A 56,783-nucleotide genomic window follows, 5' to 3' on the forward strand; every position below is an offset into this window, starting at 1 on the left:
GTCTGGGTGCTGGTGGCCTGCAGCTGCTGAGTGATCTCCGGCAGCGCCGGCAGATAAAAATCCGTGCACAGCGGGCCGATACCCGACAGCAGGCCGAGGATCAGCGCCCAGGAGAGGGAAACACGTGGCATAACGATTCCTTACAGAAGCCGGGCGCGGCCGCCCGGCGGGTGAAATTAACTGGCGCCGCCGCCCAGCGACTGCCAGAGGGTGATCCGGTTATTGAGGTCGGTCTGCTGCAGGGACAGCAGCGTCGTCTTCGCCGACCACAGCGTGCGCTGGGCCGTAAGCACCGACAGATAATCGCCGACTCCGGCCTGATAGCTCTTCATGGCGATATCCAGCGATGTCTGCTCGGCGGCGACGTACTGCCGCTGGGCATCGAGCTCTTCGCTCAGCGTTTCCCGGCGCGCCAGCGCATCGGCAACGTCCTTAAAGGCGCTCTGAATCGATTTCTCGTAGGTGGCGATCAGCCCCTTTTTCTCCGCTTCCGCATAGCGCAGCTGCGCCAGGTTGCTGCCGCCGGTGAACAGCGGCAGGCTGATGGAGGGGGCGAACGACCACACCTGCATCCCGTGGCTGAACAGCGACGACAGCGAGTCGCTGCCGACCCCGGCGCTGGCGGTCAGGGAAATCGACGGGAAGAAGTTCGCCCGCGCCGCGCCGATATCGGCATTGGCGCTCTTCAGATTGTGCTCCGCTTCCTGAATGTCCGGCCGGCGCAGCAGCACCGACGACGACACGCCCGCCGGCACCAGCGCGATGCTGTTATCCCCGAGACTCTCGAGGGTGCCGGGCAACAGGCTCTCCGGCACGGTTTCCCCCGCCAGCAGGTTAATGGCGTTTTTATCCTGCGCCACCAGCGTGCGATAGCTGGCGACGCTGGCGCGGGCCTGCTGATAGACGCTTTCCGCCGAGCTTACATCGCCGGCGGAAGCGGTACCCACCGCCATCTGGCGGGCGACGATGTTGCGCGAGTTTGCTGCGCTGTCCATGGTCTGCTGCGCCAGCGCCAGATTGCTGTTATCCGTCGCCAGCGTTACCCAGGCGGTGGTCAAATCGGCAATCATCGTCAGCCGGGTATTCTGCGCGGTGAATTCGCTGGCAAGCCAGGTTTCGCGCGCCGCGCGCGACAGGCTCTGGTTCTTGCCGAACAAGTCCAGTTCGAAGCTGGAGACCGCGCCGTCGGCCTGCGAAGCGGAGCTCAGGCCGCTGGCTACCGTTTTGCTGCGGGTATGGCTCAGCTCGGCATCGACAGTGGGAAACAGCGACGCCCGCGTCTCGCCGTACTGGGCGCGCGCGGCCTCGATATCGGCCAGCGCTTTTTGCACATCGCGGTTGCTGTTTAGCGCGATGCTGACCACTTTTTTCAGCCGCGCGTCATTGACCACTTTCTGCCAGTCGCCGACCACCGCCGTCGATTCGCCGTGCGCCCCGGGCAGGGTGGCCAGCACCGGCGCGGCCGGGCGATCATAATGCGGGTCAAGCGAGACGCAGCCCGCGGTCAGGAGCGCGATAAACATAAAACTCAAACGAAACATACCTTACTCCTGAGAAGGACGTTGGCGGGTGAAGAGACGTTTCACCAGCACGAAGAACAGCGGTACGAAGAACACCGCCAGCAGGGTGGCTGTCAGGGTGCCGCCGATGATGCCGGTGCCGATCGCCACGCGGCTGTTGGCTCCGGCGCCGGTGGCGATGGCCAGCGGCAGTACCCCGGCGATAAACGCCAGCGAGGTCATGACAATCGGGCGCAGACGGGTCTGCGCGGCACGGATCGCCGCCCGGGAGAGCGAATACCCCTCATCCACGGCGGATTCAGCGAACTCCACGATCAGGATGGCGTTTTTCGACGACAGGCCGATGGTGGTCAGCAGCGCCACCTGGAAGTAGACGTCGTTGCTTAAACCGCGCAGCGTCGCCGCCAGCGCCGCGCCGAGCAGGCCGAGCGGGATAACCATGATCACCGAGAACGGCACCGACCAGCTCTCATACAGCGCCGCCAGGCACAGGAACACCACCAGAATCGAGATGGCGTAGAGGCTCATCGCCTGGCCGCTGGCGAGCTTTTCCTGCAGCGAAATGCCGCTCCACGCCCAGGTGGAGCCCGCCGGCAGGCTGTCGGCCAGCTTTTCCATCTTGTCCATCGCCGCGCCGGAGCTGAAGCCGGCGGCGTTTTCGCCCTGGATCTCAAAGGCGGCGGAGCCGTTGTAGCGCACCAGGCTTTCCGGGCCGTATTGCCAGTGGGTGGTGGCGAAGGCGGAGAACGGCGTCATGCTGTTATCGCTGCCGCGAACGAACCATTTGCCGAGGTCCGACGGCACCGCGCGCGCGTCGCTTTCGCCCTGGATATAGACCTTTTTCACCCGGCCGCGATCGATAAAGTCATTCACGTAGGTACCGCCCCAGGCGCTGGAGAGCGTATCGGTCACATCGCTCAGCGACAGCCCCAGCGAGACGGCTTTGTTGTTATCGATATCCACCTGCAGCTGCGGCATCTGCGGCAGATCGTTAGCGCGCACCGACTGCAGCTCGCTGCTCTGGTTGGCCGCCGCCAGCAGCTGGCTGCGCAGCTTCATCAGACTGTCGCGGTCAGTACCGCCGCTGGCCATCAGCTCGAAGGTGAAGCCGTTGCTCTGCCCGAGACCGTCTACTGACGGCGGGGTCATGGCGAACAGGGTGGCGTCGCGGATCGTCCCCAGCTCTTTGGTGGCGCGCAGGGCAATGGCCTGGGCGGTATTGTCGTCCCCTTTGCGCTGCGACCAGTTTTTCAGCGATACGAAGGCCATCCCGGCGTTCTGGCCGCTGCCGCTAAAGCTGAAGCCGTCGACGGTGAAAATGACGTCGGTATTGGCTTTCTCTTTGGTGAGGAACCAGTCGGTCACCTGGCGACGCACCTCGGCGGTACGCACCGCGGTGGCCCCGGCGGGCAGGGTGTACTGGACCATGATCTCCCCCTGGTCCTCCACCGGCAGGAAGCTGCCCGGCAGCTTCCACATCGCCAGCGCCATCGCCCCGCAAATCAACGCGTAAGCGCCCATCATCACTGCGCCCCGGCGCAGGCCGCCGAGCACCCGGCGCTGGTAGCCTGCTTCCGTGCGCCCCCACAGGCGGTTAAAGGCGCCAAAGAACCCTTTGGTGTGCGGTTTGGAGTGGCTGAGCAGCGCGCCGCACAGCGCCGGGGTGAGGGTTAGTGCCACCACCACCGACAGCATCATTGCCGAAATAATGGTTACCGAGAATTGGCGATAGATGACCCCGGTCGATCCGCCGAAGAAGGCCATCGGCAGGAACACCGCTGACAGCACCAGGGCGATCGCCACCAGCGCGCCGGAGATTTCGCCCATCGATTTTTCGGTGGCTTCGCGGGCGGGCAGCCCTTCGTCGCGCATAATGCGCTCGACGTTTTCCACCACCACGATGGCGTCATCCACCAGCAGGCCGATCGCCAGCACCATGGCGAACAGCGTCAGGGTGTTAATCGAGTAGCCGAACAGCGCCAGCACCCCAAAGGTGCCAAGCAGCACCACCGGCACCGCCACCGCCGGAATGAGCGTCGCGCGGAAGTTCTGCAGGAACAGATACATCACGCAGACCACGAGAATGATCGCTTCGAACAGGGTCTGAATCACATCCTCGACCGAGATTTTGATGAACTCGGTGCTGTCCTTCGGATAGGCGATATCGTAGCCCTGCGGCATCTGACGCTGGAATTCGGCGATCTTGCTTTTCACCAGGGTCGCGGTGTCCAGCGCGTTGGCGCCGGGGGCCATCATCACCGCGATCCCGGCGGCCGGATGGCCGTTCAGATTAGCGGTAGCGGTGTAATCCTCGCTGCCCATCTCCACCCGCGCGACATCGCTCAGGCGCACCACCGAGCCGTCGGCCTGGCTTTTCACGATGATCGCTTTAAACTGGTCAGGGGTTTGCAGCCGGGATTGCGCCCGCACGGTGGCGGTCAATTGCTGGGCATTGGACGACGGTAGCGCGCCGATTTTACCGGCGGAAACCTGCACGTTCTGCGCCTCAATCGCCGACTGAACGTCGGAAGGCATCAGCGAGTAGGAGGCGAGTTTGGTCGGGTCCATCCAGACGCGCATCGCGTATTCGGCGCCGAATACCTGCAGGCTGCCGACACCCTCCACGCGCGCCAGCGGGTCCTGCATATTGCTGACCAGCCAGTCGGAGATATCGGAGCTGGTGGCGCGATTGGTTTTGTCATACACCGCGAGGATCAGCAGGAAGCTGCTCTGCGATTTTTCCACCGTTACGCCGGACTGCTGGACTTCGCTCGGCAGCCGCGATTCCGCCTGCTGGACTTTGTTTTGCACCTGCACCTGGGCGGTGTCCGGGTCGGTCCCTTGCTCAAAGGTGACGGTGATGCTGACCGAGCCGTCGGAGCTGCTGGTGGAGCTGAAGTAGAGCAGATGGTCGAGGCCGGTAAGCTGCTGCTCGATCACTTGGGTGACGCTGTTCTCCAGGGTTTCGGCGGACGCCCCGGTATAGGTGGCGGAGATTTTCACCGCCGGCGGGGCGACGTCCGGATACTGGCCTACCGGCAGGGTGCGGATCGCCAGCACCCCGGCGAGCATAATCAGAATGGCGATCACCCAGGCAAAGACCGGGCGACGCACGAAGAAACGGGAGAACATCAGGCATTGCCTCCGTTATTGTTGACGGCAACGGCCTTCACTGTCTGTCCGGGGGCCACTTTACTGGTGCCTTCGACAATCAGCTTATCGCCTGCTTTCAGGCCGCTCAGCACCAGCCATTTATCGCCATAGGTGTCGCCGGTTTCCACGGTACGCTGCTCAACTTTGTTGGCGGCATCGACCACCAGCGCCGTGGCGTCGCCTTTGGCATCGCGGGTGATCCCCTGTTGTGGGGCGAGGATCGCGTCGTTCATGATGCCTTCATCGATGCGCGCGCGGACGAACATCCCCGGTAGCAGGACGTGCTGCGGGTTGGGGAAGATAGCGCGCAGGGTCACCGAGCCGGTGGATTCATCGACGGCGACTTCGGTGAGCGCCAGACGCCCTTTTTCCTGGTAGGTACTGCCATCTTCCAGGGTTAACGTCACGCTGAGGGTGTCGCTGTTGCTGGCCAGGCTTTGTTTGCGTAAACGCAGGAGATCGACGCTGGATCGCGTCAGATCGACATACATGGTGTCGAGCCCGCGGATCGTCGCCAGCGCGGTATCCTGATCGGCGGAGACCAGCGCCCCCGGCGTAACCGACGAGATGCCGATGCGCCCGGCTATCGGTGCGGTGACGGTGGTCCAGTTCAGGTTGATGCGCGCGCTCTCCAGCGCCGCTTTCTTCGATTCCACGCTGGCCTTGTCCTGGGCACAGGTGGAGGCGGCGTCGTCGGCATCCTGGCGGGAAACGCCGTTATCCCTGACCAGCGACGCGTAGCGCTGGGCCTTCTGGCAATCGGAGACCACCAGCGCCTGGGCCTGTTTCAGCGCGGCCGCCGCTTCGTTCCAGGTCGCGCGATAGCTGGAGGGATCGATCTGGTAAAGGGCCTGCCCGGCCTTCACCATATCGCCTTCGGTAAACAGGCGCTTCTGGATGATGCCACCCACCTGGGGGCGTACTTCGGCGCTGAGCGAGGCGGTGGTGCGGCCGGTGAGCTGGCTGACTACCGGCACCGGCTGGCTTTGCAGGGTGACCACGCCCACTTCCGGCGTGGGTTGCTGCGGGGCAGATGTCTGCGCATTATCGCATCCGCTAAGGAGAAATAATGCTGTCGCGATGGGAGCTATGATGTATTTCATTATATTTTCTCAAGATATAAGACGTCCGCCCCGTTTATTTAAAAACGAGGGAATAGGTTGGGCGCTGAGGCATTTTCGGGTGAGCGAAAATGACAAAAAAGGAACACAGATGTTCCTGAACGTGATTGTTATTGTGTCTCCGTTGAAGCCAACCTCTTCGGTCTTCAGGAGGTGAAAAGCGCATCTCCTCTGGTCTTTTGGTGAGAATGATCATTCTCATTTTTATCCATTATACGATCCGTCGCGATAATGGAAAGGTTTTTTTGCTTACTTTTAGAACGCAAAAAATTAAGGCAAATAATCATGGAGAAAATAAGAATATTTTGTGAAAGTGGAGTGGGAAAATAACCATTCGGCATCGCGATACTGGAGATAGTTAATGACACTAATCATTACAAAAAGCATTAATCCCGACGATCAACAAGAATTGTTTGCCGGTCTGCGGCAGTATAATCAGCAGTATCTCGATGCGGCGCAGTTTGGCGATCTGGGGGTTTACTCCCGCGATGCGCAAGGGGTGATGCAGGGCGGGCTGATTGCCAAACGCAAGGGCAACTGGCTGTGCATTGAGTATCTGTGGGTTAGCGAGGCGACGCGCGGGCGCGGGTTGGGGAGCGAGCTGATGCAGGAGGCGGAACAGCAGGCGCGGGCGCTAGGCTGCAGCCATCTGCTGGTGGATACCTTTAGCTTCCAGGCGCTGCCGTTTTATCAGAAATTAGGCTATCAGCTGCAGATGTCGCTGCCCGACTTCCCCCACGCAGGCATGCAGCGCCACTATTTGTCGAAGGCGCTGTAACGATCCTGGTATCCCCGGGCGGTCAGGTACCCTACCTGTGGTTGTGCCGGATGGCGGCATAAATGCCTTATCCGGCCTACGCAGTCCTCCCGTCGTTTCGCCCCACCCAGGACCGGCAAGCGCAGCGCCGCCGGGCAGGATATCAGGCACGGCACCAGTATTCTTGCCGGGTGGCGGCTGTCGCCTTACCCGTCCTGGGGTTCGTGCGACCTGTTGTTAATTTAACCACATGCGCGACTGAAACTGCCGGTGCTGGCGGCCTCAAAATCGCTGAGACGTTCCCGGAAGGCCGGGGCAGCCCGCATGGATGCGGGCTGAGGGCCGTGTTTTGCACGGACGCTGCCTCGGCCCGACCCGAAGCCTGCAGGGATAAGTCGAAGGGACCGCGTAGCGGCGATTTTGCTGGCCGGAGCCCGGGGGTACAGGGGGCGGCGGCGACTGGCCGCCCCCTGTGCGCTCCCTGCGGCATAAGAGACATAACGCAGAAGATCAACCGGGAGCGCAATCTGCCGGGAATTAACATAGAAGTTGTAGCCCTGCTAAGCGTAGCGCGAGCAGGGAAACTCCCGGATGGCGGCGCGTGGCGCCTTATCCGGGCTACAAAAGCGTCAAAACCACGCCTTAACCTCCGACGCCGTGGCCCATTAACGCCAGCGCGTGGCTGATGATGGTCTGGCGGTTGACCGCCTGTAAACGCGGATCGCTGTGAATGCGTGAAAATGGCACCAGCACCAGGCTAATCACCGTGGTAAACAGCAGCTCCGGCGACAGCGCCGGATTGATCTTGCCCTCCAGCTGCCAGCGACGCACCGTCTCCAGCATCACCTGAAAACGCTCCTCGCCGAAGCGGGCATCCATATGCTGACGCAGGATCGGCATCTCGCCGATGATCTCCTGCATCCACAGCGGCGCAAACCAGGCGTTTTTCTCCGCCATATGCGCCAGCGTCTCGACCATCATCGTCAGCGCCAGCACCGGATCCTGCGGATGATCGACAAAAATGCGGCTGATGTGATTGCGCAGCGGCATAAAGCGCTCCTCAATCAGCTGGGTCACCAGCGCATCCCGGGAACTGAAGTAGTAATGCAGCATCGCCGGCGTCACCCCGGCCTCTTTGGCGATGGCGTTCAACGATACGCGGCCCGCCCCGTCGCGGGCAAACAGCATCAGGGCAATGTCCATCAGCTGTTCGCGATTGGCAGTATCCGGTTTTTTACCGCGCGGCCGACCCGGGCGGCGGGGGGCATCCTGATCCTTTTGTGCTGTCATGGTATGGCGATCTCTTGACCCGACTCATTCTTTCACTAAATATTAATTATGCATTTAATTAATTTCAAGCGAGCGTTGTAATGACTTCTGAAGTCGCTAACCCACCGGTGCAGTCGATACGCCTGCTGTTCAGCGCATTGCTGTTGGTGATGTTGCTCTCGGCGTTGGATCAGACCATTGTCTCCACCGCGCTGCCGACGATTGTCGGCGAACTGGGCGGGCTGGACAAGCTTTCCTGGGTGGTCACGGCCTATATTCTCAGCTCCACCATCGCGGTGCCGCTGTACGGGAAATTCGGCGATCTGTTCGGTCGCAAAATCGTGCTGCAGGTGGCGATTGGGCTGTTTCTCGTCGGCTCCGTGCTCTGCGGGCTGGCGCAGAACATGACCCAGCTGGTGCTGATGCGCGGCCTGCAGGGGCTCGGCGGCGGCGGCCTGATGGTGATCAGCATGGCGGCGGTCGCCGACGTCATCCCACCCGCCAACCGCGGCCGCTATCAGGGGCTGTTCGGCGGTGTTTTTGGCCTGGCGACGGTGATCGGCCCGCTGATCGGCGGTTTTCTGGTGCAGCACGCCTCCTGGCGCTGGATCTTCTATATCAACCTGCCGCTCGGCCTGTTCGCGCTGCTGGTGATCGGCGCAGTATTCCACAGCAGCAATAAACGCAGCCAGCATCAGATTGACTGGCTGGGGGCGATTTACCTCAGCATGGCGCTGTTGTGCATCATTCTGTTTACCTCGGAAGGGGGCAGCGTCCACGCGTGGAATGACCCGCAGCTGTGGTGCATTCTGGCCTTCGGCATCGTGGGGATCATCGGCTTTATGTACGAAGAGCGGATCGCCATCGAACCGATTATTCCGCTGGCGCTGTTCCGCAACCGCAGCTTCCTGCTGTGCAGCCTGATTGGCTTCGTCATCGGCATGTCGCTGTTCGGGTCAGTCACTTTCCTGCCGCTCTATCTGCAGGTGGTGAAGGAGGCGACGCCCACCGAGGCCGGGCTGCAGCTGATCCCCCTGATGGGCGGCCTGCTGCTGACCTCGATTATCAGCGGGCGGATTATCAGCCGTACCGGTAAATATCGCCTGTTTCCGATCCTCGGCACCCTGCTCGGCGTGACCGGCATGGTACTGCTGACCCGCATCACCATTCACTCGCCGCTATGGCAGCTGTACCTGTTTACCGGTGTGCTGGGAGCGGGTCTGGGGCTGGTGATGCAGGTGCTGGTGCTGGCGGTGCAGAACGCGATGCCAGCGCAGATGTACGGCGTCGCCACCTCCGGCGTGACCCTGTTCCGCTCGATTGGTGGCTCGATCGGCGTGGCGCTGTTTGGCGCGGTGTTCACGCACGTGCTGCAGAGCAACCTGCAACAACTGCTGCCGGAAGGCGCGGTGCTGCCGCCGGGAATGAATCCGGTGGCGGTCCAGCACCTGCCCGCGGATATCCGCCTCGACTACCTCGACGCCTTCGGCGCGGCGATCCACGCGGCGTTTCTGATGGCGGCCGGCATTATGGCGGTGGCGTTTGTCCTCTCCTGGCTGTTAAAGGAGGCACCGCTGAAGACCGCGACGCATTAAGCGGCCCCGGCGATGCGCAGCAGTGCCTGACGCAGCGCCGGCGCGGCAAAATCGATAAATTTCCGCAGCTTAAGCGGCGCCAGATCCCGCGCGGTATACAGCAAATGGACCGGCGCCGGATCCGGCTCGACGTTTTCCAGCAGCAGACGGAGCTCCCCGTGGCGCAGGCCATCCAGCGCCTGATAGTGCAGTAAGCGGGCCACCCCCACCCCCAGCCGCGCGGCATCGGCGGCGCTCTCTGGCGTGGTGACGGATAGCACCGGCGGCAGGTTAATCAGCTGGTCCTCGCGCTCAGCGGCGCGAAAGCGCCAGCCGCGATAGGGCATCGGCGATTCAATGCGGATGATCGGCAACGCCGCCAGATCGCGCGGCCGCTGCGGCTCGCCGTATTTCGCCAGCAGCGCCGGATGGGCGCAGGCCACAATCCGCATGGTGCCGAGGCGGGTGGCCACCATGCTGCTGTCCGCCAGGTCGCCAATCCGCACCGCCAGATCGACATGGTCGCTCACCAGGTCGGCATTGCGATCGCTGAGCAGCAAACGGACGCGAATTTGCGGGTAGCGGGCGATAAATTCACTGATTACCGGAAGAACGTGCTGGCGTCCAAACATCGTTGGCGCGGAGATCACCAGCTCGCCTTTTGGCTCCTGATATTCGCCCGTCGCCTGGCGTTCGGCGTTTTCCACCTCCTCAAGGATCCGCCGGGCGGCAGCGACATAATCGACCCCGGCGTCGGTGAGCGTCAGTTTGCGGGTGGTTCGCGCCAGCAGGCGCACGCCCAGCGCGCTCTCCAGTTCACCAATATGGCGGCTGACGGTGGTCAACGGCATATTCAGCGCCCGCGCCGCCGCCGACATGCTCCCCAGCTCGGTCACTTTCACCAGCAGCGCCATCGCGCTTAATCGATCCATTATTCTCCCGTTTTTCGGAAAGATGATTGCCACTTTACCCGTATTATCATTCTTCACAGTACAGTCCATGATGGCGCCAGACAACAGGAGGCGCTATGGCAGCAACCTTTCTCGATATCGCCATCACCCCGGACGTGATGGATGTGCAGCATGAAATGGGCAGCGACTCGCTGTGGCAAACGCCGCACAGTCGCCGCCAGGCCGACCGCTTCGGCGACAGCGAAGCGGGGATGATCGCCACCCGCGACAGCTTTTATCTGGCGACGGTGTCGCAGAGCGGCTGGCCCTACATTCAGCATCGCGGCGGCCCGCCGGGGTTTCTGCATCTGCTGGATGACACTACCCTGGCGATGGCCGATTTCGGCGGTAACCGCCAGTACATCACTACCGGCAATCTGCGCGGCAGCGACCGGGCCTGCCTGTTTTTGATGGATTATCCGCGCCGTGCCAGGCTGAAAATCTACGCCACCGTCGAGGTCCTGGCGGCAGAGGACCATCCGCAGCTGCTGGCGCAGGTGGCGCCGGCCAACTATCGCGCCCGCATTGAACGTCTGTTTCTTTTTCATTTGCAGGCGTTTGACTGGAACTGCCCGCAGCACATTACGCCGCGCTACAGCGCGCAGCAGGTGGCGGAGTACAGCCAGAACCTGCAGCAACGTATTCATGACCTGGAGCAGGAGAATCAGCGCCTGCAGCAGCAATTAGCCTCAAAAGGAGACTCCTGATGAATGAGCAACGTCCCCCGTTACCGCCGTTTACCCGCGACAGCGCTATCCAGAAGGTCCGCGCCGCGGAAGATGGCTGGAACAGTCGCGATGCCGAAAAAGTCGCTCTGGCCTACACCGTGGACAGCGAATGGCGCAACCGCAGCGAATTTGTCCACGGCAGGGGGCAAATTGTGGAGTTCCTGCAGCGAAAATGGCGCAAGGAGCAGCAATACCGGCTGATTAAGGAGCTGTGGGCATGGCAGGAGAATCGCATTGCCGTGCGCTTCGCCTATGAGTGGTGCGACGACAGCGGCAACTGGTTTCGCTCGTATGGCAATGAGAACTGGGAGTTTGATAAGCACGGACTGATGCAGACGCGCTACGCCTGCATCAACGACCTGCCAATTAGCGAAAGCGAGCGCCTGTTCCACTGGCCCCAGGGGCGCCGCCCGGACGATCATCCGGGGCTCAGCGATCTGGGGCTGTAAAACCGGCGCGGCGCAACGGATTAATCGGCTTTCGGGAAGTCGACCACCGTGTCGTTAACCCGGTTCACCATGTTGGTGAACAGGATGGCGCTGATGGCGCTGATAATCTCAATCACCTGCTGGTCGCTAAAACCGGCGTTGCGCAGCGCGGCGACGTCGGCTTCCGGCAGCGTACCGGTGGTGGTCACCAGGGTCTGCGCGAATTTCACCAGCGCATCAAGCTGCGCCTCTTCCGCATACTCCCCGCGGCGCAGGGCGTGGATTTGTTCGCTGCTGAAGCCGGCTTTTTTCGCCATCAGGGTATGCGCGGCCAGACAGTAGTCACAGCCGGTGGCTTCGCTGACCGACAGGTTAATCGCTTCCAGCTGTTGGGCGCTGAGGCTGCCTTTATGGAGCATCGCATTGTGCGCCAGCGCCTGCTGCAGCGCCGCCGGCGAGTGGCCGCCGATGGTGAGATAGGCGTTCGGCACTTTGCCCATCGCTTTTTTGATCCCGGCGAAAATATCGGCGGCTTTGCCGGTGGCGTCTTGTTCACGGATATCTGCTAAACGGCTCATGGTTAACTCCTGTTGTTATCGAGGGTGTGTTGGCAATGGGGTCATCTTAGGCGCTTGCCGCATGCTAGACTGGCGGTCTTCGTCTCACCTTTTTGTCTTATCGTCTCAGGAGAAGCATGGACAGTCTCAGTCATCTGCTGGCGCTGCTGGCGCCGCGCTGCGAAGTGAACCTGCACTGTCGCTTCGGCGGCCGCTGGCAGGCCGGGCACCAGCAAATGCGCAGCGGCGTGGTGCCCTGGCACGTGGTGCTGCGCGGCGAGGGGCGGCTCAACGTCGGCGGCCAGACTCATCACCTGCGCGCGGGAGATGTGGTCCTCCTGCCGTACGGTTCGCCGCATCTGATGGAGAGCCTGGTGGAGTGGGGCCAGGTGCTGCCGGTAGCGCACCGGTTTAACGGCACGGTGACGGAAATGCGCGTCGGCCCGGCGGAGGGGGCGCTGGAGATGCTGTGCGGCGAATTCTATTTTGGTCCGCACGTCAGCTGGCTGTTCAGTGAAGCATCGACGCTGATCCATCTCCATACCGATGCGCGTGAAGACTGCCAGGAGCTGGACGCGCTGCTTAATATACTGGTGCGCGAGAGCCTGGCGCAGCGTCCCGGCGGCAGCGCTATCGTGCGCAGCCTCGGCGATACGCTGCTGGTGCTCCTGCTGCGCATGCTGCTTGGTGAGCAACAGCCGCCCGGTGGACTGCTGCGTCTGATGAGCGATGAACGCCTGATGCCGGCGGTGCTGGCGGTGATGGCGACCCCGGAGCAGCCGTGGACGCTGGAAACCATGGCCGCCCGTGCCTTTCTTTCGCGGGCCACCTTTGCCCGTCATTTTGCCCGCGTTTATCACCTGACGCCGCAGGCGTGGCTGTCGCAGCTGCGAATGGCGCTGGCCGCCCGGCTGCTGCGCCTGGAGCGTCAGACCAACCTCGAGGTCATTGCCGAACGCTGCGGCTTTCAGTCGCTGGCGTCCTTCTCGAAGCGCTTCAAAATGCGCTATGGCGTGACGCCGGGCGAGTGGCGACGGGGCTAGCGCCTCGCGTTTCGCGAAGATGATTTTATTTCCAGTTGCGTGGTTTGCTGTTTATTACCCGACCCGAAAGTCGCTATAGTTTTGCACGAAAAAAACAATGACAGTCAGGACAGACAGGGTGAAGAGGATGAGATTACGTTTACGGGCCGCCGCCGCAGTGATGCTGGCGGGTCTGGCGCTGGTCGGCTGCGACCAAAAGGGTAATGAAGCGAAGCACATTAAGGTCGGCGTGATTAACGGCGCCGAGCAGGATGTGGCGGAAGTGGCGAAGAAGGTGGCCAAAGAGAAGTACGGTCTGGACGTCGAACTGGTGGGATTCAGCGGCTCGCTGCTGCCTAACGAATCGACCAACGCCGGCGATCTGGACGCCAACGTCTTCCAGCATCGGCCTTTCCTTGAGCAGGACAATAAAGCGCATAACTATCATCTGGTGGCGATCGGCAATACCTTCGTCTTCCCGATGGCCGGCTATTCGCGCAAGATCAAGTCAGTCGCCGAACTGCAAGACGGCGCGACGATCGCCATCCCCAACGACCCGACCAATCTCGGGCGGGCGCTGCTGCTGCTGCAAAAAGAGAAGTTGATTACCCTCAAAGCCGGGACCGGCCTGCTGCCGACGGCGGTGGATATCACCGACAACCCGCGTAACCTGAAAATTATGGAGCTGGAAGGGGCGCAACTGCCGCGCGTACTCGACGATCCCAAAGTCGATGTGGCCATCATCAGCACCACCTACCTGCAGCAAACCGGGCTGTCGCCGGTTCGTGACGGCATCTTTATCGAAGATAAAAACTCGCCCTACGTGAACATCATCGTGACCCGGGAAGACAATAAAGACGCGGAAAACGTGAAGGAGTTTATGCAGTCGTACCAGTCGCCGGAGGTGGCGAAGGCGGCAGAGACTATCTTCAACGGCGGCGCGGTGCCGGGCTGGTAAGCCTACACACAGGGAGAGGCGCGTATGGTACGCCAACGGCAGGCTGACCTGCTGCTGATTGCCGCGACGGTGATTGCCGCCTGCGGCTGGATTTTTTCCCGCGAGGCGATCGCCGGCATGCCGGTATTCGCGTTCCTTGGGCTGCGCTTTTTCTTCGCCGCGCTGCTTCTGCTGCCGTTCTGCCGCGGTTTTCGCCCGCAAAAGCAGCACTGGCCCAAACTCATCATCAGCGGACTCTGGTTTGCGCTCAACCTCTGCCTGTGGATCTATTCGGTCTCCACGACGGCGTCGCTCGGCGAAGGGGCGTTTATCATGAGCCTGTCGATGATGTTCGTCCCGCTAACCGCGTGGGTGATGATGAAGGTGCGCCCGCCTCGCGCCTGGTGGGAGTGCCTGCCGATCGCGGTGGTAGGCCTGGGGCTGCTCAGTCTGCATATGCCGATAGCCTTCCACCCCAGCCAGGGCTGGTTTTTGCTGACGGCGCTGGTGCAGTCGATCTGGTTCTGTTACACCAGCCGCTGCGCGCGTGAAGTACCGCTGATCCCCCTGACCACCGTGCAGCTGGCGATCACCGGTATCGTCGGGTTGACCATCTCCGCTGCCGTTGAACGCTGGGACCAGCCGATGACCCTGCCGACTCTCGGCTGGCTGGTGGCCAGCATTGTCATCGCCACCAGCCTGCGCTTCGGTCTGCAGATGAAGGGGCAGAAGTACGCGGCGGTGGCCAGCGCCGCGATCATCATGGTGCTCGAACCGCTGCTGACGGTCATTGCCGCCGCGCTGTGGTACGGCGAACAGCTGCCGTTACAGAAGATTATCGGCGGCGTGCTGATCCTGGTGGCCCAGCTGTGGTTCCGCTGGCGGATGCTTAAGCCGTAAGCGGGCCGCTTCGCCGCTGCGCCATCAGCTGCAGCAGCGGCACCAGCGACAGCCCGTCCGGCATCTCGCCGCGGGCGATCAGCTGGTTTATCTCGTCGAAGGTAAACCAGCCGGTCTCCATCACCTCATCCTGATCTGCATCCATCCCCACCCAGCGTAAACCGGTGGCCAGCCAGGTGATAAACAGCTGATCGCTGCTGCCGTAGGAGGGGTTGAAGCGAATGATCTCCTCGACGCGTTGCGCCTGCCAGCCGGTCTCTTCCCGCAGCTCGCGCAGCGCGGCGACCGCCGGATCTTCCCCTTCATCGACGCCGCCAGAGGGAATGGCCCACACCACCTGATCGATCAGATAGCGGTAGTGGCGAATCAGCAGTACTTTCTCATCCTGGATAGCCACGATCCCCACCGCCGGGCGCGGGTAATGAATGGAATAAAAGTCGCGGCGCTCGCCGGAGGCGACATCAATCCCCACCTTACGCATGCTGAACCACGGCGTCTCGGCGATGACCTGCGGGTCGTGCATATCGGCGGCGGTCAGTTTCTTTTTCATCCTGCCACTCCTGTCAAAAATTGAGCCTTAAGAACAACATAGCCGGAGGCGGATGGCAACCGCCGCAGGTTGGCCCGATTCCATCGATCATTGCCCAAATGCCCCTGTTGAGCCAAGTGCGGACTCAGTACGATGTTCGTCAGATGACCCCACTGAGGAACACCAACATGAACATCACCCACATCCGTAATGCGACCCAGAGGATTGACTACGCCGGGAAAAGATTTCTCATCGACCCGATGCTGGCTGACAAGGGCGCCTGGCCAGGTTTTCCTGGCACTGCGCGCAGCGAGCTGCGCAATCCGCTGGTCGAGCTACCGTTTTCCCGCGATAAAATTATCGATGTTGATGCGGTGATCGTCACCCATACCCATGACGATCACTGGGACGCGGCGGCGATCGCCGCGATCCCGAAAACCCTACCGGTGTTCGTCCAGCATGAGGCCGACGCCGCGCTGCTGCGCAGCCAGGGATTTCAGGATCTGCGCCTGCTGTCGGCAGACAGCGAATTTGCCGGCGTGCGCCTGCAGAAAACCACCTCCGGCCAACACGGCAGCGACCGGACCTACGCGGTGCCGGCGATGGCTGAGCGCCTGGGAGAAGCCTGCGGCGTGGTGTTTCGCCATCCGCAGGAGAAGACGCTGTGGCTGATGGGGGATACTATCTGGCGTGATGACATTGCAGCCGACCTGCTGAAGCTGCGCCCGGACGTGGTGGTGTTGAACGCCGGCTACGCCCACGTCATCGGCTTTGGCCCGATAATCATGGGCAAGGAAGATCTTCTTAACGTGCACTTCGCCCTGCCGGAAGCGAAAATCATGGCTATCCACCTCGAGGCGGTCAACCACTGTCTGGTGAGCCGGGAAGAGATGCGCCAGTATGCGCTGGATAATCAGATTGCCGATGTGGTGAGTATCCCGCAGGATGGGGAAACCGTGGTTTATTAACATGCGCAAGGGGAAAGGACGATGAAACTCACCGACGTGGCGATTGTCGCTGTAGAGGGCTTTAGCCCGTTTCACTACGCCGTCCCCTGCATGCTGTTTGGCGATTCGGTCTCTGAAATCAAACGCTTTAATCTGCACATTTGCGCCGAGCGGCCGGGGCTGCTGCGCGCCCGCGATGGTTTTGCGCTGTACGCCACCGGCGATTTCGCCGCGCTGGAACAGGCGGATATCGTGGTGGTGCCTTACTGGGGCGAGGTCGATCGGCGTCCGCCGCAGGCGCTGCTTGATAGCCTGGTGCGGGCGCGGGATAACGGCGCGGAGATTGTCGGCCTGTGTCTCGGCGCGTTTGTCCTCGGCTACGCCGGGCTGCTGGACGGCAGGCGAGCGGCGACCCACTGGGAGTTCGAGCAGGATTTCCAGCGCCGGTTTCCGCAGGTGCAACTGGATATCAATGCCCTGTATGTCGATGACCAGCGAGTGATCACCTCGGCGGGCACCGCAGCGGCGCTGGACTGCTGCCTCTACCTCATCCGCCAGCGTTTCGGCAGCCTCGCGGCCAACCAGATCGCCCGGCGGATGATTGTTTCGCCGCACCGCGAAGGCGGCCAGGCGCAGTTTATCGCCCAGCCGGTGCCGAAAAACACCCGCGATGCGCGGATTAACTGCCTGCTGGATTATCTCCAGCAGCATATTGCCGAGCCGCACAGTCTCGATTCGCTGGCCCGGGTGGTGGCGATGAGCCGCCGTACCCTGACCCGCCACTTCGCCCGGGCGACCGGGATGAGTATTACCGACTGGCTGACCGCGGAACGTCTGCGCCGCAGCCAGACTCTGCTTGAGGCGGGCGATCTGCCGGTCGAGCAGGTGGCGGAGGCGGTGGGTTATCTTTCAGCGGTCACCTGGCGCCAGCAGTTTAAAGCGCGCTTTGGCGTCAGCCCGGCGGAGTGGCGGCGCACCTTTCGCCGCGGCGCTTAGCCGGCGAGGGTCGCACTGTCGATTACGAAGCGGTATTTCACGTCACCCTTGACCATTCTTTCCCAGGCTTCGTTGATCTCATCGCCGCGGATCAGCTCGATATCGGCGACGATGCCGTGTTCGGCGCAGAAGTCGAGCATCTCCTGGGTTTCCGGGATACCGCCGATCATCGAGCCGGCAATTGACCGGCGGCGGAAGATCAGATTGAACACTTCCGGCGACGGATGCGGCGTGGCCGGAGCGCCTACGAGGGTCATGGTGCCATCGCGTTTCAGCAGCGTGGTGAAGGCATCGAGATTGTGCGGCGCCGCCACGGTGTTGAGGATAAAATCGAAGCTTTTGACGTGGGCCGCCATTTCGTCGTCGTTGCGCGACACCACCACGTCATCGGCGCCCAGCGCTCTGGCCGCATTACGCTTGGATTCGGAGGTGGTAAAGGCCACCACGTGGGCCCCCATGGCGTGGGCCAACTTGATCCCCATATGCCCGAGGCCGCCGATGCCGACCACGCCGACTTTTTTACCCGGCCCGACGTGCCAGTGGCGCAGCGGCGAGTATGTCGTGATCCCGGCGCACAGCAGCGGCGCGACGGCGGCCAGCTGCGCTTCGGGATGGGTTATCCGCAGCACGTAGTGTTCTTTGACCACGATCTGCTGGGAATAGCCGCCCAGAGTGTGGCCCGGCGCGTCCTGGGTCGGGCCGTTATAGGTCAGCACCATGTGGTCGCAGTAGTTTTCCAGCCCCTCAGCGCACTCTTCGCACTGTTGGCAGCTATCGACCATGCAGCCGACGCCCACCAGATCGCCGACGGCGTAGCGCGAGACGGCGTTGCCGACCGCGGTCACCCGACCCACAATTTCATGCCCCGGCACGCAGGGATAGAGCGTTCCCGCCCATTCCGAACGCGCCTGGTGGAGATCGGAGTGGCAGACGCCGCAGTAAGCGATGGCGATCTGTACATCCTGTGGCCCCGGCTCGCGGCGGGTGATGGCCATTGATTCCAGCGGCTGGCTGGCGGAGTAGGTACCAATAGCGTTGATCAGCATAGCGAAACCTCTTCTTGATGAATGGACTCAATAGAACGGGAGGGGAAAGCGGGTGGTCAGTGGCATCGATAAGCGTAGCCTGGACTGGCCGAGATGCGAGGGGGAAAGCGGTTGAGAAACCCTCAGGCGCGGCGTTAGCCAGCGCAGTAAATAATAAGGTGGCCTTATCTTTATCGCCGCTAAGCCTTATAGGTATTTACGGCAAATAGTATTATTTATTCCTGTAGAATAAAGATAAATAGTTATTGCAGATAATGATGCTTACACTCTTTTTATCCCCGTAACGTCTTGTCTTTTATTCGTTATTTCACCTGTTGATACTATGATTCTCAACGAATCACTTTTTCAACCTGACCGATGGCATAAAACCATGTCGATACCTGCAGCCAGCCTCTCTACCGACCAGGCGTTACCGTCTTTTTATTACGGAAGACAGACAAAGCCGTTATTCGCGGTGGAATCCCTGTTATCAGCGTTCCTGCCCGCCAGCTCACCCTTTGCGCTGCCGCGATCGACCTATTATCGTTTTCCGCCGACCCAGGCTGAATCCGGATTAATTCTGCTCGAAGAGGGGATTGCCTCGCTATGCCATGCGGAAAACAACATGGTGATATCAACGATATTTTCCCCTTCGCTATTGGGATTAATCGATGGTTACGGCGTCTTTAACGGTATTCCGGAAAAACACCACTGCTCTCTGTTTGCTGAGACAGATTTGCGCGGACACTGGATAGCGCATCAGGCCGCGGTCGAGATCCTCAATGCGCAAAACTTGTGGCAGGAGATGGCCCATGTTCTGGCGCAGCGGCTGATGGTGTTGAGCATGCGTTCGCAGGAGATGATGGGGGTGGATTCTTACCTGATGGTGCGAACCCTGCTAACAGAGCTGGCGGACTATCCGGAGGCATATCGTCGCCAAATCAACGTCCTGAGCTTTATTCAGCGCCGTACCAACTTGTCGCGTAGCCGCATTATGTCGATTCTGTCGGAGCTGCGTAAAGGTGATTATATTACGATCCATCGCGGTGTGCTGAGGACCATTGCTCACCCGCTTCCCGCCCACTTTTAAGCCCGTGCGGCGGAGGGGCGTGATTTTCCCACCCCTCGTGAATCGAACCTGCTAAGGCTCAATCGCCGTCAGGTAGTCCAGCCGCAGCGGCTCAGCCAGCAGGGACTCCATTTGCGTCATAAACGCCTGAAAATAGGGCATCGCGACATGCGCATCGAGGGCGTCCTGTCCCTGCCACGCCTCGCGCATGTAGAAGGTGTCCGGCGCGTCGCGCAGCTGAAACAGGGCGTAGTCGAGATTGCCCGGCACCTGTCTTGTCGGCAGGAGCAGCGCCTGCAGGGCCTGGCGCAGGGCGTCCGTCTGGCCCGGTTTCGCCTTGAGCACGGCGATAAGCGATATCATCTTAAAACCCCTCGAGCACAATCTTGCCGACGGCACGCCCGGTTTCCAGCTGGCGATGCGCTTTCTGCAGATTGGCGGCGGTGATGGCGCCGTAGTGTTCGCCGAGGGTGGTTTTGATCGTGTGGCTGTCGATCAGCGCCGCCACGCGGGTGAGCAACTGATGCTGGGCGATCATATCATCCGTCTCAAACATTGAACGGGTGAACATAAATTCCCAGTGCAGGGACAGGCTTTTCGCTTTCAGCGGCACCACGTCGAGGGTCTCCGGGTCATCAATCAGCGCCAGCTTGCCCTGCGGGGCGAGGGCGTCGATCAGCGCGTTGAAGTGCTGCTCGGTGTTGGTCAGGCTGGCGACATGGGTCACCGCGCTGATGCCAATGCGCGCCAGCTCGTTGGCGAGCGGCTTGCTGTGATCGATCACATGGTGCGCGCCCGCCTCGCGGACCCACTGCTGGCTCTCCGGACGCGAGGCGGTGCCGATCACCGTCATGGCGGTCAGTTTGCTGGCCAACTGGGTCAGGATTGACCCCACGCCGCCCGCCGCGCCGACGATCAGCAGCGTGTCGCCCGCATTGCCGCCTTCCTTAACGCCGAGACGGTGAAACAGCAGCTCCCAGGCGGTGATCGCCGTCAACGGCAGCGCGGCGGCAGCGGCGTTATCGAGGGTGCGCGGTTTGTGCGCCACCAGGCGCTCGTCCACCAGCTGATATTCACTGTTGCTGCCGGCCCGGCCCAGCGCGCCGGCGTACCAGACCTCATCACCCGGGGCGAACAACGTCACCTCCTCACCGACGGACTGCACCACGCCAACGGCGTCCCAGCCCAGCACCCGCGGTGTGTCGCCCTGGAAGCCGGCGCGCACTTTGGTGTCTACCGGATTGACCGAGATGGCTTTCACGGCGACCAGCAGGTCACGCCCGTGGGCGGTGGGGACCGGCAGGTCGATCTCAGTTAAAGAAGGGATGTTGTTGCCGTCAGCGGCGGCTTGAGTAATGGCGATAGCTTTCATAACTGCTCCGGTCTGTGATTCGGGTGAATGAAAAGATGACGCGATAGTAGACCGCTGCCGGGAGGGGAAAAACGGGCTAACGGCAATAACAGTTATATGCAGAAAGTGAAAATCAGCCCACCTGATAGAAATCGAGCATTACCCCATCCTGGGTCCGGCCACCGGCGCAGATAAACAGCGAGGTGGTTAGCCAGCTGAGCGCGGGGGTATCCACCTCAAAGGTGGGCACGGTGCGAAAATAGATGGCTTCTGGCGGAATATCGCTAAAAAAGCGCATATCGTCGGCGAATAGCTGGTCATGATACTGGGCCGGCACCCGGCGGATGCCATTGTTTTCCACATAGACGGTCCCTTCCGCCACCTGCAGGGCATAGCGGGCGGACAGCCTGCAGGTGCCGTTGGGTTCGATTATCTGGCTGTCGACGCCGCCGGGCAGCACGTGGCCGCGAAGCTGACCGCAGACGCTGCCGCCGATAATCGGGATCAGCTGGCGCTTACCGGTCTGCGGGCTGCGGGAGACAATTATCGGTTTATCAACCTGGATGGTAATGGAAAAACAGTGTCTGAGTTCGGGGGTCATTATGGCTCTCCTGTTTCGGTTGGCAACGGCACGCGGCCACCGCGCCAGTGTAACGGGTTTGCGAGAGACAAAATAACGCAGGGTTTGGATGAAAATGATTGGCTGGGATGATGAGTTTGGGGGTGCTCAGGTTGGTATGGCGTGGCTTTGGGGGAGCAGAGGCAAACTGGCGGAAGATCACAGGAGTGGTTTTTGATGTGTAATTTATTGTATTTATTGATCATTATTGATTGGTGATTTATTTTTAATACGTATCTCTATACATATTTGCTTGACTGACAAGCTATCTATAGATAAAGCACCAGTGACCGAACTCATCTAAAAGACTTTTTTTGGAAAAAACTGTTCACACTGTTCACTACGCATTTATGTCTAGTATTCATATGTTTATGTGGTTAATAGTTGGTGAACACTTTACTGTTCACCTTCACAGGCTATAGGTACAAGCGCTATAGTCTGCTGTGAGCGAAAGCGGTAATTATCATATTTATTAGTTTATCTATCTACGACAGATGAGCCTTCGTGATCGAGATGCTAAGTTGCAGAAGATACCATGAGTTTCAACTTGCATTTATCACAAAATATTGGGATAGTTACTTTACTGTTCGAGTGCCAGTTTTGTTTAAAAGTGTTGCTTTCAATAATCTGTTTTCATTATATATTTTCACTTTATCGATAATATATTCTTAAACGATCCTCGACCAAAAGACTAAACATATATCGACAAGGCATATTATGTCAGAAATCATCTCAACCTCTGCGGTTACAGTAGCATTGATATCTACAGGCACCACTATTGCTTTATTTATAGTTAAAGGAATTTGTACACCTTTTTGGAATAAATACTTTCTCAAATACAAGATTAAAGTTGAGCACGACTATGAGCAAAAAAAGAAAATAAAAGAAGCAATTTCTAAGCATAAAATGCCCTTGCTTGACTCTGCTGAATCACTGAACCACAGATTATGGAACTTCTCAGGTAATTGTATAAAAGGGTGGCACAACTTTAGCGATACTGATATTCTAAATGACAAATATTATCTACAATCTTTCTGCTATCGCTTTTTAGCTTTTTATGCATGGTGTATCAAGTTCGAAAGAGAATTAATATATCTTGATGTTACCTTATCAGAAAAAAACGATTTATTTTTTGTTAAGTATATAAAAACGATGCAGAATGTATTCTGTGATGCGTCAATGTTGAACGGCACAGGTTATGACAATGAACAGGCAACTGATCATTTTTTCAAGGATGAACTTATTAGCATGGTTGAGAATATGTATTCTGAGACAGGTGTTATTACCTTTCTGGAATTTAAGGAAAATAAAAACATGAATTATGAAGGGGTTCGCATTTACATTTCTAAAATAATGAATGACAAATCATGTAATAAATGGCAGTTAGTCAACTGCTTTCATTACATCTTAATGGCTTTTTTGTCAAAGTATGGATATGACTATCAAAAAACCGGATTATTCAAACTATTTAAACTACATCGTGCTGAGCCAAAAAATAAACTGATAAATAACTTCAAGTTATTAGTTTCTAATGCAAAATTAAATAAGTGCAATGAGATAAAAAAAACGATAGCCATTCTAGAATGTAAATCCATCAGAGCAAATGTATGTAGCATATTGAAACTAATAAAATAAGAAAGTATTATCGCTCAACTGAGAACGTATGCCCTGTAATTATTGAAGTCAAAGTATGCACCACTGAATTATTCGTAAGGATAATGACTACATGAGCTATCTCATCTATTTAGACCAGAATACATTAAGCAATTTACGCCAACGAAAAATTGACGAAATGAAACTTGATGAGTACATAAAGATAAAAGCCGCTTTAAAATCATCCGAAATTATTACTGTTTATTCTTACGTAACACTTCAAGAAATATCTCAAATAAAAAATGATGAGTATAAAAAAGAACATATTGAACTATTGGCTGAACTCGATGCAGCATACATCGAACCAAAATCTAACCAATTAACCGATATTGTTCCTGAAAAAATCTGGAAATCTTTTTTGCAAATTCAAAAAGAAAATTCCGAGTTGGGTATTGATTCAATAATTACTTCTGCAGAATTATTTTCGAGGAAAATATCAGGAATTAATGTGAGCGAAAGCTTTGATGATATAAATAATCAAGTCAATGAAAGCTTAAATAATATGTTTGAGTGTGCCGGGAAACAATTAGACTCTATTGATGTGTTGACTTTGCCAAATGAACTACAACAAACAATTATTGATTTGCATAGTAATTTCAAGAAGTTACTAGCAAACTCTTTACAGATTACACCCCCACTTGTTGCTTGTAATCAGCAGTTAGGTCCGATCCCTTTCCGCCAACTGCCCAAGATCAAAAGCTTAGATATTCTAAATGCAGATGTAAAAGATGTTGTTAATCTTATAGAGACTGCATTCCAAACTGAAAATAGCACCTTTAATCTAAATGATTATTTTGAGAAAACGCCACAGTCTGATAGTGCACGTGCTTATTGTTTAATGAATTGGGCCGGATATTACTCTGATGATTTTACTAAGGTCACAGAGAAAAAGGACCGTTTTAAATCTTCGCATAACGACATGCAACATGTCGTTGCAGCCATTGGAGCAAACTTCTTAATTTCAGACGACGCAAGATTTTGCAGAAAAGCACAAGCATGTTATGCGTACATTGGAATATCTACAATAGTGTGTAGCGCAAAATATTTCATTGAAAATTATTGCAGATTTGATTGACGTTAGGTCATAAAAACACGTTCTACTATTACGTTGTCAGACTGAAGCAACTGCAACTTAGAGTGAGAACAGTCAAGAACCCTCGTTGGTGGTAATCGCGGACCGGCAACTTTTGACAACCCACTCTCATTATAAACTGACTGATCTGTTCTTGGTCGATTAACACATTGTGATGTCAGCAAGGTTCGCTCCTGGTACTGAACGGTCTGATAACTTTTGAGGGTAAAAAGTTTTTCCTGGGAAAACTGTTTGCTCGGTATTTTTATTGTTTATTTTCATGATGTTATGTGGTTAATACTCGGTGAACAGTGAACACTTTACTGTTCACTCTGCCCGGTGTGCAGGTAAAAAAAGACCGGCAATGCCGGTCCGGGTAGGTTATGTTGCGGTGGGTTCATCGCACTTCGGCAGCCAGTCGGCGTTTCTTTCCTCCCTGAGGGCGAGATTGGTTTGCATACCCTGATTTGTGCGGCGTTTCTCATAATTCAGACCGTACTCTTTCAGCATGGCTGAGAGCCCCTTGCCGAACATGGTCAGGCTGAGCGCATTCCTGTAGCCGTGGGCCTCCATATACACCAGATAGGCGTGATACAGATACAGACGCGGCTGGCGCGGGATAATGTTCGCGTTCCCCATATACATCCCGTCGGGCTCCGGCAGTGCCTCCAGATAGCCGCAACAATCAAATGTCGGGTCAGCGTCGCGCTTGATGCTCAGCGCCTCGTCGGAGTTCTGCTGCGACTGGAGCAGGGCGCGGGCACTCATCGGGTTGCTGAACTGCTGCATTAACTGGCGCACAATCACGGCCAGCTCGCGGGCGATTTTATCCCTGAGCTGCGGGTCGCGCTCCTCCGGGGCTATCTGCTCCGGGAAGTGGATGATTACCCGTCGGCGTGACACGCCGCCGCTGCGGTCGGTGAAGCGCATCGGGTTATTGTTGACCGCCAGAATCACCGCCGGAATATGCGTCGAGTAGGGATTCTGGTATTTCGGGTCAACGGAGACCGCATCGCCACCGGTGATGGCCTTGAGTCCGGCACCGTCACCGCTCCATTTCTCCTGGTCAGGCAGACGAATAAGCGAGAAGCCAATCAGGGAGGCACGCTTGCGGGGGTCTTCCAGCGTGTCGATATCGGCTGACGTCGCGTTATCCTCTCCGGCCAGCATCGTGGCAATTTCGGCGAGAATACTTTTCCCGCTGCCGCCCGGCCCGGTCACTTCGAGAAAGAGCTGCCTGTCGTAGCGGTTCGCCAGCACCATAAACAGCGCGGCCAGGATCACGTCGCGTTTTGTCGGGTTGCCACTGGCCGCCCGGTCGAGTCAGCGCCAGAAGTTAGGCGCATGGGTTTCCAGCGTTTCCCTGTAAGCACACCCGTTTTAGTTCCACGCATTTTTTGAGATTTCCGGGGTTTCAGCCATCAGTCGGTACTCTTCCGGTGTCAGGTTATTCAGGGATTCGTGGGGGCGCTCGCCGTTATATTCAGCCAGCCAGCGCTCTGTAATTTCCCGTGCTTCATTCAGTGTTCTGAACAGATAAAAATCCAGTATTTCTGTTCTGTATGTCCGGTTGAACCGTTCGATAAAGGCATTCTGCGTTGGCTTGCCGGGCCTGATAAACTCCAGCATCACACCATGCTCTTTTCAATGCGCGGCACTCGAGACTCAGGTCCGCAAACATCTGTTTCAATCGGCGGTTTTCATCTTCGAGGTCCTTCATCTTTTTGATATCAGAGGCATCCATACCGCCGAACTTCGCTTTCCAGTTGTAGTACGAGGCCTCAGAAATCCCGGCTTCGCGGCACACATCTTTGACGGTGCGTCCGGCTTCGACGGACTTCAGAACGGCAATGATCTGGTGTTCGGTGAATCGGGCTTTGCGCATGGCGATCTCCTCCAGGAGCATAATCAGTTATGCAGGAAGATCTCTAAATGTGAATGGTCCGCTTTACCGGGATGCTTACAAAAGCACTGCGCGCCAGCGGTAAAGTATTTATTTAATGATATTTAATTTGACTGCCTGAGCGCGTCGCTGCGCTGCGCGGGTTCGCGGGAGTGTCGGTGGATGGTGCGTTGCTGTTCGAGGGCGTGGCGAGCCTCTGAGGCTGTCAGGTGAGGGATAAGAAAGCACAACACAGCGGATGAGGGAAATCAGTTATTTCGACGTTGATATTGTTGCCTCTTAAAGCACTTATCTCCTGTCCATGCATTCATCTGATGCATTCAGGCCTGTTGCAGCTTGAGCCACGCCATGCGCTTACATGAAAACAGACTCACGAAGCGTGCAGACGAGGAGGGAAAAACATTGCGTGCTGGTCATACATCTACTAACTTTGGGTTAAATTAAGTCACAGGGTCAATGAAAGCATTGTGAGACACAGATACACTATGATTACTGCAATTGTGAGTTAATCAATCGGGATTAGCATTATTTTTTTTTGTGTAATATAAAATCTCGGTAAATTTACTCTGAAAGTACGTGAAGAAAATAATTATAACTCTATTCTTAGGAGGGCATATTGTGTTGATTCCTGATGATTTGGACGAGGACGTTTATCCAGATTGTTGCTGGAGCTATATAGGTAAAAAGGATTATTTGAAACCTAATACATACTTACAAGATGCGATTGATGATTTGAATTCAGGAAGTGAGCGCCGAAATCTGAATAATGCCGTGCGAAATGCAAAATCGGCATTGCATATGAGAGTGGATATTCTTTGTCGAGCTTTTTGTGGTGATGACTACTTCCAGAAAAATCTAAAGAACTTTCCAAAAAAGATGGATTTCCTAGAAGGAATTGGAATAGTCAGACCTAGAATAATAGATAAAATAAATAAAATAAGAAATGAAATTGAGCACGAGTATCGAGATGCAACTCTTGAGGAAGCAGAAGATTTCATAGATATAGTTTTATTGTTTATGGAGGCAACTAGATATCTAAATTCAAGGTTTCCATGTGAAGCTGACTTCTATGTTTTGGCAGTTTCTAATGAAGTTTATTTAAGGAAGATAGTATGTAATTGGGAAGGTGGGGAATTAATCTTTTACTATTCAAAGCAAGAGTCACACCGACTTGATAACGTGGAAACTTACTCAATAAAAGTAGGTGATTATAGATATGCTCTGTGGGTAAAATTCATTCTAGATCATTGCGATTGATATGCTATTTATCCAAATTCACTAAATGAAATATTTTAGACCGAGCTAAAAGTAGCCTCGGTCTAAGTATTGTCAATTTGCCAACGTAGCAACTGAGCGAGCTAACTCGCTAAAATTATTTTTGAACTCTTCTCTGTTTTCTTTCATTGTATCCAGTATTACTCCATTTTGCTCTATTTGCGCATCTGATAGGGCAAATACCGGGGTGCTATGTTTTTGAGATTGAGCAATTAGTGAGTTAAAATCTGAAATATTCGCCAAATTAAAAGGCTCTTTTGTCGGACAGGCATTTTCAAAATCAGCAACTGAAATTGACATGTTGATAGGATTTAAAGCTGGTATTAATGTATTAGTGACTTCATCTTTGATGATATCAATCCATCTTTGAAAAGATTTTACTGGTAAATTGTTCCTTGGACGATACTTCTGAGATATAAACCCGATGAATTTCGGAGGTTCAATAGGGAATGGATATAGTATTTTGCTATCTCTAAAACTATTTATCTCGCTGTTCCATCTGGGAAGAACTTGCGCGAGTGACTTTATTGCCTGAGCACAGAAGAAATCTGGAGATGTAGGAACTATAAAATAGTCACTGCACATTAAGAGACATTCATTCAATGCACCAACGCTGGGGCTCATGTCAACAAGGACATAATCAAATTCATGTTTCCGTGCTGTCTCACGCAAAAAAGCCCCTATACTGCCGGGGATATTTCTAATTGCGGGGATAGCAGCGCTGGTTGTTAGCGCAACTCCAATCTGCGTTTCAATTTCTGATAAATAGATGCTACCACACAATAAACTTAAATTTGGATTTGTTGTGTCTAATGGGTCGGATGGTATAACTTTTCCTAAAGAACCATCTACAACAGGTTTGATGCAACTATAAATATCACAGTTCGGATTGTTTTTATAGATTTTATCAAAGTCATCAGTGGTCGAATAGCCCAACGCTAAGGCTGTCAAATTACATTGTGGATCAGCATCAACTATTAAAACTTTATAGCCGAGATTAGCTAGCATCCACCCCATGTTAAAAGTCGTAGTTGTCTTGCTAACACCACCTTTATGATTAAATAAAGATATTATTTTCATTCTAATTCCTTAATGGAAATTATTACTTTAAAAGATAGCTGCTATACCACTGAAGCATTTCCCTTCTTCTTTCAAGGTATTGAGCATGGTTATATGTTCCTCGAATACTATTTTTATCCACATGCGCGAGTTGCATTTCAATCCATGCACTATCAAATCCCTGTTCATGTAGTATAGTCGACATTGTGTGTCTAAATCCGTGACCTGTTGCACGTCCTTTATAACCAAGTCGCTCAATGACTTGTGTCACACTTTCTTTGCAAATTGGCTTACTGCGGTTATTCCTGCCGATAAAAATGTAAGTATAATTACTGGTAATAGGCTTTAGCTGCTTAAAGAGTTCAATCACTTGAGTAGATAAAGGGACAATGTGAGGCCTACGCATTTTCATCCGTTCTGCTGGCATTTCCCAAATTGCCTTTTCTAAATCAATTTCATCCCACGTAGCAAAGCGCATTTCCTGCGTTCTTACACCAGTAAGCATAACTATTTTAGTGGCATTTTTGGTGATGATGCTGCCGGTATAGGCTTCAAGATCTCTGATAAAATGAGGTAATTCTTCGGCAGATAAAAAAGATGGTGCTTTTGCTTCGGCACGGCCAATGCGATAGCTAAATCAGGGGCAGGGTTGTATTCAGCTCGGCCAGTTATGATCGCGTAGCGAAAAACCTCTCCGCACCGCTGGCGTACCTTGCGTGTTTTCTCCAGTGCTCCACGTTTCTCTATTCGTCGCAGCACTTCAAGCAATTCTAAAGGTTTGATCTCACCGATAGGACGTTTGCCGATGAACGGGAAAACATCTTGTTCGAAGGTCTTAATGATTTCGTCTCGGTATGCCACTGTCCAGCGGTCGGCTTTGTTTGCATGCCATTCGCGGCTTATGGCTTCGAATGAGTTTTCTGTTGAAAGCTGCTGTGCCAGTTTTTCGCTTTCCGTTCCTCAACCGGATCAATGCCATTAGCAACTTGCTTGCGGGCGACCTCGCGCTTTTCACGAGCTTCAGCGAGGCTTATCAAGTCGTAGCTGCCAAATGACATTAACCGCGCTTTTCCAGCAAGGCGAAAACGGAACCGCCAGCCCTTCGAATCATCGGGATTGATAAGCAATGACATGCCTTGTCCATCGTTCATTGTGTAGGGTTTGTCTTGAGGCTTTGCTCGTTTGATTTGTATGTCTGTCAGTGCAATGTGTATAAGTCAAAAATGTGTATAAAAAATCTATACGCATCACAATACATATTTATCTTGGATTCAGTGAGAACTTGGCGGATGGTTACGGATGAGTTATTTACTTTGTATATTGAAAATAAATGGATTTTTATGCGTTCTTGGATAGCGGCGGAGCAATTTTGGCGGAAGATCACAGGAGTTGAACCTGCCCGGGACCGCTGGCGGCCCCAACTGGATTTGAAGTCCAGCCACCTCACCGGAGATGACGATCTTCCGCGCCTCGATTGCTACATGGAGGCGGGGCGCATTATAGCTACTTTCAGCCGTTTACCACATACCTAAACGCACTTTTTTACTGTTAAAACTGGACTTTACAGAACAGTCCTGGACAAATCCTCACAAAATCCGTGAGTTACACTTTTTCACTCCCTGATTCCCTACCACGATCACAGAAAACAAGAAACGTAATCTGATAACGAGATATCGCAATTCATCTTACTGCGGCAAAGGTTTACAAAAATCGTAACCGGTACCAATCCGCGGTGCCGCTAAGGGAATAGTGCGCATATGAAAGATCATATTTTGTCCGTCAAAGAGAAAATTGGCTACGGCATGGGTGACGCCGCCAGCCACATCATTTTTGATAACGTCATGTTATACATGATGTTTTTCTACACTGATATTTTTGGTATCCCCGCCGGCTTTGTAGGCACCATGTTCCTGCTGGCGCGCGCGCTGGACGCGATTTCTGACCCGTGCATGGGCCTGCTTGCCGACCGTACCCGCAGCCGCTGGGGTAAGTTCCGCCCATGGATCCTCTTCGGCGCCATCCCGTTCGGCCTCGTCTGCGTGCTGGCCTACAGCTCGCCGGATTTAAGCCACAACGGCAAGCTGATCTACGCCGCCGTGACCTACACGCTGCTGACCCTGCTCTACACCGTGGTGAATATCCCCTACTGCGCGCTGGGCGGCGTGATCACCGACAACCCGACGCAGCGCATCTCGCTGCAGTCCTGGCGCTTCGTGCTGGCGACGGCGGGGGGCATGCTCTCCACCGTGCTGATGATGCCGCTGGTCAACTTTATCGGCGGCGAAGACAAAGCGCTCGGCTTCCAGGGCGGCATCGCGGTGCTGTCGGTGGTCGCCTTCCTGATGCTGGCCTTCTGTTTTTTCACCACCAAAGAGCGTGTCGAAGCGCCGCCGAGCAGCACTTCGATGCGTGAAGACTTGCGCGATATCTGGCGCAACGACCAGTGGCGGGTGGTTGGCGTGCTCACCATCCTCAATATCCTCGCGGTCTGCGTTCGCGGCGGCGCGATGATGTACTACACCACCTGGATCATGGGCTCGGCGGCGCTGTTCACCGTCTTCCTCACCACCTACTGCGTCGGCAACCTGATTGGCTCGGCGCTGGCGAAACCGCTGACCGACTGGAAATGCAAAGTCAGCGTCTTCTGGTGGACCAACGCCCTCCTGGCGGTGCTCAGCGTGGCGATGTTCTTCGTACCGATGGACGCCGAAATCACCATGTTCGTCTTTATCTTCATCATTGGCGTACTGCACCAGCTGGTGACGCCAATCCAGTGGGTGATGATGTCCGACACCGTCGACTACGGCGAATGGTGTAACGGCAAACGCCTGACCGGCATCAGCTTCGCCGGCACCCTGTTTGTGCTCAAGTTAGGGCTGGCGCTGGGCGGCGCGCTGATCGGCTGGATGCTGGCCGGCGGCGGCTATGACGCCGCCGCTAAAACCCAGAACAGCGCCACCCTCACCATCATTATCGCCTTGTTCACCCTCGTTCCGGCGGTGTGCTACCTGCTGAGCGCGGTGATCGCCAAACGCTACTACACGCTGAAAACGCCGTTCCTGAAAAAAATGATGGCCGAGCTGGCCGAGGGCGCGCGTCGCAACGAACAAGATTTCACCGCAGCCCCGATCGATAAAGAATGGCAAAACTAAGAGGACGTTTTAATGAAAATCAGTGATGGAAACTGGCTCATTCAACCAGGGCTCAACCTGATCCAACCCGTACAGGTTTACGAGGTGGAACAGCAGGGGAATGAAATGGTGGTCTATGCCGCGCCGCGCGATGTTCGCGAACGTGCCTGGCAGCTGGATACGCCATTGTTCACCCTGCGCTTTTTCTCGCCTCAGGAAGGGATAATCGGCGTGCGCATGGCGCACTTCCAGGGCGCGCTGGATAACGGCCCGCACTATCCGCTGAACGTGCAGAAAGACGTCCATGTCGAAATAGAAAATACGGCCGGGTTCGCCGAGCTGAAAAGCGGCAACCTCAGCGTGCGCGTCACTAAAGGTGAATTCTGGGCGCTGGATTTTCTGCGCGACGGCGTGCGCATCACCGGTAGCCAGTTGAAAAACAACGGCTACGTGCAGGATAGTAAGACCCAGCGCAACTACATGTTTGAGCGCCTCGACCTCGGCGTCGGCGAAACCGTCTACGGCCTCGGCGAGCGCTTTACCGCGCTGGTGCGCAACGGCCAGACGGTAGAAACCTGGAACGAAGACGGCGGTACCAGCACCGAGCAATCCTACAAAAATATCCCCTTCTATCTGACCAACCACGGCTACGGCGTGCTGGTCAACCATCCGCAGCGCGTCTCCTTCGAGGTGGGCTCGGAGAAGGTCTCTAAAGTCCAGTTCAGCGTTGAAGGCGAATACCTTGAGTACTTCGTGATCGACGGCCCGACGCCGAAAGCGGTGCTTAACCGCTATACGCAGTTCACCGGCCGCCCGGCGCTGCCGCCGGCATGGTCGTTCGGTCTGTGGCTGACGACCTCGTTCACCACCAACTATGACGAAGCGACGGTAAATAGCTTTATCGACGGCATGGCTGAGCGCCATCTGCCGCTGCACGTCTTCCACTTCGACTGCTTCTGGATGAAGGCCTTCCAGTGGTGCGATTTTGAATGGGATCCGCTAACTTTCCCGGACCCGGAAGGGATGATCAAACGCCTGAAGGCGAAAGGGCTGAAGGTCTGCGTGTGGATCAACCCGTACATCGGCCAGCGCTCGCCGGTGTTCAAGGAGCTGAAAGAGAAGGGCTACCTGCTGAAGCGCCCGGACGGTTCGCTGTGGCAGTGGGATAAGTGGCAGCCGGGGCTGGCGATTTATGACTTCACCAACCCGGAAGCCTGCCAGTGGTACGCCGACAAGTTAAAAGGCCTGGTGGCGATGGGGGTCGATTGCTTCAAGACCGACTTCGGCGAGCGTATCCCGACCGACGTCCAGTGGTTTGACGGTTCCGATCCGCAGAAAATGCACAACCACTACGCATTCATCTATAACGAGCTGGTGTGGAAGGTGCTGAAAGAGACCGTCGGCGAGCAGGAGGCGGTGCTGTTCGCCCGCTCCGCCTCGGTGGGCGCGCAGCAGTTCCCGGTGCACTGGGGCGGCGACTGCTACGCCAACTACGAATCGATGGCGGAAAGCCTGCGCGGCGGGCTGTCGATCGGCATGTCCGGCTTCGGTTTCTGGAGTCACGATATCGGCGGTTTCGAAAACACCGCGCCGGCCCACGTCTACAAGCGCTGGTGCGCCTTCGGCCTGCTCTCCAGCCACAGCCGGCTGCACGGCAGCAAATCCTATCGGGTGCCATGGGCTTACGACGAAGAGTCCTGCGACGTGGTGCGCCACTTCACGCAGCTGAAATGCCGCATGATGCCGTATCTCTATCGCCAGGCGGCGCTGGCCAACGAGTTCGGCACGCCGATGTTGCGTGCGATGATGCTCGAGTTTCAGGACGATCCGGCCTGCGACTATCTTGACCGCCAGTATATGCTCGGTGATTCGGTCCTGGTGGCGCCGGTGTTCTCCGAAGCGGGCGAGGTGCAATTTTATCTGCCGGATGGGCGCTGGACGCACCTGTGGCATAACGATGAATTACCGGGTAGCCGCTGGCATAAGCAGCATCACGATGCGCTGAGCCTGCCGGTCTACGTTCGTGACAACACCCTGCTGGCGCTGGGCAACAATGACCAGAAACCCGATTATGCCTGGCATGAGGGCACCGCCTTCCAGCTGTTCCACCTCGAGGATGGACGCGAGGCACGTTGTGACGTTCCGGCGGCAGACGGCTCGACGATTTTCACCCTGAAGGCCAGGCGCCAGGGCAACACCATCGCCGTGAGCGGCGAAGGCGAGGCCCGCGGCTGGACGTTGTGCCTGCGCAATATCCCGCAGGTCGCGGGCGTGCAGGGCGGGACTCAGGCCGGCAGCGAATGGGGTATGGTAGTGAGCGCCGAGGGCAATACGCTGACGATTACCCTGTAAAACACCATCTTAACGGCTGCAACCCTCTCCGCCAGCGGCGAGGGTTTTTTTATTTCATTTTTGTACAAAAAGTAACGTTCATTTCATAGTGGTGACTCAGGCCGCAGACGCTGTCGCCGAACGGTGTTAGCGTATTCTGCCGTTGAGAGGAGCCCGCCATGGACTTAGAAAATATCTTTCGTGACGTGAAGCTAAGCAAAACGGAAATGACCGTGCTGCGCTTTATTCAGAACGACCCGGAGCAGTGTATCCGCCAGGGAGTCCGCGCTGTGGCCGAACAGTGCTACAGCAACCCCTCTTCGCTGGTCCGGCTGGCGAAGAAACTGAAGTTCAGCGGCTGGCTGGAGCTGGTCTATTTCATCAAGTTCAATATCACCATGCCGAAGCTCGATGTCACCAACGATATCGACTACATGAGCGTTCAGCCGGAAGAAGCGCTGACGCCGCTGCTGGCAAGCCTTAAACAGCAGCGCATCCTGATCCACGGCAGCGGCTTTTCGCAGCTAATCGCCCAGTATATTTACAACAAGTTCCTCGTCACCGGCGTGAATGCCAGCCTGGCGCTGTGGCCCGATTATGAAATCCTCGAACAGAAAAACGCCGCCCGCTTCGACTCCATCTGGATCGTTTCTAAATCCGGGCGCAGCAGCTCGGCGCTTAACTGGGTGAAGGCCCTGGAGGGGAAGGAGATTAATCTGGTCTGCTTTACCGGCGACTATCAAAGCCCGCTGGCGCAGGCTGCGGATACGGCGTTTATTATTCACGACCCGCAGAAGTTCGACGATGATATTTACTGGAGCAACCCGTTTTTCGGCTACTGCATCTTAGGCTTTGAGCGACTGTTGAAGATGTGGTTTACCAGCCTACGTAGTAATAGTTAGCCCCCGCTAAGCGCGACGCGAGCGGGGGGAGTTCCCGGATGGCGGCTGGCGCCTTATCCGGGCTACCGGGTGATGCGGCTATTTTGCCGGGAGGCGGCTTACGCCTGACCCGGCCTACATCAAACACAAACCGCTCCGTTCGTAGCCCCGCTAAGCGCGGTGCGGGCGGGGGGAGTTCCCGAATGGCGGCTGGCGCCTTATCCGGGCTACCGGGTGATGCGGCTATTTTGCCGGGAGGCGGCTTACGCCTGACCCGGCCTACATCAAATACAAACCGCTCCGTTCGTAGCCCCGCTAAGCGCAGCGCGAGCGGGGGGAATCCCATCGGCAATGCGGGTTACTGCCAGGCGGCGAATTGCTCATCGTCGAGATAGGCTTCGACCAGGGTTTTCGCCAGCGAATAGGAACCGATCAGCGGGTGCGCCATCAGCGCCCGCACCGCCAGCGATTTATCCTGCTGCAGGATTGCCGCCACCGCCAGCCGCTCATACTCCTTCACGCAGGAAATCAAATTCTTCTGCGCCGTCGGCACCTTCACCGGCGTCACCGGCTTGAGGCCATCCCGGCTCAGGTCGCAGCTGATCTCGATCACGTCGTCAGGGCGCAAAAAGTCGAGCGTGTCGTGATTCTGGATCGATACCACGATACGCTTGGTGGTGGTGCTGTTCACCGCTTCCAGGATATCCAGCGCCACCCCGGCATAGCCGCCGGTGTCCGGCTCTTCGATAAACTGGCGCAGCGTCAGCGGTTCGCGGGTGTGGAATTTTTCCTGCTGCGACTCATTCTGCATATAGCTGTTTTCCCGGCGCAGGTAATGCTGCATCCAGATGGTGAAAGCGGCTTCCGGTTGCGTTCTGGCATCCACAGTGCGCAGCGCTTCGCGCATCTCCTGATTGATACGGGCGATCTGCTCTCCGCGCGTCTCGCCGGCTTCCTGAATCGCCTTCAGCGCCACCTCTCGATAGTAGTAATAATAGAGATATTCATTGAGGAGCTGATTATCGCAAAGCCGCACCAGCTCCGGGGAGAAGTACTGCATCGCCGTCTTCTGGTACAGTTCCGGGCTGGCGATCAGCCGTTCGGTTACCTCTTCCCCGCGTACGGTGAAGTGGGTAAACCATGAGAAATGGTTCAGCCCATAGCATTCCACGCTGAGGTCGCGTTCTTCACAACCAAGGATCGCCGGCAGTTCACGAATCAGCTCGGAGGGAGCATCGCAGATCCCATAGACCCGGCGCTTAAAACCGGACTTGACGATCGCTTCCGTCACCAGGCCTGACGGGTTGGTAAAGTTAAACAGAATGGCGTCTTCGGCGGCATGTTCTTCGATCAGCCGGCAATAGCGAAGGATCGCCGGGATCGAACGCATGGCCATCGCGAAACCGCCGGCGCCGGTGGTCTCCTGGCCGAGGGTGTTATGCTGTAGCGCAATGCGTTCGTCGCGAATGCGGCTTTCGTCACCGCCAACCCGTAGGGTGGTAATGATATAGTTGGCATCCTGCAGCGCCGTGACCGGGTCGGTAGTGGTACTAAACTGAATATCCGGGCGAATAGTATTAAATACATAGCGGGCAATTTCACCAAATACCGCCAGATTATCAGCAGAGTTATCGAGAAAAACCACTTCTGTTAAACCAATGCGGTGAGCGTTATAGGCCAGAGATTTCGCTAAAAATGCAGAGCGAACGCCGCCCCCGCCTAATACGGTTAATTTCATACAAACTCCTCATTAATTTTCTGCTAACCAGTTATCAACCCGGGAACGTACCTGTCCCACTTTGACGCCATAAATAACCTGAACTTCATTACGATTTCGTACGACGCCGTTGGCGCCGGTATTTTTTAATTGCGCGTCATCAACCCGCGCCATATCGCGCACGGCCACGCGCAGACGAGTAAAACAATTATCGACGGAGAGAATATTCTCCTTGCCCCCGAGGCCGCGGATAATGTCATCGGTGACCGACTGCGGTTGCGCGACTTTCAGGCGGTACTCTGCTTTGCTGTAAAGCTTCACGTTCTCGTCATCTTCCCGGCCCGGCGTTTTCAGATTCAGCTTCACCACCAGGGTGCGGAAAATCACGTAGTAGACGGCGAACTGGCCGATACCAATAAGGACATAGCCCGGCCAGCGCGTTAAGGAGACCGGCAGCGGCAGGTTATAGATCAGAAACTCGATCAGGCCCGATGCTCCCCAGGGACGTACGGTGAAAATGTCGCAAATGGCTTGCGAGGCGGCGGTTAACGTCGCGTGGATCACCCACAGCAGCGGCGAGACAAACAAGAAGGTGAACTCGATCGGTTCGGTGATACCGGTCAGCATCGAGGTGATGATCGCTGGCAGCAGAATCGCCTTCGCCATCACTTTCTTCTCCGGTTTCGCGGTGTGGTAGAACGCCAGCGAGGCGCCTGCCAGGCCAAAGATAGTGGTCATCCCTTGCTGCGAAAAACGTAATGCGTCGTTCATGACCGGCGTCAGGTCGGGGTGGCGCATATAGGCGAGGAAAATGGCCTGGGTCCCGGAGACCACCTGACCGTCCACGTGCAGGGTGCCGCCAATCTGGGTGAGCTGGAAGGGGGACCAGACGAAATGGTGCAGGCCGGTGGGGATAAGGAATTTTTCAAAGAAACCATAGACGAAGACCCCGGCGACCCCGGCATTTTTCATAAAACCGGTGAGGGCGGAGATGCCGTGGGTCATAAAGGGCCAAATCCAGGTAAAGGCGATGGCGTAGAAGATAACCACCGGCGTCATCGCCACCAGCGTCAGCTTGGCGCCGCCGTACATCGACAGCGCGCCAGGCAGCTCAATGGCAGAGACTTTATTGTGCACCCACGCAATCGTGCAGCCGAGAATAATGCCCAGGAAAACGCCCATATCCACCACCACAAAGCCCAGCAGCTGGGTTTGCCCGGTGCCATAATATTCACCGTTAATTTTTTCGGCGAGTCCGTGGGTGTGTTCCAGCCAGGAGTGGTTGGCGCCAAGAAACATAATGAAGCACATCACTGCAACCAGCGCGACTTCGGTTTTTTTATCCTTTGCCAGGCCATAGCTAATGCCGACGCAAAATAATAAGCCGAGGTTGCCAAATAAAGGCCAAAAGGTGTCGCCGAGCATTTGCCCAAGCTGATGTAAGAAACTGGTTTCAGCAATTAATGTCGGATTAGTTAATACTGAACTGAGGGCCAGAATTAAGCCAATGACCGGCAAGAACAATACGGCGCCGATCATGGCCCGGGAGAATTTTTGCATATTCTCCAGAATACGCTGACGTATTTCAGGCATGATTGATCCTTTTATATTTTTGTAGGTACAGGGAGCGGTTTTTTATCGACTTCCAGTAATTTGGTTATAGCAATTCTGATATTTGAAAGGAACCTGTTGCGCTAAATAGGTACAGATAGCCGCGTATTGCACACAGGTTTCAGGACTCGCACCCTAACCCCCTCCCTGAAAGGGAGAGGGAGTGGCCAGAGCGGAGTTTGCCGGAAAGCATGCCCTCTCACCGTGGGGAGAGGGCCAGATAAGGGGGGTTTTACTGCGGCGCGGCGGGGGCGGGGCTGACCTCGCCGTTGCGCATGATTTGCGCCACCTGCTGTTTCTCCATATTCACGGCGCTGAGCTGCCCGTTGACCGTCGGCTTGAGCGGGGCATCGGCCTGCACGCTGCCGCTGGCGGTCAGCTGGAGATTGCCATCCCCGCTTATCGGTAGCAACGGCCAGCCCCAGGCCTGCAGAATATTCAGCGGCACGCCGCGGCCGGTAAAGCTCAGATTGACCTGGCGCTGCGGCAGCTGGGATACCGCGGCAGTGGCCTGCAGAATGCCGCGCTCGGTGAAGGCGCTAAGCTCAGTGATATTGACCGTCGACGCTGTCGCGCTCAGCTTGAGTGACGGGCGGCGCACGTCGATCCGGTTAAAAGTCGCCGCCGCGGCGTTCAGCGTCGCGCTGCCGTTCCATACTCCCCAGTTGCCGTTTTTCACCAGCTGTAGCTCGCCGCCATAGCCATCGAGGGCGGTAATTTGCCACGGGAAGGCAGGATCCACATCGATGATCAGGTTACGGCTGGCGCTGAATTTTTTCAGCGTCAGGCTTTGCAGCCAGGCTGGCATCGGCGCCATCCACAGCTGTTTCCAGTTCGCCGGCAGCGTGTACTCCAGTCCGGCGAAGGCGGTGTCGTCGAGCACCAGCGCGTTACCAGCGCGCAGCCAGTTGCCGGAGGTGCGCACCATGCCGCCCTCCCAGCGCGAGGAGAACTGGCGCAGCGCAATGCCCTGGGGAGAGAATTCAGCATTCAGAATCGGGTCGAAGAAGTGCAGCGAGCCGTAGATAAATTCGCTGGCGTTCATCGACAGCGTGCCGTCCTGGCTCTGCCAGCCGCCGTGGCTGAGCGTCAGGTTGCGCAGGCTCAGGTCGAGGTCGGTTACCGCCCAGTCCGGCCCCTGCAGGCGGGCGTCGGTGATATCCAGGCGGCCAATCTGCAGAGAGGGGACCGTGGTTAACGGCGCGAAAAACTCGGCCAGCGAGGCGGGGCTCTGCAGTCGAATCTCATTGAGCTGGAGGTTATCCACCAGCCAGCTGCCGTCGGCGCTGCGTTTCGCATTGCCGGTTAAGGTGCCGCGGGCGACATCGGCGCCGAGGGTGGAGAGGGTCACTTCACCCTGATCAATCCTGCCCTGAATCAGAACGTTGCTGGCTTCGACGCCATTGAGCGTCATCGAGCCCGCGCTCATCTGGATCTGCGCCGTTTTCCCCAGCACATTGCCCGCTTCCGGCGTCCATGGACTGACGCCGCCGGTGACGCGCTGCGCGCTGAGCGCCCAGCCGGTTTCCGGGCTGTTGAAAGCCATGTTGCGCAACATCAGCCGGTCGGCAGCGAACGGCAGGTCTGCAGAGTGGGGTGACAGATTCAGAGTGCCGTCGTTAAGGACTATCTCATCCGCATGCAGCGGATCGCTAAACTGGCGGGTGCTGAAGCCAATATCGACCGTTTTTGCCACCAGGGTGGCCGGCTTGCCTTCCCGGCCAAAGGTGACGTTTTGCAACTGCACATGAAGAGGGGAGGAGAAATCGTGTTCCATCGCATCGAAGGAGACCTGCCAGCCGGTGCCATTGCTGAGCCAGGCGCTGGCCTGGCGGGCGCCCCAGTGGGTTTGCAGCAGGAACCACGCGCCAACAATGACGAGCAGCAGAGCGACTAGCAGCCAGAGAATCAGCTTTCCAAGAAATTTCATGGTCTTCCATTCTGTGAGATGCACATCACCGTGTTATGCCCGATTTAGGCGCACTTCTCAAGGCGGGCGTGGTTTATTTCCGTGATGAGGCAGGTCGTGGAAAGCGTCCCGGCCAATGGCGCGACCGGGAGCGCGTCAGATCAGGCTTTTTCTGGCGGGAAAATTAAATTCAGAACAATCGCTGTGATACCACCGGCGGCAATTCCCGAAGAGAGCAGGTTTTTCAGCCAGTCTGGGGCGAACTGCAGGATTAACGGCTGCTGCGACACGCCGAGGCCCACTGCCAGCGACAGGGCGATAATCAGGATCGCCCGACGGTTCAGCGGCTCACGGGAGACGATGCGCACGCCGGACGCGGCAATGGTGCCGAACATCACCAGCGTGGCGCCGCCGAGCACCGGCTCAGGGATGTGCTGCACGAAGCCGCTCACCGCCGGGAACAGACCGAGGACGATCAGCATCAGGGCGACCACGAAACCGACGTAGCGGCTGGCAACGCCGGTCAGCTGGATCACGCCGTTGTTCTGGCCGAAGCAGGAGTTCGGGAAAGTGTTGAAGACCGCGGAAACAAAGGAGTTCAGGCCGTTAGCCAGCACGCCGCCTTTCAGGCGCTTCATATACAGCGGACCGGAAACCGGCTGTTCGGAGACGTCCGAGGTGGCGGTGATATCGCCGATGGTTTCCAGAGAGGTGATCATAAACACCAGCATCAGCGGCAGCAGCAGGCTCCAGTCGATGCCGAGACCATAGTAGAGCGGCGTTGGCACGGTGATGAGGCTGCTGTTGGTCGGGGCGGTATTGGCTGGCAGCATATCGAGGAACCATGCCGCCAGATAGCCCGCCGCCATGGCAATCACCAGCGAAGCAATGCGCAAATAGGGATTACGCTGGCGGTTGAGAATAATGATCAGCGCCAGCACGATGCCCGCCAACAGCAGGTTCTTCGGCGCGCCGAAGGTGTGGTCGGCCATCGCCGCGTAGCCGCCGCCGATGGAAGTCAGTCCGACCTGAATCAGCGACAGGCCGATAATCATCACCACCACGCCGGAGACCAGCGGGGTAATGATGCGGCGCGCCAGGTGCAGGACGCGGGAGAGCACCATTTCCGTGCAGCTGGCCAGCATCAGGGTGCCGAACAGGGCGGCCATCATGGTGGGGACGTCGGCGCCGCCGGTTTTCAATGCGGTACCGCCCATGATCAGCGGGGCGACAAAGTTAAAGCTGGTGCCCTGGATGGAGAGCAATCCGGAGCCGACCGGGCCCCAGGCTTTGATCTGAATAATAGAGGCGACACCGGAAGCGAACAGCGACATGCTGATGATATGTTGGGTATCTTGCGCCGGGAGACCGAGAGCCTGGCAGATTAACAGCGCTGGAGTGATCACCGCGACAAACATCGCCAGCAGGTGCTGGAAGGCGGCGAACAGGGTTTGCGGTAGCGGTGGGCGATCTTCGAGGCGGTAGATTAATTCGCTAGCTGATTTATGCGCAACCGGTTGCGCATTTTCTGACTCTGCGGTGTTAACGGACATCACAAGCAATCCCAAGGTGGCAAAGCGGGAATTTTATCGGACTGTAGACCAAAAGCAAACGTTTGCCAGCATTTGGTCATAAAAATTTATGCCGTGAATATGCACAACGAGGTTATTAACATTTTGTATGCTAAATCGCATCATTAAGGATACAAAATATCTTTTTCTGTCATTTTTTCCGCCGTTCTGCGTAAAATCCCCTTCTGACTCCTCATGATGAGAAGCTAAAGACACCAGGAATTACGTCGCGTGTGAATGGATCATGCGCCCATAAGGAGCTTTTTATGTTTCACCTCGATACCTTATCGACGCTCGTTGCCGCAACGCTTGTGCTATTGCTCGGCAGAAAACTCGTGCAAACCGTTCCCTTCCTCAAGAAATACACCATTCCTGAACCTGTTGCCGGCGGTTTGCTGGTAGCGCTGGCGCTGCTGGTGCTGAAGAAAAGCATGGATATCGAAATTGATTTCGATATGAGTCTGAAAGACCCGCTGATGCTGGCGTTCTTCGCCACCATCGGTCTTAACGCCAACCTCGCCAGCCTGCGGGCCGGCGGCAAGGTGCTGGGCACTTTCCTGATCGTGGTGGTTGGCCTGCTGCTGCTGCAGAATGCCCTCGGTATCGGCATGGCGACGCTGCTGGGGCTGGATCCGCTGATGGGCCTGCTGGCCGGGTCGATTACCTTATCCGGCGGCCACGGCACCGGGGCGGCGTGGAGCAAGCTGTTCGTTGAACGCTACGGTTTTGCCAACGCCACCGAAGTGGCGATGGCCTGCGCGACTTTCGGCCTGGTGCTGGGCGGCCTGATCGGCGGTCCGGTGGCTCGCTACCTGGTGAAGCACTCTTCCTCTCCGGACGGCACACCGGACGATCAGGTGGCGCCAACCGCCTTTGAAAAACCGGACGTGGGGCGGGTGATCACCTCGCTGGTGCTGATCGAAAGTATCGCCCTGATCGCTATCTGTCTGACGGTGGGCAAGGTGGTTGCGCAACTGCTGGCGGGCAGCGTCTTCGAGCTGCCGACCTTCGTCTGCGTGCTGTTTATCGGTGTGATCCTTAGCAACAGCCTGGCGCTGGCGGGGTTGTACCGGGTGTTCGATCGCGCGGTATCGGTGCTGGGCAACGTCAGCCTGTCGCTGTTCCTCGCCATGGCGCTGATGAGCCTCAAGCTGTGGGAGCTGGCCTCGCTGGCGCTGCCGATGATTATTATCCTGGCGGTGCAGGCGCTGGCGATGGCGCTGTATGCGGTGTTCGTTACCTACCGGATGATGGGCAAGAATTACGATGCCGCGGTGCTGGCGGCGGGCCACTGCGGGTTTGGTCTGGGCGCAACGCCGACGGCGATTGCTAATATGCAGGCGATTACCGACCGCTTTGGCCCGTCACATATGGCCTTCCTGGTGGTGCCGATGGTGGGAGCGTTCTTTATCGACATCGTCAACGCACTGGTGATTAAGCTATACCTGCTGCTGCCAATATTTGGCTGATAAAAAACCCGGAGGCGGTGCTGCGCACCTGTCCGGGCTACAAGATCGTGCTGTTTGGGGTTTTGTAGCCCGGCTAAGGCGTTTACGCCGCAAGCAGGGAATACCTCCACAATCTTACGCTTCGTCGTGCTCTTCCCACGCTAACGCGCGTTTCACCGCTTTCTTCCAGCCGCTGTAACGATAGTTACGCTCAGTGGTTTCAATCCCCGGGCGGAATTCGCGCTCAATCACCGCTTTCTCCTGCAGCTCGTCCAGATTCTGCCAGAAACCGACCGCCAGACCCGCCAGATAGGCTGCGCCCAGCGCCGTCACTTCGCGTACTTCCGGACGCTCGACACGGGTGCCGAGGATATCGGACTGGAACTGCATCAGGAAGTTGTTAGCCACCGCGCCGCCGTCCACGCGCAGGGCGTGCAGACGAATGCCAGAGTCTGCCTGCATCGCCTCCAGCACATCGCGGGTCTGATAGGCGATGGACTCCAGCGTCGCACGGATAATGTGGTTGGAGTTCACGCCGCGGGTGAGGCCGAAAATCGCGCCGCGGGCATACGGGTCCCAGTATGGTGCGCCAAGACCAGTGAACGCGGGTACCACGTATACGCCGTTGGTATCCTTCACTTTGGTGGCGAAGTACTCGGAATCGAAGGCATCGCTGATGAGCTTCATCTCGTCACGCAGCCACTGAATGGACGCGCCGGCCATAAACACCGCCCCTTCCAGCGCGTAGTTCACCTCGCCGCGCGGGCCGCAGGCGATGGTGGTCAGCAGACCGTGGGTGGAGGTGACCGCTTTTTCACCGGTGTTCATCAGCATAAAGCAGCCGGTGCCATAGGTGTTTTTCGCCATCCCTTCTTTGACGCACAGCTGGCCGAACAGGGCCGCCTGCTGGTCACCGGCGATCCCGGCGATAGGGATACGGGTCCCGCCTTTACCACCGATGTTGGTCTGGCCGTACACTTCGGATGACTTACGCACTTCCGGCAGCATGGCGCGCGGAATGTCCAGCGCGTCGAGCATTTTGTCGTCCCAGTCCAGCTCGTGGATGTTGAACAGCATGGTACGTGAGGCGTTGGTGTAGTCGGTAACGTGCACGCGGCCCTGGGTCATCTTCCAGATAAGCCAGGTGTCAACGGTACCGAACAGCAGCTCGCCGCGTTTCGCACGTTCACGGGAACCTTCGACATGGTCGAGGATCCATTTTACCTTGGTGCCGGAGAAGTAGGGGTCCACCACCAGGCCTGTGGCCTTGCGGATATACTCTTCCATCCCGTCACGCTTGAGCTGCTCGCAGATCTCCGCGGTACGGCGGCACTGCCAGACGATGGCGTTGTAGATGGGTTTACCGGTCTCACGCTCCCACACCACCACGGTCTCACGCTGGTTGGTGATGCCGATGGCCGCGATCTGATCGGAGTTGATATCCGCTTTGGCCAGCGCTTCGACCAGCGTCGAGCTTTGGGAAGCCCAGATTTCCATCGGGTCATGTTCGACCCAGCCTGGCTTAGGATAAATTTGTTCAAATTCTCGCTGGGAGACGCTGACGATATTGGCATCATGATCCATCACAACGGCCCGGGAGCTGGTAGTGCCCTGGTCAAGCGCAACGATATATTTTTTGTCGGTCATAGTCGGTGTCCCGTAGTCAGATTACAGCGAAGCTTTATGTTGAGTGGTGGAAGAGGAGGGGCTCTGTTGCTCTTCCTCCACGCAGGTGTCGCAAGGCAGGTGACGGCCAATCAGCTTACGATAGCTGAATGCGCCCAGCGCCGCGCCGACCACCGGTGCGCACAGCGGCACCAGAAAATAAGGAATATCTTTGCCGCCGGTGAAGGCGACGTCGCCCCAGCCGGCCAGCCAGGCGAAAGCTTTCGGGCCGATATCACGCGCCGGGTTCATGGCGAAGCCGGTCAGCGGTCCCATGGAGGCGCCAATCACCGCAATCAGCAGGCCGATCAGCAGCGGAGCAAGCGGACCGCGCGGCACGCCGTTGCCATCGTCGGTCAGCGCCAGGATGACGCCCATCAGGATAGCGGTAATCACCATCTCTACCGCGAAGGCCTGCACAAAATTGATATGCGGGTTCGGATAGGTGGAGAAGATGCCGGCCAGATCGAGGCTTTCTACGCTGCCGCGGACCATATGGTGGGTAGTTTCATAATCGAGGAAAAGATTGTAGTAAAGCCCGTAAACTAATGCCGCAGCGCAAAAGGCGCCAGCGAACTGCGAAATGATAAAAGGGACCACTTTGCGGCCATCGAAGCAGGCGAACAGCCACAGTGCGATAGTTACCGCAGGGTTAAGGTGCGCACCGGAGACCCCAGCGGTCAGGTAGATCGCCATGGCGACGCCCAGACCCCAGATGATGCTGATTTCCCATTGCCCGAAGCTGGCTCCCGCGACCTTGAGCGCAGCCACGCACCCAACGCCGAAAAAGATCAACAACCCGGTACCGAGGAACTCTGCGATGCACTGGCCTTTTAAGGTTGATGTTTGGCTCATAATCGAATCCTGAAGCGTGGTGATGATTATTGTATGTAGGGTGGTCACAGACGACCATATTGCCATGTAGGCATAGTGTTAATTTATCGTTAACGAGCAAAAACGAGAAATATCGAACTTCAAATGTGTGTTCCGCGTCAAGAAAATGAGCGTTTTCGCGCCATCCGCGCGCATTGAGACCGGTGCCGGAGCGTTTCACCTCGCATTTTGTTAACCATAAAATTAACAATGACCCATGAAGTACGAGCGAACTGCGCTGAAAGCACCAGGTAAAGACTGAAAAGTGTTGCAAACCGCAATCTGCGCGGCTTGCCGCTGGACAGGGGCGGCGGGGATTCATACAATCGACGATAACACCGCTATGTGCGCTAATTTTCGTTAAGGCGGGACCGCGTATACGAAACACGAGTTTCTATCAACGCCTTGCAAGTTCAGGAGAGGTATGACGATGTCATTAGAAGTGTTTGAGAAATTAGAATCTAAAGTTCAGCAGGCGATTGATACCATCACTCTGTTGCAGATGGAAATCGAAGAGCTGAAAGAAAAGAACAACACCCTGGTTCAGGAAGTTCAGAGCGCGCAGCATGGTCGTGAAGAGCTGGAGCGCGAAAACAGCCAGCTGAAAGAGCAACAGCAGGGCTGGCAGGATCGCCTGCAGGCGCTGCTGGGCCGTATGGAAGAAGTCTAATCGCTTCGCGCCCTCTCCCGCCCGGGAGGGGGCAATCCTTATTCACCTCTTTATATCCACAAGTTATAGCCAATCTTTTTTTATTCTTTAATCATTGAATCGCTTTCTGGCACGCTTAGCCCATCACAACACACATAAAGAGAGCGGTGCGATGAATAAGTGGGGCGTAGGGTTAACTCTGTTGCTGGCATCCGCCAGCGTTCTGGCAAAAGACATTCAGCTTTTAAACGTTTCTTATGATCCAACGCGCGAGCTGTACGAACAGTACAACAAAGCGTTTAGCGCGCACTGGAAGCAGGAGACCGGCGACAACGTGGTGATCCGCCAGTCGCACGGTGGTTCTGGCAAACAGGCGACCTCAGTGATTAACGGTATTGAAGCGGATGTGGTCACACTGGCGCTGGCCTACGACGTAGACGCCATTGCTGAACGCGGCCGTATCGATAAAAACTGGCTGAAACGCCTGCCGGATAACTCCGCACCGTATACCTCAACCATCGTGTTCCTCGTCCGCAAGGGCAACCCGAAACAGATCCATGACTGGAACGACCTGATCAAACCGGGCGTGTCGGTCATTACCCCGAACCCGAAAAGCTCCGGCGGCGCCCGCTGGAACTATCTGGCAGCCTGGGGCTATGCTCTGCATCAGAATCACGGCGACCAGGCCAAAGCCCAGGAATTCGTCAAGGCGCTGTATAAAAACGTGGAAGTGCTGGACTCCGGCGCGCGTGGTTCGACCAATACCTTCGTAGAACGCGGCATCGGCGATGTGCTGATTGCCTGGGAAAACGAAGCGCTGCTGGCGACCAACGAACTGGGCAAAGACAAGTTTGAAATCGTGACCCCGAGTGAGTCGATTCTGGCTGAGCCGACCGTCTCTGTGGTCGACAAAGTGGTGGATAAAAAAGGCACGCGCCAGGTGGCGGAAGCGTACCTGAAGTATCTCTACTCGCCGGAAGGCCAGGAGATTGCGGCGAAGAACTTCTACCGCCCGCGCGATCCGAATGTGGCGAAGAAATATGCTAACGAGTTCCCGAAACTGAAGCTGTTTACTATCGATCAGGAGTTCGGCGGCTGGACGAAAGCGCAGAAAGAGCACTTCTCCAACGGCGGCACCTTCGACCAGATTAGCCAGCGTTAATCCTCTTGTCCCTGCTTGCGCTACGCTTAGCAGGGCTACAGTTCTGCTTCGTCTGGTAGCCCGGGTAAGGCGGAACGCCGCGACCCGGGGAATCCCCGGCTTTCTCTGCGCTTAGCCGGGCTACTATTTGCACCGTCCGTAGCCCGGGTAAGGCGTCAGCCGCTACCCGGGATAACTCCCCGCCCGCCATCTGTTTTCATTTAGTCATCAAATTACGTTACTCTTCCGCTTCAGGCTTAACAGGGAATGAAAATGAGAAGAGTAAGATACTTTTTGCTGGCGCTGCTGGTGGCGATCCTCGCGGCGCTGGCGGGCGGCTACTACTGGCTGCACTCCGGCAACCCGGACGCATTACGCAAGATTGTCCTGCAGCAGTGCGTACCCCATCAGCAACAGCAGCAAAATCCGTCGCCGTGCGCGGAAGTTAACCTCAAGGGCGGCTATGTGCTGTTTAAAGACCGTAACGGCCCGCTGCAGTATTTGCTAATGCCGACCTACCGCATTAACGGCACCGAAAGCCCGCTGCTGCTGGACCCGTTGACGCCGAACTTCTTCTGGCAGGCCTGGCAGGGACGTGAAATCATGAGTCAGCGTCACGGCGCGCCGGTTCCTGATAACGCGATATCACTGGCGATTAACTCGCGCAGCGGACGCACGCAAAACCATTTCCATATTCATATCTCCTGCCTGCGCCCCGATGTGCGCGCGCAGTTAGATAAGGATGCGGGCGCGGTCAGCAGCCGCTGGCTGCCGCTGCCGGGCGGGCTTCAGGGCCATGAATACCTGGCGCGCCGGGTGACGGAGGCCGAACTGGCCCAGCGCAGCCCGTTCCTGATGCTGGCGGAAGAGGTGCCGGAGGCGCGCGAACATATGGGACGCTTCGCGCTGGCGATGGCGCAGCAGAGCGACGGCTCGCTGGTGCTGCTGGCGACGGAGCGTAACCTGCTGACCCTGAACCGGGCTTCAGCGGAAGAAATTCAGGATCATCGCTGCGCCATTCTTAACGCAAGCCACTAGTTCTGGCGTTTACCTGTCTTACCTGTCGTCGTATTCTTGCTGAAAAAAACGACAGGAGACAGGCATGTCGCTCTGGCTTACCCACCCGCTGTTCCTTCCTTCATTGATTGTCGGCGTCACCATTGTGCTCTGGGCGACGTCGCTGCTGCCGGAATTTATCACCGCGCTGCTGTTCTTCGCAGCGGCGATGATGGCGAAAATCGCTCCACCGGAGGTGATCTTCGGCGGCTTTGCCTCTTCGGCGTTCTGGCTGGTGTTCAGCGGCTTTGTGCTCGGCATCGCGATCCGTAAAACCGGGCTGGCAGACCGGGCGGCGCAGGCGCTGTCTGCGCGGCTCACTGACTCCTGGCCGCGGATGGTCGGCAGCGTGGTGTTGCTGAGCTACGCGCTGGCGTTTGTCATGCCTTCCAACATGGGACGTATCGCGCTGCTGATGCCGATCGTGGCGGCGATGGCCCGCCGCGCGGGCATTGTCGATGGCAGCCGCGGCTGGTTCGGCCTGGCGCTGGCGGTGGGGTTCGGCACCTTTCAGCTTTCGGCGACGATTTTGCCCGCTAACGTGCCAAATCTGGTGATGAGCGGCGCGGCGGAAGGCTCGTACGGTATCCATCTGAATTATGTTCCCTATTTGCTGCTGCATACGCCGGTGCTTGGCTGGCTGAAAGGGGCGGTGCTGGTGGCGCTGATTTGCTGGCTGTTTCCCGGCAAGCCGCATCCACCTCGTGACCTGGCGCCGCTGCCGCCGATGAGCCGCGACGAGAAACGTCTGGCGTGGCTGCTGGCGGTAGTCCTTACGCTATGGGTGACCGAGAGCTGGCACGGCGTCGGCCCGGCGTGGACCGGCCTGGCGGCGGCAGTGGTCACGCTGCTGCCGCGGGTGGGCTTTATCAACGGTGAGGAGTTTGCCAGCGGGGTGAATATGCGCACCTGCATTTATGTTGCCGGGATTCTGGGACTGGCGATCGCCGTTACCCAAACCGGAATTGGCGGTGCGGTGGGCAATGCGCTGCTGCAGGTGATGCCGCTGGATAAAGACAATCCGTTCACCAGCTTCCTCGCCCTGACCGGGATAACCAGCGCGCTGAACTTTATTATGACCGCCAACGGCGTGCCGGCGCTGTATACCACTTTTGCGCAGAGCTTTGCCGACGCGACCGGCTTTCCGCTGCTCAGCGTGATCATGATTCAGGTGCTGGGGTATTCCACGCCGCTGCTGCCCTATCAGGCGTCGCCGATCGTGGTGGCGATGGGGTTAGGCAAGGTCCCGGCGAGGGCGGGGATGCAACTGTGTCTGGCGCTGGCGGCGGTGAGTTATCTGATTTTACTGCCGCTGGACTACGCGTGGTATCAGCTGTTGGGGAAACTGTAACGGCAAAAGAAAGCCCGGCTTGCGCTGTGCTAAGCCGGGCTCCCGAGTTTTGTCAGTCACCCCGGTCGCGTTTCGCCACCGGGAAAAGCGAATTACGCTTTTTTCGCTGCTTCTGCTGCTTTAACGATCACCGCGAAAGCGTCAGCTTTCAGGGAGGCGCCGCCAACCAGCGCGCCGTCGATGTCCGGCTGGGTGAACAGCTCTGCTGCGTTGCCAGCGTTAACGGAACCACCGTACTGGATGATCACTTGCTCAGCGATTTTCGCGTCAGCTTTAGCAATGTGGTCACGGATGAATTTGTGCACCGCCTGAGCCTGAGCCGGGGTCGCGGATTTGCCGGTACCGATAGCCCATACCGGTTCGTAAGCGATAACCACGCCTTCGAAAGCGGCAGCGCCCTGCGTTTTCAGCACGGCGTCGATCTGACGTGCGCAAACTTCTTCGGTTTTGCCCGCTTCGTTTTCTGCTTCGGTTTCACCGATGCACAGTACCGGGGTCAGACCCTGCTCTTTCAGCACAGCGAATTTCTTCGCGATCAGCTCGTCGGATTCTTTGTGGTAGGTACGACGCTCGGAGTGGCCGATGATGATGTACTGTGCGCCGATATCTTTCAGCATTTCGGCGGAGGTTTCACCGGTGAATGCGCCGGACAGGTTCACGTCAACGTTCTGCGCGCCCAGGTGAATGTGGCTGCCTTCTGCCGCACGTTTAGCCAGGTCCAGATACATTTCCGGCGGGGCGATGGCAACTGCACAGCCGCTTACGCCAGCCAGTTCGGTACGCAGGTTCGCAACCAGTTCGTTTACCATGTGGCGGCTGCCGTTCAGTTTCCAGTTACCCATCACTAAAGGATGTCGCATTTTAATTCTCCACGCTACTTAAGCGAATTAAGGAATATAGCCGCCCCAGAGGGCAGCATGGTCTGTGAAACAGTATAGAGACTCGTCACTGGAAAGGCTTTGCTTTTTGTCATTTATTGTTGCCTTCCAGCGTTTCAGATAACGCCAGCTTAATCGGTTCAATGGCGAAGGTCAGACCCTTTTCGCCATGATCTGCCACCACATAGCGTACAGCGCCTTCGGTATCGGCAAAGTAGCGTTTGCCCTTGCCGGCGGTCAGCAGTTTCTGCAGCTTTTGCTGGCTTTGCGCCGGGCTAAGGGTGGGGACAAAGGCGCGGATCATGGCGCTCATATACTCCAGCGCTTTGGCTTTCGCCGCCTTTTGCTCCGGCCCCTGGATCGGCAGCCAGGTGATCTGCATGGATTTGATCTTCAGCGTGCCGCGCTCCAGCGCGGTCGAGGCATAGAGATTTTCATTAATTTTGCTGGCGGCGCGGGTCAGATTAGCCTGATCCCGGCTGGTGGCGATGGAACGGAATTCGTTCAGGGGCAGCTTCGGGTTATCGGCGTTAAATTTTTCCCGGAACTGGCTGATCGACAGGTCAAAACTCGGGGCGCCAGAGAGCAGATAGGGCGCCGCTGTCGCCGATTCGCTTTCTGCGGACAACGCGTGCGGGCCGACGGTCAGGCCCATCAGCCCACTTAAACACAAGATTGTCCACTTCTTCATGCCCGTCGTTCCTTTTTTTGCCTGCTGACGATTAAATCGGGAAGCGCGGCGCTTGTCAAAAAGTCACGACGCCAGGGTAAACTACGCAGACGATGATGATAAGGAAAAACGCATGACCCTACAGCAGTGGTTATTCTCAATTAAAGGGCGCATTGGCCGCCGCGATTTCTGGATCTGGATTGCCATTTGGCTGGTGACCATGAGCGCCCTGTTTACCCTGGCAGGCAGCAATCTTCTCAACCTGCAGACGGCGGCGTTTATTATCGTCTGCCTGCTGTGGCCGACGGCGGCGGTGGTGGTCAAGCGGCTGCACGATCGCGGCAAATCCGGACTGTGGGCGCTGCTGATGATTCTGGCGTGGATGCTGCTGGCGGGGAACTGGGCGATGTTGCCGCAGGTCTGGCAGTGGGGCGTCGGGCGCTTTGTGCCGACGCTGATTATCGTCATGATGTTGATCGACCTGGGGGCGTTTGTCGGCACCCAGGGCGAGAATAAGTTCGGCAAGGAGACCCAGGACGTGCGCTGGAAAGCGGACGCCTGATTACCAGTAGTGCTCCGCTGTCATATGGCCCGGCCGGCGACGCAGATGTTTGGTCATCTGCCGGGTCTCTTTTAACAGCTGTTGGGTATCGCGCACCATTTGCGGGTTGCCGCACAGCATGACGTGGCTGGTGTCGGTGTTCATCGCCAGCCCGACCGCCTCTTCCAGCGCGCCGGTTTCAATCAGGAACGGTACCCGGCCGGTCAGCGAGCCTTCCACTGTTTCGCGACTGACCACGGTCTGGATGCGTAGTTTACCGGCATAGCGCTGCTCGAGTTCGCGCATCAGCGGCAGATAGCTCAGGTCCGCGGCGTAGCGGACGGCGTGGACCAGTACCAGGTTGTTAAAGCGTTCAAGATCTTTGCCTTCCTGCAAAATTGACAGGTACGGCCCGAGGGCAGTGCCGGTCGCCAGCATCCACAGGGTATCGCAATCCGGTACCTCCTCGAGGACGAAGAAACCTGCCGCTTCACTCACCACCAGGACTTCATCGCCCGGCTTCAGCGCCGCCAGACGCGGGCTCAGCTTGCCTTCCGGGACGGTGACCAGATAGAACTCGAGATCGGGATTGCCGGGGGCATTGACGTAGGAGTAGGCGCGCTGCACGCGTTCTCCGTCGATTTCCAGTCCGAGCTTGGTAAACTGCCCGGCGGTAAACGGATGAACAGGCGCCCGCACGTATAAACTGAACAAGGCATCCGTCCAGTACTCCACTTTTGTCACTTTGCCGCTAACCCAGTCCGCCATCGTCTTCTCCTGTTGCCAAGCGATGCCTTATCTTCGGTCCAGACGAGCAAGATTTCCACCCCGAAGGTACAAGAAAGCTCTATTGATCAAATATAAACGAAGAACAGGGCAACCGCCTGCGGACGGTTGCCTGGGAGAGAAAAAGCGGTATTACAGGATGTGCTGCTGGATGTCCGGATCTTTACGGTCGAGGTAATGAATCGACTGAATACGACGGATAGTGCGCGACTTGCCACGGATCAGCAGCGTCTCGGTGGTGGCCATGTTGCCCTTGCGGGTGATGCCGTCCAGCAGATCGCCTTTGGTGATCCCGGTGGCGGAGAAGACGACGTTATCGCTGCGCGCCATTTCATCCAGACGCAGCACTTTGCCTGCTTCAATGCCCATGGTTTTGCAGCGCGCCAGCTCGTTTTCACCGATGCGGCGGTTCTCTTCGTTATCGCCCTTCACGTGGTGGCGAGCCAGCAGACGCCCCTGCATATCACCGTCGAGGGCGCGGATCACCGCGGCGGAAACCACCCCTTCCGGCGCGCCGCCGATGCCGTACAGTACGTCGACTTCGCTATCCGGCATGCAGGTGAGAATAGAGGCCGCGACGTCGCCATCGGGAATCGCGAATACACGCACGCCCAGCTGCTGCAGCTGGGCAATGACCGCGTCGTGGCGCGGTTTCGCCAGCACGGTGACGGTCAGCTCGCCCAGCGGCTTGTTCAGGGCGCGGGCGATATTGTGCAGGTTCTCTTCCAGCGGCAGATTGAGATCGATAGCGCCTTTAGCACCCGGGCCGACGATCAGCTTTTCCATATACATATCCGGCGCGTTGAGGAAGCAGCCCTTATCGCCGACCGCCATCACCGCCAGGGCGTTGGCCTGGCCCATCGCCGTCATGCGGGTGCCTTCGATGGGATCGACAGCGATATCTACCGCATCGCCCTTGCCGGTACCCACTTTTTCGCCGATATAGAGCATCGGCGCTTCATCGATTTCGCCCTCGCCGATGACGATGGTGCCGTCGATATTGACGAGGTTAAGCATAATGCGCATGGCGTTAACCGCTGCGCCGTCGGCGGTATTCTTATCGCCGCGGCCCAGCCATTTATAGCCCGCCAGCGCGGCGGCTTCGGTGACACGCGAAAATTCGATGGCCAGTTCTCGTTTCATAATCCACTCGTTGTGTAGAAAAATTGCCCGCAGCGCGGCAAAAGCGCGCGCTACGCGTTGGAATAGCGTTCGGTTTCCGGCATCCAGCGCTCGATAAGCGCCTGGGCCTGCAGCGGATAGCGTTCATGAATATGGCGAGCAATGCGTTGAACGTCGGGGATCATCGCCTGATCGCGCAGCAAGTCCGCTACTTTAAATTCGGCGTTGCCGGTCTGGCGGGTGCCGAGCAGCTCGCCGGGACCGCGGATTTCGAGGTCTTTCTGGGCGATGACGAAACCGTCGTTGCTGTCGCGCAGGACCTGCAGGCGTTTCTGAGCCGTTTTGGAGAGCGGCGATTTATAGAGTAGCACGCAGTGGGAAGCGACCGCGCCGCGCCCGACGCGCCCTCTGAGCTGGTGCAGCTGCGCCAGACCCAGACGTTCCGGGTTTTCGATAATCATCAGGCTTGAGTTAGGCACGTCAACACCGACTTCAATCACCGTGGTGGCCACCAGCAGATGCATCTCGCCCTGCTTGAAGGCCTGCATTACCGCCTGCTTCTCGGCCGGTTTCATCCGCCCGTGGACGAGGCCGATATTCAGTTCCGGCAGCGCCAGTTTGAGCTCTTCCCAGGTCGCTTCCGCCGCCTGGGCTTCCAGCAGATCGGACTCTTCAATTAGCGTACAAACCCAATAGGCCTGGCGCCCTTCGTGGGTGCAGGCGTTGCGTACGCGGTCGATAATATCGCTGCGCCGGGTGTCCGGGATGGCGACGGTGGTCACCGGGGTTCGGCCCGGCGGCAGCTCGTCGATAATCGAGGTGTCCAGATCGGCGTAGGCGGTCATTGCCAGGGTGCGGGGGATAGGCGTGGCGGTCATGATCAGCTGATGCGGGTGGAACCCCTGCTGCTGACCTTTTTCCCACAGCGCCAGCCGCTGATGCACGCCGAAGCGGTGCTGTTCGTCGATAATCACCAGCGCCAGGCCGTTAAACTGCACCTGCTCCTGGAAGATGGCGTGAGTGCCGACAATCATCTGCACTTCGCCGCTGGCGATAGCCTCCTGCTGCGCCTGACGGGCTTTGCCTTTCTGTTTGCCCGCCAGCCAGCCGACTTCTATGCCCAGCGGTTCAAACCAGCTGCGGAAGTTATTGGCGTGCTGTTCGGCAAGTAGTTCGGTGGGCGCCATCAGCGCCACCTGTTTGCCGTGGGCGATAGCGCGCACGGCGGCCAGCGCGGCGACCAGCGTTTTACCGGAGCCAACATCGCCCTGCACCAGGCGCATCATCGGCACGTCCAGCGCCATATCGTGTTCGATCTCGGCGGTAACCCGCGCCTGCGCGCCGGTGGGCTTAAAGGGCAGGGAGGCCAGCAGCTGGTTTTTCAGGGTATCGTTGGCGCCGAGCGGCAGGGCGTGATAGCGCTGGGCGCCTGCCCTCAGCGCCAGCATGCTGAGGTTATGCGCCAGCAGCTCTTCCAGAATCAGACGCTGCTGCGCCGGGTGCTTGCCGCTTTCCAGCTCGCTAAGTTGCAAGGAGGGAGGCGGACGGTGCAGCGTACGCAGCGCTTCCGGCAGGCTCATCATCCCCTGCGCCAGCTCCGGTGGGAGGAGTTCGCTAATCGCGCAGGTTTCCAGGAGCTCAAGCGCCTGGTCGGTGAGCTTGCGCAGGGTCGCCTGCTTGATGCCTTCGGTGGTCGGATAGACCGGAGTTAACGTTTCCTGAAGCTCCGGGGTGCTCATATCGCCCTGGACGCGGTATTCCGGGTGGATCATCTCGGCGCCGTACTTCCCGCGTTTGGCTTCACCGTAGGCCAGCACCCGACGACCAGTCGCGAGGCTGTTTTTCATCGCCGCGTTAAAGTTGAAAAAGCGCATGGTGAGGATGCCGGTGCCGTCGCTGATCTGGCAGGTCAACATCCGCCGGCCGCCGAAGGTGATATTGCTGTTGAGCACTTCGCCTTCCACGGTGGCATAAACCCCGGGAAGCAGCTCGGCTATCGGGTAAAGATGGGTGCGATCTTCGTAACGCAGCGGCAGGTGCAGCAGCAGGTCCTGAACCGTATGCAGGCCGATCTTCGCCAGTTTACTGCTTTGCGCAGCGCCCACACCGGTGAGTGAGCTGAGCGGAACGGCATCGAGCAGGCGGCCTGACATCAGGTTTACCTCGTTGCCTGCATGGTAGCCCACCATGCGTCATCGGCTTCCACTTCGCCCTGCTCGTTGACGTGGGGGTAAGGCAGACCTTTTTGTCGGGCGACGCGGGCCAGCACCGGATAACCGCCTTCGAACAGCAGGCGCTGCTGCTCTTCCGGCGGCAGCATGCTGTTGGCGCGTTGATACATCCCGGCGTTCTGCCGCTGGCGCTGCGCCTCGTAAAGGATCAGCGCCGAGGCGACGGAGACGTTCAGCGACTGCACCATGCCGATCATCGGGATAATGATGTCCTGATCGGCCAGCGCCAGCGCTTCCTGGGTGATGCCGGTTTTCTCCTGGCCCATCAGGATGCAGGTTGGACGCGTATAGTCGATTTCACGAAAATCGATGGCTTTGTCGGAAAGGTGAGTGGCGAGAATTTGCATGCCCTGGCCTTTCAGGTGGCCGACGGCATCTGCGATGGTGCGGTGGGTTTTCACCTGCACCCAGCTGTTGCTGCCCGCGGCGGCGGAGGCCATGGTACGCATCCGGCTGCTTGGCCAGACGGCATGCACTTCGTGTACGCCAACGGCATCTGCGGTCCGAATGACCGCAGAGACGTTATGAGGCTTATGGACCTGCTCCATGCAGACCGTCAGGTCAGGCTGACGCCTGGCGAGCATCTCGCAGATACGCTCGTAGCGCTTTGAGTTCATAAAGCTAGTTTCGGTTACGGGTGACTTTAATCACGTCCGGCATGACGCGGATTTTGCGCATGATATTCGCCAGATGCACGCGGTCACGCGCGGTCAGGCGGATAAAGGCGCTGTATACGCGGCCATCTTTCTCTTCCGTATTCAGGCTCTGGATATTGGAAGACGCGGTGTTGATCGCCGCCGTCAGGTT

At 57.1% G+C, this 56,783-nt stretch carries 50 protein-coding genes, 1 tRNA gene and 4 pseudogenes (2 of these 55 running past the window's edge); 23 read left to right on the top strand and 32 right to left on the bottom strand.

All coding sequences use genetic code 11. The features are described from left to right. The 4 genes in view from SP68_RS00265 to eefA are tightly spaced (at most 45 nt apart) and all read right to left on the bottom strand, a layout consistent with a single transcriptional unit that may run on beyond the window. On the bottom strand, positions 1-131 hold the 5' end (the start) of the coding sequence (locus tag SP68_RS00265) for a multidrug effflux MFS transporter (RefSeq protein WP_016162000.1). The gene continues 1,033 nt to the left of window position 1, outside the view; the window shows 131 of its 1,164 coding nt (coding positions 1-131); the start codon lies at positions 129-131; its stop codon lies beyond the left edge, outside the window. 45 nt (positions 132-176) lie between these two features. Further along, entirely contained in the window at positions 177-1,541 is a 1,365-nt protein-coding gene (eefC, locus tag SP68_RS00270; protein ID WP_040969869.1) for a multidrug efflux RND transporter outer membrane subunit EefC, read from the bottom strand. Positions 1,542-1,544: 3 nt separating this feature from the next. After that, complete coding sequence (gene eefB, locus SP68_RS00275; protein ID WP_004151514.1) at positions 1,545-4,652, bottom strand: multidrug efflux RND transporter permease subunit EefB; 3,108 nt, start codon at positions 4,650-4,652, stop codon at positions 1,545-1,547. Further along, positions 4,652-5,776 (bottom strand): multidrug efflux RND transporter periplasmic adaptor subunit EefA, encoded by a 1,125-nt coding sequence (gene eefA, locus SP68_RS00280; RefSeq protein ID WP_012967027.1) that lies wholly within the window; start codon positions 5,774-5,776, stop codon positions 4,652-4,654. The genes eefB and eefA overlap by 1 nt, the downstream gene beginning before the upstream one ends. Positions 5,777-5,982: 206 nt before the next feature. Between eefA and SP68_RS28035 the strand changes: the two genes are divergently transcribed. Further along, the gene (locus tag SP68_RS28035; protein WP_012540279.1) at positions 5,983-6,105 is read left to right on the top strand and encodes a hypothetical protein; all 123 of its coding nucleotides are present in this window, start codon (positions 5,983-5,985) and stop codon (positions 6,103-6,105) included. Here SP68_RS28035 and SP68_RS28040 read toward each other — a convergent pair. Then, on the bottom strand, positions 6,065-6,181 hold the full coding sequence (locus SP68_RS28040; protein ID WP_046882556.1) for a hypothetical protein: 117 nt from the start codon (positions 6,179-6,181) through the stop codon (positions 6,065-6,067). The two genes, SP68_RS28035 and SP68_RS28040, sit on opposite strands and share 41 nt — an antisense overlap. Here SP68_RS28040 and SP68_RS00290 point away from each other — a divergent pair. Next, complete coding sequence (locus SP68_RS00290; RefSeq protein WP_023323400.1) at positions 6,156-6,572, top strand: GNAT family N-acetyltransferase; 417 nt, start codon at positions 6,156-6,158, stop codon at positions 6,570-6,572. The genes SP68_RS28040 and SP68_RS00290 overlap by 26 nt on opposite strands. 621 nt (positions 6,573-7,193) lie before the next feature. Here SP68_RS00290 and SP68_RS00295 read toward each other — a convergent pair. Then, positions 7,194-7,841 carry a TetR/AcrR family transcriptional regulator gene (locus tag SP68_RS00295; RefSeq protein WP_023298366.1) on the bottom strand — a complete coding sequence of 216 codons (648 nt, stop codon included), beginning with the start codon at positions 7,839-7,841 and terminating at the stop codon, positions 7,194-7,196. 80 nt (positions 7,842-7,921) lie between these two features. Here SP68_RS00295 and SP68_RS00300 point away from each other — a divergent pair, with 80 nt between their 5' ends. After that, positions 7,922-9,415 carry an MDR family MFS transporter gene (locus SP68_RS00300; RefSeq protein ID WP_032740353.1) on the top strand — a complete coding sequence of 498 codons (1,494 nt, stop codon included), beginning with the start codon at positions 7,922-7,924 and terminating at the stop codon, positions 9,413-9,415. Here SP68_RS00300 and SP68_RS00305 read toward each other — a convergent pair. After that, the gene (locus SP68_RS00305) at positions 9,412-10,383 is read right to left on the bottom strand and encodes a LysR family transcriptional regulator (protein WP_162493226.1); all 972 of its coding nucleotides are present in this window, start codon (positions 10,381-10,383) and stop codon (positions 9,412-9,414) included. The two genes, SP68_RS00300 and SP68_RS00305, sit on opposite strands and share 4 nt — an antisense overlap. 38 nt (positions 10,384-10,421) lie before the next feature. On the opposite strand from SP68_RS00305, the gene SP68_RS00310 reads away from it, so the two are divergent. Both SP68_RS00310 and SP68_RS00315 read left to right on the top strand, forming a co-directional pair. Continuing rightward, the gene (locus SP68_RS00310; protein ID WP_012540285.1) at positions 10,422-11,051 is read left to right on the top strand and encodes a pyridoxamine 5'-phosphate oxidase family protein; all 630 of its coding nucleotides are present in this window, start codon (positions 10,422-10,424) and stop codon (positions 11,049-11,051) included. Beyond that, positions 11,051-11,521, top strand: coding sequence for a nuclear transport factor 2 family protein (locus SP68_RS00315; protein WP_040969861.1), 471 nt, complete (start codon positions 11,051-11,053; stop codon positions 11,519-11,521). The genes SP68_RS00310 and SP68_RS00315 overlap by 1 nt, the downstream gene beginning before the upstream one ends. 20 nt (positions 11,522-11,541) lie before the next feature. On the opposite strand, the gene SP68_RS00320 is transcribed toward SP68_RS00315, so the two are convergent. Then, a complete protein-coding gene (locus SP68_RS00320; protein WP_004145017.1) occupies positions 11,542-12,078 on the bottom strand; it encodes a carboxymuconolactone decarboxylase family protein in 537 nt (178 codons plus the stop codon). A 116-nt stretch (positions 12,079-12,194) separates the two neighbouring features. On the opposite strand from SP68_RS00320, the gene SP68_RS00325 reads away from it, so the two are divergent. The 3 genes from SP68_RS00325 (at position 12,195) to SP68_RS00335 (ending at position 14,916) form a co-directional block, all read left to right on the top strand. Continuing rightward, entirely contained in the window at positions 12,195-13,100 is a 906-nt protein-coding gene (locus SP68_RS00325; protein WP_040969860.1) for an AraC family transcriptional regulator, read from the top strand. Between the two features lie 127 nt (positions 13,101-13,227). Then, positions 13,228-14,037, top strand: coding sequence for a lipoprotein NlpA (nlpA, locus tag SP68_RS00330; RefSeq protein ID WP_040969858.1), 810 nt, complete (start codon positions 13,228-13,230; stop codon positions 14,035-14,037). Between the two features lie 24 nt (positions 14,038-14,061). Next, complete coding sequence (locus tag SP68_RS00335; RefSeq protein WP_002922972.1) at positions 14,062-14,916, top strand: DMT family transporter; 855 nt, start codon at positions 14,062-14,064, stop codon at positions 14,914-14,916. Here SP68_RS00335 and SP68_RS00340 read toward each other — a convergent pair. Then, positions 14,906-15,466 carry an NUDIX domain-containing protein gene (locus tag SP68_RS00340; RefSeq protein ID WP_016161989.1) on the bottom strand — a complete coding sequence of 187 codons (561 nt, stop codon included), beginning with the start codon at positions 15,464-15,466 and terminating at the stop codon, positions 14,906-14,908. The genes SP68_RS00335 and SP68_RS00340 overlap by 11 nt on opposite strands. A gap of 167 nt (positions 15,467-15,633) precedes the next feature. Here SP68_RS00340 and SP68_RS00345 point away from each other — a divergent pair, with 167 nt between their 5' ends. Next, a complete protein-coding gene (locus tag SP68_RS00345; protein ID WP_032740350.1) occupies positions 15,634-16,413 on the top strand; it encodes an MBL fold metallo-hydrolase in 780 nt (259 codons plus the stop codon). Between the two features lie 21 nt (positions 16,414-16,434). Continuing rightward, on the top strand, positions 16,435-17,388 hold the full coding sequence (locus tag SP68_RS00350; RefSeq protein WP_040969851.1) for a GlxA family transcriptional regulator: 954 nt from the start codon (positions 16,435-16,437) through the stop codon (positions 17,386-17,388). On the opposite strand, the gene SP68_RS00355 is transcribed toward SP68_RS00350, so the two are convergent. Then, positions 17,385-18,434: an NAD(P)-dependent alcohol dehydrogenase gene (locus SP68_RS00355; RefSeq protein ID WP_022065263.1), complete on the bottom strand. Its 1,050-nt coding sequence runs from the start codon at positions 18,432-18,434 to the stop codon at positions 17,385-17,387. The genes SP68_RS00350 and SP68_RS00355 overlap by 4 nt on opposite strands. A gap of 370 nt (positions 18,435-18,804) precedes the next feature. Between SP68_RS00355 and SP68_RS00360 the strand changes: the two genes are divergently transcribed. Further along, entirely contained in the window at positions 18,805-19,503 is a 699-nt protein-coding gene (locus SP68_RS00360; RefSeq protein WP_032733951.1) for a winged helix-turn-helix transcriptional regulator, read from the top strand. Between the two features lie 51 nt (positions 19,504-19,554). Here the strand turns inward: SP68_RS00360 and SP68_RS00365 are convergent, their stop codons facing one another. The 3 genes from SP68_RS00365 to SP68_RS00375 all read right to left on the bottom strand — a co-directional run bounded on the left by SP68_RS00365 (position 19,555) and on the right by SP68_RS00375 (position 21,434). Further along, the gene (locus SP68_RS00365; RefSeq protein WP_040969850.1) at positions 19,555-19,845 is read right to left on the bottom strand and encodes a putative quinol monooxygenase; all 291 of its coding nucleotides are present in this window, start codon (positions 19,843-19,845) and stop codon (positions 19,555-19,557) included. A 1-nt stretch (position 19,846) separates the two neighbouring features. Beyond that, positions 19,847-20,854, bottom strand: coding sequence for a zinc-binding alcohol dehydrogenase family protein (locus tag SP68_RS00370; RefSeq protein ID WP_008806800.1), 1,008 nt, complete (start codon positions 20,852-20,854; stop codon positions 19,847-19,849). Between the two features lie 112 nt (positions 20,855-20,966). Further along, positions 20,967-21,434, bottom strand: a complete 468-nt coding sequence (locus SP68_RS00375; RefSeq protein WP_040969849.1) for a DUF3237 domain-containing protein — start codon at positions 21,432-21,434, stop codon at positions 20,967-20,969. A 735-nt stretch (positions 21,435-22,169) separates the two neighbouring features. On the opposite strand from SP68_RS00375, the gene SP68_RS00380 reads away from it, so the two are divergent. After that, a complete protein-coding gene (locus tag SP68_RS00380; protein WP_048272124.1) occupies positions 22,170-23,087 on the top strand; it encodes a hypothetical protein in 918 nt (305 codons plus the stop codon). A 91-nt stretch (positions 23,088-23,178) separates the two neighbouring features. After that, positions 23,179-24,180: a hypothetical protein gene (locus tag SP68_RS00385; protein WP_040969848.1), complete on the top strand. Its 1,002-nt coding sequence runs from the start codon at positions 23,179-23,181 to the stop codon at positions 24,178-24,180. Positions 24,181-24,558: 378 nt separating this feature from the next. Here SP68_RS00385 and SP68_RS00390 read toward each other — a convergent pair. The 3 pseudogenes from SP68_RS00390 to SP68_RS29180 form a co-directional block, all read right to left on the bottom strand. Beyond that, positions 24,559-25,539 (bottom strand): annotated as a pseudogene (locus SP68_RS00390) (DNA primase family protein); the annotation flags it as partial. 18 nt (positions 25,540-25,557) lie between these two features. After that, positions 25,558-25,794 (bottom strand): annotated as a pseudogene (locus SP68_RS29175) (integrase core domain-containing protein); the annotation flags it as partial. A 25-nt stretch (positions 25,795-25,819) separates the two neighbouring features. Next, positions 25,820-26,062, bottom strand: a pseudogene (locus SP68_RS29180) (transposase); the annotation flags it as partial. A 636-nt stretch (positions 26,063-26,698) separates the two neighbouring features. On the opposite strand from SP68_RS29180, the gene SP68_RS27645 reads away from it, so the two are divergent. Beyond that, positions 26,699-27,337: a hypothetical protein gene (locus SP68_RS27645; RefSeq protein ID WP_094909493.1), complete on the top strand. Its 639-nt coding sequence runs from the start codon at positions 26,699-26,701 to the stop codon at positions 27,335-27,337. A 72-nt stretch (positions 27,338-27,409) separates the two neighbouring features. On the opposite strand, the gene SP68_RS25810 is transcribed toward SP68_RS27645, so the two are convergent. The 3 genes and pseudogenes from SP68_RS25810 to SP68_RS00405 form a co-directional block, all read right to left on the bottom strand. Beyond that, on the bottom strand, positions 27,410-28,435 hold the full coding sequence (locus SP68_RS25810; protein ID WP_071885084.1) for a ParA family protein: 1,026 nt from the start codon (positions 28,433-28,435) through the stop codon (positions 27,410-27,412). 22 nt (positions 28,436-28,457) lie between these two features. Then, positions 28,458-29,622: pseudogene (locus SP68_RS28045) on the bottom strand (tyrosine-type recombinase/integrase). Between the two features lie 162 nt (positions 29,623-29,784). Then, positions 29,785-29,879, bottom strand: a tRNA-Sec gene (locus SP68_RS00405). A 292-nt stretch (positions 29,880-30,171) separates the two neighbouring features. Between SP68_RS00405 and SP68_RS00410 the strand changes: the two genes are divergently transcribed. From SP68_RS00410 to SP68_RS00420, 3 genes are all read left to right on the top strand, one after another. Beyond that, positions 30,172-31,566 (top strand): glycoside-pentoside-hexuronide family transporter, encoded by a 1,395-nt coding sequence (locus SP68_RS00410; RefSeq protein WP_008806802.1) that lies wholly within the window; start codon positions 30,172-30,174, stop codon positions 31,564-31,566. Positions 31,567-31,578: 12 nt separating this feature from the next. After that, positions 31,579-33,897 carry an alpha-xylosidase gene (gene yicI / locus SP68_RS00415; RefSeq protein WP_032740347.1) on the top strand — a complete coding sequence of 773 codons (2,319 nt, stop codon included), beginning with the start codon at positions 31,579-31,581 and terminating at the stop codon, positions 33,895-33,897. A 158-nt stretch (positions 33,898-34,055) separates the two neighbouring features. Continuing rightward, positions 34,056-34,778, top strand: coding sequence for a MurR/RpiR family transcriptional regulator (locus tag SP68_RS00420; RefSeq protein WP_012967042.1), 723 nt, complete (start codon positions 34,056-34,058; stop codon positions 34,776-34,778). A gap of 337 nt (positions 34,779-35,115) precedes the next feature. On the opposite strand, the gene SP68_RS00425 is transcribed toward SP68_RS00420, so the two are convergent. The 4 genes from SP68_RS00425 to SP68_RS00440 all read right to left on the bottom strand — a co-directional run bounded on the left by SP68_RS00425 (position 35,116) and on the right by SP68_RS00440 (position 41,547). Continuing rightward, on the bottom strand, positions 35,116-36,495 hold the full coding sequence (locus SP68_RS00425) for a family 4 glycosyl hydrolase (protein ID WP_022064767.1): 1,380 nt from the start codon (positions 36,493-36,495) through the stop codon (positions 35,116-35,118). Between the two features lie 12 nt (positions 36,496-36,507). Next, a complete protein-coding gene (locus tag SP68_RS00430; RefSeq protein WP_040969847.1) occupies positions 36,508-38,067 on the bottom strand; it encodes a PTS transporter subunit EIIC in 1,560 nt (519 codons plus the stop codon). A 250-nt stretch (positions 38,068-38,317) separates the two neighbouring features. Continuing rightward, on the bottom strand, positions 38,318-40,015 hold the full coding sequence (locus SP68_RS00435) for an AsmA family protein (RefSeq protein WP_040969845.1): 1,698 nt from the start codon (positions 40,013-40,015) through the stop codon (positions 38,318-38,320). Between the two features lie 140 nt (positions 40,016-40,155). After that, positions 40,156-41,547, bottom strand: coding sequence for a nucleobase:cation symporter-2 family protein (locus SP68_RS00440; RefSeq protein ID WP_008806808.1), 1,392 nt, complete (start codon positions 41,545-41,547; stop codon positions 40,156-40,158). A 284-nt stretch (positions 41,548-41,831) separates the two neighbouring features. On the opposite strand from SP68_RS00440, the gene gltS reads away from it, so the two are divergent. After that, the gene (gene gltS / locus SP68_RS00445) at positions 41,832-43,034 is read left to right on the top strand and encodes a sodium/glutamate symporter (protein ID WP_012967046.1); all 1,203 of its coding nucleotides are present in this window, start codon (positions 41,832-41,834) and stop codon (positions 43,032-43,034) included. Positions 43,035-43,148: 114 nt separating this feature from the next. Here the strand turns inward: gltS and glpK are convergent, their stop codons facing one another. Together glpK and SP68_RS00455 are read right to left on the bottom strand one after the other, a co-directional pair. Then, complete coding sequence (glpK, locus tag SP68_RS00450; protein ID WP_008806810.1) at positions 43,149-44,660, bottom strand: glycerol kinase GlpK; 1,512 nt, start codon at positions 44,658-44,660, stop codon at positions 43,149-43,151. 21 nt (positions 44,661-44,681) lie between these two features. Next, on the bottom strand, positions 44,682-45,533 hold the full coding sequence (locus SP68_RS00455) for an MIP/aquaporin family protein (protein WP_012540293.1): 852 nt from the start codon (positions 45,531-45,533) through the stop codon (positions 44,682-44,684). Between the two features lie 442 nt (positions 45,534-45,975). Here SP68_RS00455 and zapB point away from each other — a divergent pair, with 442 nt between their 5' ends. The 4 genes from zapB to SP68_RS00475 all read left to right on the top strand — a co-directional run bounded on the left by zapB (position 45,976) and on the right by SP68_RS00475 (position 49,748). Further along, positions 45,976-46,221 carry a septal ring assembly protein ZapB gene (gene zapB, locus SP68_RS00460; protein ID WP_008806812.1) on the top strand — a complete coding sequence of 82 codons (246 nt, stop codon included), beginning with the start codon at positions 45,976-45,978 and terminating at the stop codon, positions 46,219-46,221. A 151-nt stretch (positions 46,222-46,372) separates the two neighbouring features. Then, positions 46,373-47,362: a sulfate ABC transporter substrate-binding protein gene (locus tag SP68_RS00465; protein ID WP_002922936.1), complete on the top strand. Its 990-nt coding sequence runs from the start codon at positions 46,373-46,375 to the stop codon at positions 47,360-47,362. A 246-nt stretch (positions 47,363-47,608) separates the two neighbouring features. Beyond that, complete coding sequence (locus tag SP68_RS00470; RefSeq protein WP_162499948.1) at positions 47,609-48,379, top strand: CDP-diacylglycerol diphosphatase; 771 nt, start codon at positions 47,609-47,611, stop codon at positions 48,377-48,379. Positions 48,380-48,443: 64 nt separating this feature from the next. Next, a complete protein-coding gene (locus SP68_RS00475) occupies positions 48,444-49,748 on the top strand; it encodes an SLC13 family permease (RefSeq protein WP_012540294.1) in 1,305 nt (434 codons plus the stop codon). 92 nt (positions 49,749-49,840) lie between these two features. On the opposite strand, the gene tpiA is transcribed toward SP68_RS00475, so the two are convergent. Together tpiA and SP68_RS00485 are read right to left on the bottom strand one after the other, a co-directional pair. After that, positions 49,841-50,608, bottom strand: coding sequence for a triose-phosphate isomerase (tpiA, locus tag SP68_RS00480; protein WP_002922909.1), 768 nt, complete (start codon positions 50,606-50,608; stop codon positions 49,841-49,843). 109 nt (positions 50,609-50,717) lie between these two features. Next, positions 50,718-51,317, bottom strand: coding sequence for a YiiQ family protein (locus SP68_RS00485; protein WP_008806815.1), 600 nt, complete (start codon positions 51,315-51,317; stop codon positions 50,718-50,720). 112 nt (positions 51,318-51,429) lie between these two features. On the opposite strand from SP68_RS00485, the gene SP68_RS00490 reads away from it, so the two are divergent. After that, positions 51,430-51,858 (top strand): DUF805 domain-containing protein, encoded by a 429-nt coding sequence (locus tag SP68_RS00490; protein WP_004173894.1) that lies wholly within the window; start codon positions 51,430-51,432, stop codon positions 51,856-51,858. Here the strand turns inward: SP68_RS00490 and fpr are convergent, their stop codons facing one another. The 5 genes from fpr to spoT form a co-directional block, all read right to left on the bottom strand. After that, a complete protein-coding gene (fpr, locus tag SP68_RS00495; protein ID WP_012540295.1) occupies positions 51,859-52,605 on the bottom strand; it encodes a ferredoxin--NADP(+) reductase in 747 nt (248 codons plus the stop codon). It lies immediately after the preceding gene. A 150-nt stretch (positions 52,606-52,755) separates the two neighbouring features. Continuing rightward, positions 52,756-53,766 carry a class II fructose-bisphosphatase gene (glpX, locus tag SP68_RS00500; protein WP_002922903.1) on the bottom strand — a complete coding sequence of 337 codons (1,011 nt, stop codon included), beginning with the start codon at positions 53,764-53,766 and terminating at the stop codon, positions 52,756-52,758. 50 nt (positions 53,767-53,816) lie between these two features. Then, positions 53,817-55,898, bottom strand: coding sequence for an ATP-dependent DNA helicase RecG (recG, locus tag SP68_RS00505; RefSeq protein WP_008806816.1), 2,082 nt, complete (start codon positions 55,896-55,898; stop codon positions 53,817-53,819). Positions 55,899-55,903: 5 nt separating this feature from the next. After that, positions 55,904-56,593, bottom strand: a complete 690-nt coding sequence (gene trmH / locus SP68_RS00510) for a tRNA (guanosine(18)-2'-O)-methyltransferase TrmH (RefSeq protein ID WP_008806817.1) — start codon at positions 56,591-56,593, stop codon at positions 55,904-55,906. A gap of 4 nt (positions 56,594-56,597) precedes the next feature. Continuing rightward, positions 56,598-56,783: the 3' end of a bifunctional GTP diphosphokinase/guanosine-3',5'-bis pyrophosphate 3'-pyrophosphohydrolase gene (gene spoT / locus SP68_RS00515; RefSeq protein WP_008806818.1), read on the bottom strand. The gene runs 1,935 nt beyond the window's last position; the window shows 186 of its 2,121 coding nt (coding positions 1,936-2,121); its start codon lies beyond the right edge, outside the window; its stop codon occupies positions 56,598-56,600.

The sequence above is a fragment of the Klebsiella variicola genome (assembly GCF_000828055.2).
Classification (GTDB): domain Bacteria; phylum Pseudomonadota; class Gammaproteobacteria; order Enterobacterales; family Enterobacteriaceae; genus Klebsiella; species Klebsiella variicola.

What these genes read in the sequence shown, in the direction of transcription:
- glpX (WP_002922903.1), bottom strand. Translation starts at nt 53,766, where the DNA reads ATGAAACGAGAACTGGCCATCGAATTTTCGCGTGTCACCGAAGCCGCC.
- SP68_RS00440 (WP_008806808.1), bottom strand. Translation starts at nt 41,547, where the DNA reads ATGTCCGTTAACACCGCAGAGTCAGAAAATGCGCAACCGGTTGCGCAT.
- SP68_RS00340 (WP_016161989.1), bottom strand. Translation starts at nt 15,466, where the DNA reads ATGAAAAAGAAACTGACCGCCGCCGATATGCACGACCCGCAGGTCATC.
- SP68_RS00310 (WP_012540285.1), top strand. Translation starts at nt 10,422, where the DNA reads ATGGCAGCAACCTTTCTCGATATCGCCATCACCCCGGACGTGATGGAT.
- SP68_RS28035 (WP_012540279.1), top strand. Translation starts at nt 5,983, where the DNA reads ATGATCATTCTCATTTTTATCCATTATACGATCCGTCGCGATAATGGA.
- SP68_RS00485 (WP_008806815.1), bottom strand. Translation starts at nt 51,317, where the DNA reads ATGAAGAAGTGGACAATCTTGTGTTTAAGTGGGCTGATGGGCCTGACC.
- SP68_RS00325 (WP_040969860.1), top strand. Translation starts at nt 12,195, where the DNA reads ATGGACAGTCTCAGTCATCTGCTGGCGCTGCTGGCGCCGCGCTGCGAA.
- SP68_RS00360 (WP_032733951.1), top strand. Translation starts at nt 18,805, where the DNA reads ATGTCGATACCTGCAGCCAGCCTCTCTACCGACCAGGCGTTACCGTCT.
- SP68_RS00380 (WP_048272124.1), top strand. Translation starts at nt 22,170, where the DNA reads ATGTCAGAAATCATCTCAACCTCTGCGGTTACAGTAGCATTGATATCT.
- SP68_RS00385 (WP_040969848.1), top strand. Translation starts at nt 23,179, where the DNA reads ATGAGCTATCTCATCTATTTAGACCAGAATACATTAAGCAATTTACGC.
- SP68_RS00350 (WP_040969851.1), top strand. Translation starts at nt 16,435, where the DNA reads ATGAAACTCACCGACGTGGCGATTGTCGCTGTAGAGGGCTTTAGCCCG.
- eefB (WP_004151514.1), bottom strand. Translation starts at nt 4,652, where the DNA reads ATGTTCTCCCGTTTCTTCGTGCGTCGCCCGGTCTTTGCCTGGGTGATC.
- tpiA (WP_002922909.1), bottom strand. Translation starts at nt 50,608, where the DNA reads ATGCGACATCCTTTAGTGATGGGTAACTGGAAACTGAACGGCAGCCGC.
- SP68_RS00430 (WP_040969847.1), bottom strand. Translation starts at nt 38,067, where the DNA reads ATGCCTGAAATACGTCAGCGTATTCTGGAGAATATGCAAAAATTCTCC.
- nlpA (WP_040969858.1), top strand. Translation starts at nt 13,228, where the DNA reads ATGAGATTACGTTTACGGGCCGCCGCCGCAGTGATGCTGGCGGGTCTG.
- SP68_RS00455 (WP_012540293.1), bottom strand. Translation starts at nt 45,533, where the DNA reads ATGAGCCAAACATCAACCTTAAAAGGCCAGTGCATCGCAGAGTTCCTC.
- SP68_RS00320 (WP_004145017.1), bottom strand. Translation starts at nt 12,078, where the DNA reads ATGAGCCGTTTAGCAGATATCCGTGAACAAGACGCCACCGGCAAAGCC.
- SP68_RS00295 (WP_023298366.1), bottom strand. Translation starts at nt 7,841, where the DNA reads ATGACAGCACAAAAGGATCAGGATGCCCCCCGCCGCCCGGGTCGGCCG.
- SP68_RS00470 (WP_162499948.1), top strand. Translation starts at nt 47,609, where the DNA reads ATGAAAATGAGAAGAGTAAGATACTTTTTGCTGGCGCTGCTGGTGGCG.
- gltS (WP_012967046.1), top strand. Translation starts at nt 41,832, where the DNA reads ATGTTTCACCTCGATACCTTATCGACGCTCGTTGCCGCAACGCTTGTG.
- SP68_RS00345 (WP_032740350.1), top strand. Translation starts at nt 15,634, where the DNA reads ATGAACATCACCCACATCCGTAATGCGACCCAGAGGATTGACTACGCC.
- fpr (WP_012540295.1), bottom strand. Translation starts at nt 52,605, where the DNA reads ATGGCGGACTGGGTTAGCGGCAAAGTGACAAAAGTGGAGTACTGGACG.
- glpK (WP_008806810.1), bottom strand. Translation starts at nt 44,660, where the DNA reads ATGACCGACAAAAAATATATCGTTGCGCTTGACCAGGGCACTACCAGC.
- SP68_RS00355 (WP_022065263.1), bottom strand. Translation starts at nt 18,434, where the DNA reads ATGCTGATCAACGCTATTGGTACCTACTCCGCCAGCCAGCCGCTGGAA.
- SP68_RS00435 (WP_040969845.1), bottom strand. Translation starts at nt 40,015, where the DNA reads ATGAAATTTCTTGGAAAGCTGATTCTCTGGCTGCTAGTCGCTCTGCTG.
- SP68_RS00425 (WP_022064767.1), bottom strand. Translation starts at nt 36,495, where the DNA reads ATGAAATTAACCGTATTAGGCGGGGGCGGCGTTCGCTCTGCATTTTTA.
- SP68_RS00370 (WP_008806800.1), bottom strand. Translation starts at nt 20,854, where the DNA reads ATGAAAGCTATCGCCATTACTCAAGCCGCCGCTGACGGCAACAACATC.
- SP68_RS00290 (WP_023323400.1), top strand. Translation starts at nt 6,156, where the DNA reads ATGACACTAATCATTACAAAAAGCATTAATCCCGACGATCAACAAGAA.
- SP68_RS00300 (WP_032740353.1), top strand. Translation starts at nt 7,922, where the DNA reads ATGACTTCTGAAGTCGCTAACCCACCGGTGCAGTCGATACGCCTGCTG.
- SP68_RS28040 (WP_046882556.1), bottom strand. Translation starts at nt 6,181, where the DNA reads ATGCTTTTTGTAATGATTAGTGTCATTAACTATCTCCAGTATCGCGAT.
- SP68_RS00490 (WP_004173894.1), top strand. Translation starts at nt 51,430, where the DNA reads ATGACCCTACAGCAGTGGTTATTCTCAATTAAAGGGCGCATTGGCCGC.
- eefC (WP_040969869.1), bottom strand. Translation starts at nt 1,541, where the DNA reads ATGTTTCGTTTGAGTTTTATGTTTATCGCGCTCCTGACCGCGGGCTGC.
- zapB (WP_008806812.1), top strand. Translation starts at nt 45,976, where the DNA reads ATGACGATGTCATTAGAAGTGTTTGAGAAATTAGAATCTAAAGTTCAG.
- SP68_RS00465 (WP_002922936.1), top strand. Translation starts at nt 46,373, where the DNA reads ATGAATAAGTGGGGCGTAGGGTTAACTCTGTTGCTGGCATCCGCCAGC.
- SP68_RS00410 (WP_008806802.1), top strand. Translation starts at nt 30,172, where the DNA reads ATGAAAGATCATATTTTGTCCGTCAAAGAGAAAATTGGCTACGGCATG.
- SP68_RS00375 (WP_040969849.1), bottom strand. Translation starts at nt 21,434, where the DNA reads ATGACCCCCGAACTCAGACACTGTTTTTCCATTACCATCCAGGTTGAT.
- SP68_RS00365 (WP_040969850.1), bottom strand. Translation starts at nt 19,845, where the DNA reads ATGATATCGCTTATCGCCGTGCTCAAGGCGAAACCGGGCCAGACGGAC.
- SP68_RS00315 (WP_040969861.1), top strand. Translation starts at nt 11,051, where the DNA reads ATGAATGAGCAACGTCCCCCGTTACCGCCGTTTACCCGCGACAGCGCT.
- SP68_RS00420 (WP_012967042.1), top strand. Translation starts at nt 34,056, where the DNA reads ATGGACTTAGAAAATATCTTTCGTGACGTGAAGCTAAGCAAAACGGAA.
- eefA (WP_012967027.1), bottom strand. Translation starts at nt 5,776, where the DNA reads ATGAAATACATCATAGCTCCCATCGCGACAGCATTATTTCTCCTTAGC.
- trmH (WP_008806817.1), bottom strand. Translation starts at nt 56,593, where the DNA reads ATGAACTCAAAGCGCTACGAGCGTATCTGCGAGATGCTCGCCAGGCGT.
- SP68_RS00335 (WP_002922972.1), top strand. Translation starts at nt 14,062, where the DNA reads ATGGTACGCCAACGGCAGGCTGACCTGCTGCTGATTGCCGCGACGGTG.
- SP68_RS25810 (WP_071885084.1), bottom strand. Translation starts at nt 28,435, where the DNA reads ATGAAAATAATATCTTTATTTAATCATAAAGGTGGTGTTAGCAAGACA.
- SP68_RS00475 (WP_012540294.1), top strand. Translation starts at nt 48,444, where the DNA reads ATGTCGCTCTGGCTTACCCACCCGCTGTTCCTTCCTTCATTGATTGTC.
- recG (WP_008806816.1), bottom strand. Translation starts at nt 55,898, where the DNA reads ATGTCAGGCCGCCTGCTCGATGCCGTTCCGCTCAGCTCACTCACCGGT.
- yicI (WP_032740347.1), top strand. Translation starts at nt 31,579, where the DNA reads ATGAAAATCAGTGATGGAAACTGGCTCATTCAACCAGGGCTCAACCTG.